This is a genomic window from Paenibacillus sp. HJGM_3, assembly GCF_045062745.1.
In the GTDB taxonomy this organism is placed as follows: domain Bacteria; phylum Bacillota; class Bacilli; order Paenibacillales; family NBRC-103111; genus Paenibacillus_AA.
This window is the reverse complement of record NZ_JBJGED010000001.1, coordinates 346029-403699: the sequence shown is the minus strand read 5'-3', so window position 1 is coordinate 403699 and position 57671 is coordinate 346029. Positions and strand designations below refer to the sequence as shown.

Sequence of the window (57671 nt, the reverse complement as noted above, 5' to 3'; positions counted from 1 at the left end):
TGCTCGGCATGGACAACACGAACTTCATGGGCATCCCGGGCTTATTCAAAACGATTTATGTTTGGTCGGACGTGTGGCAGCATGCGGGATATGGCGCCATTATTTATCTCGCGGCCCTCTCGGGCGTGAATACCGAGCTGTATGAAGCGGCCAAGGTGGACGGCGCCTCCAGGCTGCAAAAAATAGCGAATATCGATATCCCGAGCTTAATTCCGGTATCCGTTATCCTGCTCATCTTGAATTTGGGCAACATTATGAAGCTGGGGTTCGAAAAAATATATTTGATGCAAAATTCGCTCAACATCAGCACGTCGGAAGTCATCTCGACCTATGTGTACAAGGTGGGTTTGCTCAATTCCAGCTTCAGCTTCTCGGCGGCCATCGGGTTTTTCAACTCGGTCGTCAATCTGATTTTGCTCGTGAGCGTCAACTACTTGGCCAGGAAGCTGTCGAATACGAGCTTGTGGTAACGGTCCACGGGAAGGAGGATTTTGCGTGCTACAATTGTCCACGATCAAGGAATCGCAAGGCGATCGGTTGTTTCTGCTTTTCATCTACGTTTTTTTGACGGCTGTACTAGTAATCGTTCTGTTCCCGCTGATCTTCATTGTCAGCTCCTCATTCAGTTCGCCGCAAGCGGTCGTATCCGGCAAAGTGTGGCTGTTTCCGGTCGATTTCACGCTGGAAGGCTATAAAGCGGTGTTCCGCAATCCGCAGATCGTAACCGGTTACACGAATTCGCTCTATTACGCGATAGTCGGCACGCTGGTTAACGTCTCGCTTACCGTCATGCTGGCTTATCCGCTAGCCCGGAAAACCTTCTACGGCCGTCAATTCATCATGGTGCTGCTGGTGATCACGATGATGTTCGACGGAGGGCTCATTCCCTTCTATCTGGTCGTGAAAAAGCTGCATTTGCTGGATACGCGCTGGGCGATGATCGTGCCTGGAGCGATGGCGGTGTTCCAGGTCATTATCGCCCGCACTTTTTTCCAAACGACAATTCCGGATGAACTGGCGGAAGCGGCCGAAATCGACGGCTGCAGCGACTTCCGATTCATTACGAGCATCGTGATCCCGCTCTCCAAGCCGATCTTGGCGGTGCTGACGCTGATGTATGCGGTCGGCCATTGGAACGCTTACTTCGACGCGTTAATTTTCCTGAAATCGCCGGATTTATTCCCGCTGCAGATTGTGCTGCGCAACATTCTCATTTTGAACACGATCGATCCGACCATGATGGCCAAAGTCGATCAGTTGATGGCGCAGCAAGGGTTGAAGGATTTGCTCAAGTATTCGCTCATCGTCGTGGCGAGCGCTCCTGTGCTGATCATCTATCCTTTCGTACAGAAGCATTTTGTCAAAGGAGTTATGATCGGCTCTCTGAAAGGGTAGACGCTGGCGGAACGATGCCTGGAGAGGAGGTGATGCGGCAGCAATGCAGCCGAACCGGCTGTCTGAACGTTCAAAATGCATGGTTGAATAAAAGGGAGGAGCCGTCGAAATGAAAAATGGGAAAAAAGCGGGATCGATAACATTGGGAGTCGTACTGAGCTTGTCGCTAGTTTTGAGCGCTTGTTCGGAGTCCGATAAGCCTTCGGCAAGCAGTACGCCATCCGCCAGCGCTCCTGCATCGACCGATTTGTTCACGCCAGTCGGACAATATCCGATCGTAACCAAGCCGATGACCTTAAAAATGTTTGCCCCCCAACTCGCGAGCATCGAAAATATGGAGACGAATACATTTACAAAGACGCTTCAGGACAAGACGAACATTCAAATCAAATGGGAGCTCGTGCCGGACAAAGCGCTGAACGACCGCAAACAGCTGATGCTGGCCAGCGGCGATTATCCGGAAGTGATCTTGAATGGGGCACTCACCAAGGACGAGCAAATGAAATACGGGAAACAGGGCGTCTTTATCCCGCTGAATGATTTGATTGACAAGTATGCTCCGAATTTCAAGAAAATCATGAACGATTTGCCTTACGTGAAGAGCTCCATTACGGCGCCGGACGGCAACATCTATGCGCTCCCGCAAATTAACGAGTGCTATCATTGCAACTACGCCCAGAAGCTGTGGATTAACAAGGCCTGGCTCGATAAGCTGGGGCTGAAAATGCCGACAACTACGGATGAATTCTATGAAGTGCTGAAAGCGTTCAAAGAAAAAGACCCGAACGGCAACGGCAAAAAAGACGAAATTCCGCTTACGGGCTCCGACGATATGTGGGCCGGCAACATCGCTTCCTTCTTGATGAACGCCTTTATTATCGACGATCAGGTAGATAAGGACAGCGGCACATTCCTTATGGTGAAGGACGGCAAAGTGGATTTGGCCGCCAACAAGCCGGAATGGAAGCAAGGCTTGCTGTACTTGAACAAGCTGTACAAGGAAGGGCTGATCGATCCCGCTTCGTTCACGCAAAACGCGGACGCCGTCCAGCAGCTCGGCAACCGTCAGGACGCGAACGTCCTGGGCGGCCTTACCACCGCCCTGATCAGCTATGCGTTCTCGACGGACGACAAAACTCCGCGCCACAAAGAATATGTTACCGTTCCTCCGCTCAAAGGGCCGGGCGGCGTGCAGCAAGCGGGTTATTTCGCGGGGATAAGCCGATCGCAGATGGCGATTACGAACAAAGCAACCAAAGATCAGCAAATCGCGGCGATCCGGTTGGCCGACTATTTGTACACGGAAGAAGCGATCTTGCTTCAGGAGCACGGTCCGGAAGGCAAAGGATGGCGCAAAGCGAAGGACGGCGAGCTCGATATGAACGGCAAGCCGGCGAAATTCGCGATAATCCCGCAGACCGAGAAGAAACCGACGCACAACGACGGTTGGGAGCAGATCGGACCGTCGCTCCGAACGTTCCAATACCGCGATTCGTTCGCTGCGCTGCAGGACCCATTGGCCGAAGGCGCCTATGAAGTTCGGCTGAAGCGCGAGTCGGCGAAATATGAGCCGTTCCAGTCGAAGATGATCTACCCGCCCAGCGTGTTCATCGCGCTCGAGGATGCGGAAGTGGCCGCCCAGTTGAAAACGACGATCCGCGATTACGTCAAATCCAACATGGCCCAGTTCATTACGGGAAGCAAAGACATCGAGAAGGAATGGGACAATTATGTAAAAGGCTTTAACGGCCTGCAGGCCGGCAAGTATATCGAAATTTATCAAAAAGCTTTAGGCAAGAAATAATCGGGCAAGCGCATGTTCCGCCATCGGGTTCGCACCGGTGGCGGACTGTTTTCGTGAATTCGGATGGGAGGGGTTATGATGAGTGAACACACAGCTCACCTGGTGGAGCAGGAGGAGCAAGTCGTGGAAACCGGCGTGCACAATTTCAGCAAAGAGGAAGAGTGGGTCAAACCGGAAGATCCGCTGCTGCTAGAACGATTGGAATGGTTCAAAGACCAGAAGCTCGGGTTCATGATGCACTGGGGACCATATTCCCAGCTTGGTTTGGTGGAATCATGGGCCCTTAGCGATGAGGATGGGGACTGGTCCCGTCACGACGTCGATTGGGTCCGCGACATGGAGGAGTTCAAACGCCAATACTTCGATCTGAACAAAACGTTCAATCCGATTCGGTTTCAACCAGACGTATGGGCGGAGCTGGCGGCCGACAACGGGTTCAAATATTTGCTATTCACCACGAAGCATCATGACGGCTTCTGCATGTGGAATACCCGTACGACCCCTTATCGGATCACAGGACCGGACACCCCGTTCCACGCGCATCCGAACGCCGATATTTGCAAACGGCTCTTTGACGCTTTCCGGGCCCGAGGTCTGGCCGTCTCCGCCTATTTCTCCAAGGCCGACTGGCATACGCCCTATTACTGGGCGCCCGGCATGGAGCGCGGCCGGCATATGTGGAGGGGGCCGTCCTATGATCCGTATGAATATCCGTGGCTGTGGGAGAAATTCGTCGCCTTCACCCATGAGCAGATTATGGAATTGATGACCCAGTACGGCCGGATCGACTGCTTGTGGCTCGATGCCGGTTGGGTTCGCGAGGGCCGAAGAGGACAGGACATCCGCCTGGGCGAGGTCGTCGAGAAGGCTCGCCGGCTGCAGCCATGGCTGCTTTGCGCGGATCGCACGGTGGGCGGCCCTTACGAGAATATTGTGACGCCGGAGCAGACCATCCCGGAACGTCCGATGAATATTCCATGGGAAAGCTGCATTACGATGGGGACTTCCTTTTCCTTCCGATACGAGGACCGGTATAAAACGGCCAGACAGCTGGTTCATATCCTCCTGGAGGTGGTGGCCAAAGGCGGGAATTTAGCGCTTAACGTCGGGCCCCAGCCGGACGGACGCCTCCCGGAAGGCGCGATCCGTGCTATGAAGGAGCTTGGTGCCTGGTTGAAGGTGTACGGCGAGGGAATATACGGCACTCGAATTTGCGATCCGTACTTCACCGGGGAATGGGCGTTTACGCGAAAAGCGACTATCACGTATGCCTTTCGGCTCTATAAGGAAGAGGATGACCCTGTTCAGGGGCCGCTGACCATACCTTATCCCGGCAAGGTGGATCGGATCGAATGGGTTGGCGCCGACCAAGCTCTTGAGTTTCATAGCAATGATGCCGGGTTATCCGTCATCTCGCCGGACACGGAGCATTCTGGAAAGGCGCCTATCGTGCATGCCTTTCGCTTGATCGGCTGATAAAAATCATGGCGTCAGAGGGCGCGGAAAGCGGGTGGGAATCATGAAAGTGGGACTTAGCACTTACAGCTTGTTAAATGCATTGAAATCAGGGGAAATGACGGTTCTGGATGTCGTCCAATGGATTGCGGACAACGGCGGCGAGCATATGGAAATGGTCCCCTACGGGTATTCGGTAGAGGACAATCATGAGCTGGCGGACGCCATCCGCGAGAAGGCTCAATCGGTGGGCATCGCCTTGTCCAACTATTCGATGCCCGCCAACTTCGTACAGGACACGGAGTCCGCCTTCGAAGAGGAAGTGACCCGCGTGAAACGACATGTCGATGTCGTGCATCGGATGGGTGTCAAGCATATGCGCCATGATGTTACGGCCTTTACATTGCCGATAGAGAAGACGACGATCGCGTGGTTCGAGGCAAGCTTGCCGCTCATCGTCAAGGGAAGCCGGATGATTGCCGACTACGCGGCGCAGCTGGGAATCACCACGACGATCGAGAATCATGGCTTCAGCGTGCAGGCGAGCGACCGCGTCCAACGTGTCCTGCAGGCGGTAGACCGCTCGAACTTCAAGACTACGCTCGATATCGGCAACTTCATGTGCGTGGATGAAAACCCGATCATCGGGGTGATGAACAACTTGCCCTACGCTTCCTTGATCCACTTCAAAGATTTTTATTTCCGTCCCTACGACGAACCCCCCGGCGACGGAGTGTGGTTCACGACCACGCACGGCAACTTCCTGCGAGGCGCGATTGTGGGGCACGGAGACATCCCGATCCGCAAAATCGTCAAGCTGATCAAGCAATCCGGGTATGACGGCTACATCACGGTCGAATTCGAAGGCTTGGAAGAATGCAAAGCGGCCTCCAGGATTGCGATGGACAATTTGCGCCGATTGTGGCAAGAAGCTTGAATATCCTAAGTAATCGCATGCGTCGTACGGCTGGCCGCTTCGTGCACCAGCTTCCTGTTGCGGCTGAACAGCCGGATCAGCACATGGAAGAACAGCCAGCCGTCGAGCGCGATCAGAGCCAGAGTAGCCATCATCCGATAAAAGCCCGGGAACGAATAAGCGGCCATATAGATGTATAGCACGTGGAAGCCTCCCAACACTCCGTACAGCAACCCGTTTCGTACGATCAGTTCCTTGAGCCGGATCCGGTCGCTCTCCCCTTTGATGCGGATGCGAACGATGTATTTCCCGAAGGTCCGGCCATTGGTCGCAGCACCCTGAACACCGCCCACATCGGGAGGAACAGCATCCCATCCAGCAGCAAGGCCAGTGCGCGCCGGGTATAGCTGACCCTCTTTTGCGCAAGATCCAGGTTAGCGTCCAGTTGGTCAATCCGTGGCAGCCGAACCGTGAGCCACTCCGCCGTAATGAATCCCAGCATTCCCCCAAACGTATTGGTAATCAGGTCGTCTACGTCGAACAGCCGGTAGGGGTAATCGAAATATCCGTAAATGCCGGTCACCTGCGTAATCTCGAAGAAGAGGGACAGGGCGAATGAGGCTGTCAGACAGACAAGCCATCGGGTCCGAAAATAATAGCGCATGAACATGCCGAACGGAATCGTGATGCATACATTGAACAGCACCTGCAGGAAGGCGCGCTCCGTCAACAGTCTCGGATAAGTCGTAGGCTGGTCGAGCACGACTCGAGTCTCGCGCAGGATGTCCTGAATGAACGTCAGAGGAATCCACTGGATGTAGGAAGTCACGTCCGGCGGCGCATTATGCCTCGAAGCGGGGAATGGCAAGATGATGAGATAAACCGCGTTCAACAAGTACAACAGGAATAAATACAGCAGCAAGCCGCGCAGCTTGTTGACATAGCCATGCCGCCGATATTGGACGATCAGGAAAGGGATCGTGAACAGCAGGGCTGCCACGGGGAACGATAAGAAGGCTCTCGTAATCGGTATCAAATAAAAGTCAAACACTTGGTGCATCAGTCCGTTCGTTCGAATAATGGGCGGCTCGATCGCCGGCTTTCTAGCATAACATACGGTTGCGGTTTATTCAAAAAGTTATAATGCTGCGGGTCATCGGAGCGACTCCTCGCGGAAGCGCAATTACGGCTTTTTCGCCAATCCGGCGAAAGGAGCCGTTTTTTTGTTGGATTGACGTTCAGGAAACATTCAGTGGGCGCTCATATTCCGTTAAGCAACGTAAGTCACAATGGGAACTATCCAAAGTGCAAGGAGAGATTCACGAAATGAAGATAGTTTCCAAATACCGGGCGGATGTTCCATTGATCCTGATCGTCCTTCTCGCCGCTTTTTTGAACGGGTACAACATCTGGACCGATAAGTATGTCAATACGTATTACACAACCGCGGTGGCGAGCATGCTGGAAAACTTCCATAATTTCTTCTTCGCTTCGCTGGATTCTGCGGGTTCCGTCACAGTGGATAAGCCGCCGCTCACGTTTTGGATCCAGACGATCAGCGCCTATATTTTCGGCCTCCATGGCTGGAGCGTGATCTTGCCTCAAGCTTTGGCGGGTGTAGGGTCCGTGCTGCTCCTGTATCGGCTGGTGAAGCCGACCTTCGGTATCGCCGCAGCCAGAATCAGCGCGCTCGCAATGGCATGTACCCCTGTTGTGACGGCGGTCAGCCGAACGAACAATATCGACAGCATGCTGGTGTTCACGCTGTTGGTCGCAACTTCTCTTTTATTCAGAGGCATCCAGCGCAGCAGCATTTGGAGCTTGTTTGGGGCTTTTGCCGTGGTCGGATTCGCATTCAATATGAAAATGATGCAAGCGTACATGGTGCTGCCGGCCTTGTATCTCCTCTATCTCCTGGGCGTCAGGATGGGGTGGAAAAAGAAAATTGGCGTTCTGGCCGGCGCTACCGCGATCATGGTGGGCATCTCGTTGTCCTGGGCCATCGTCGTGGATTCCATTCCGGCGGATAAACGTCCCTACATCGGGGGCAGTACGAACAACTCGGTCTTGGAGCTTGCGCTCGGCTATAACGGAATTTCCCGCTTAACGGGCGAACGGGGTCCGGGCGGGGGGCCCGGCGGAGCGCCTGGCCAGACCGGAGGGATGACGAATCGAAGCGGTGACGGTCCGGCTGGTGTAGCTGGGAATGGCGGCCCTGGCGTATACGTCAATGAAGCCGGCGACGGTCAATATCAACCGGATCGGCCGGGAGGCGACCGCGGACAAGCTCGAAATCCCGGGCAAGGCGTAGACGGCGCGAATGGCGGGAATTTCGGTCCGGGTGGGAACGGCGGGAATTTCGGTCCGGGTGGGAACGGCGGTTCGTTCGGCACAGGGGAGAAAGGTCCGCTCCGTTTGTTCCAATCCGGTTTGTCCGGCCAAGCCAGCTGGCTCCTTCCATTCGCTGCCGTTGGCACGGTCGTATTGCTGGCCGGCTTGCGCAGAAGGAACCTGACCCGGAAGCATCAGGAAACGTTATTCTGGCTCGCATGGCTTGTTCCGGGGATGGTTTTCTTTAGTATAGCTGGATTCTTCCATCAGTATTACCTGATTATGCTGGCTCCTCCGATCGCCGCGCTTGTCGGCGCGGGTTGGACCGGGCTATGGAATAGCTATCGCGACCGGTCGGGGTGGCAGTCCTGGCTGCTGCCGGCGGCAGTGGCGCTCACGACCGCTCTGCAATGGTATATCATCCACCCTTATGACAGCACGATCGGCCGTGGATGGTCCATCGGGATCGCCGCAGCGGGTGTGATCGCAACGATTGCGCTTGTGTTGTTGAAGATCAAGCTAACGGATCTGAGGATCTCTAGTACGGCGGCGATAGCAGGACTCCTGGTGCTGCTGATCGGGCCGCTGTACTGGGCGGCGACGCCGATCACATACGGGGTAAGCAGCATGACGCCGATAGCGGGTCCGGGCACCGACAGAGGCTTTGGGGGCATGATTCCTGGCGGCTCTCCTGGCGGCATGAACCAAGGTGCGCGTCCGAACGATGGAGCCCGCATGGACGAGATCCAAGCCGGCGTCAACGAACAGCTGTTAGCCTATCTAGAAGCGAACAATACGGGAGAAAAGTATTTGTTCGCCGCGATGAATTATAATACGGCGGCTCCCTATATGATCGACGCGAGAGCCTCGGTCGTGATCCTGCAAGGGTTCAACGGCTCGGACCCGGTCTATACCGCGGACAAGCTGGAAGCCATGGTGGCCCGAGGCGAAGTGAAATATTTTTTGATTGGCGGATTCGGTGGCGGCATGGGAGGCGGCCGCGATGGCAATTCGGAACTAACGCAATGGATCACCGAGCACGGAACGGTAGTCCCGTCCACGGATTGGCAGTCCACCACGACCGGCGTCAATATGACTCTCTATGAAGTGAAAGTATAAGGTGCTTCGAGACACTCATCTAACGACGAGGAGAGTGAATCATGAAGACAGACCCGGCCCGATCGAGGTCGGGTTTTTGTGTGCGCAGATCGAAGTTTGGCTACAAATACGAACATATGTGTGCTATTATGAAAGAATTACTGGAATGTTTATCCATCCTGATAGATTTTGACGAGATGCGGCATCTGTTATTAGGGGAGGAATGAACAGTGGAGCAGATACAGTCGTTCGAAGCGGCGACGGCGAAGTTCCGGGAAGCGCTGGCCGCCTTCGTGGACAAGATTAAGCGGGACGATCAGGTGATCGCCTGCGTCCTCCTGGGCAGCTTGTCCTACGATCAAGTGTGGGAGAAGTCCGACATCGACCTGAAGCTGATCGTACATGAGCAGAAGCTGAAGCGGGGGTACATGTGCTTCGTGGAGAACGATATCCCGATCAACGCGAGCATCCAGACGCGCAATGAGTTCAAGCGGTGGCTGGAGCGGGCCGTGCAGAGCTCGATCGAGCAATCGATGCTAGTGCGGAGCACCCTGTTGTTCACGAAGGATCCTTCGATCGAGGAGTACTTCGAGGAGATCCGCTATGTCGGGGAACGGGACCGCCAGCTGCACCTGCTCCGTCTTGGCTGCCACATGCTCGGGCTGCTGGCGAAGGCGGAGAAATGGCTGTACGTGAAGGGCGATCCGACCTACAGCGCCTTCTGGATCATCCGCATGACGGATTTGCTTGCGCAAATCGAGGTGGTGCTGCATAAGGATGTGCCGATGCGGGAATCGATCCAGCAGGCGCTTCGGCTGAACCCGGACTTCTTCCGGGCGGTTTATACGGAGATGATCGAGGGTCCCGTGGACGAGGCCCGGGTAAGAGCCGTCCTGCAGAGGATTCAGACGTATTTGGTCGAACGGACGGAGATGATGTACCAACCGATTCTAGCCTTCCTGAAGGAAGAAGCGGATGTGCGCACGGTTACGGAGCTGGTTGAGCGGCTGGGCGCCGTCGTGCACCTGGATGCGGGCTCGATGACGAGCGCTTGCGACTGGCTGGCCGAGCAGGGGCTCGTGGCCAAGCTGGAGGCGGACACGCTCGCCACGCCCAAGAGCCGGGTAGCCTTGAACGAACCTGCCTACTTGTACGAAGACATGGAAGAATCGGATTGGGAGATGTGAGGACAGATGAGACAATTTATCGAGGTACGGGGCGCGCGCCAGAACAATTTGCAAAATATCGACGTCAACATCCCGCGGGACAAGCTTACGGTTATCACAGGTGTAAGCGGTTCCGGCAAATCCTCGCTGGCGTTCGAGGTCATCTACGGGGAGGGCCAGCGCCGGTTCCTGGAATCGCTCTCGACGTTCGCCAAGAGCCGGATGAACCAGCTGAAGAAGCCGAACGTCGACTTCGTCTTCGGTCTGTCGCCGGTCATCGCGATCGAGCAGAAGAAAGGCATCGTCAACCCAAGATCGACGGTAGGCACGATGACGGATATCGCCGATTTCCTGCGGCTGCTGTTCGCTTCCTCCGGCGAGGCGAGCTGTTCGTTCTGCGCGCATCCGGTCCCGATCCGCACGGCAGGGCAGATGATCGACCATATCCAGTCGCTCCCGGACGGGACGGAGCTGGAGGTGCTGGCGCCGGTCTACAAGCTGTACGGGGAAGACTACGAGACGTTGTTCGACGAGATTCGGACCAAGGGCTTCCGCACGATCAAGATCGACGGGACGCCTCACAGCCTGGGCGACCCGCATGAGCTCGATGAAGAGATGGACTATCAGATGGAAGTCGTCGTCGACAAGGTGATCGTCCAGCGGGATATTTTCAAGGTGCTGACGAAGACGATCGAGAACAGCTTGAACTTGGTCGGGGAAGGGTTCATCCGCTTCGACATCGTCAGCGTGCCGAAGGGGCACAAGGTCGACAGGGACGCGTTCTACCAAGGGTTCGCCTGCCCGGAGCACCATCTGACGATGGGCGAGCTGCAGCCGACGTACTTCTCCTTCAACGATGCGGACAGCGCCTGCCGGACGTGTGGGGGGATCGGGACTTTTATGCGGACAGAAGCCCGGTTCCTGATCAAAAATGCGGACAAAAGCATCATGAAGGGGGCGCTCGACCCGAAGGTGCTCGGCGTGAATACGAATACATGGCGCTATACGACGATGACGAGCCTTGCGAAGCATTACGGCTTCGATGTCGACTTGCCTCTGAAGGATCAGCCGGAATGGGTGACCGAGATTTTGTTCCATGGCACCAAAGGGGAGAAGTTCACCTTCGATCCGCCTGAGGATGCTCCGAAGACGCAAGCCCGGCATGCGGGGAGGAAAATCAGCTTCGGCGGGCTGGTGGGCATGATCAACCGCTGGTATAAGCAGTATCAGAAGCGGAAGGTGCTGACCGGGGCGGAGGATGAGTTCTTCAAGCGCGTGATGGTCGAGCATACGTGTCCGGACTGCGAGGGGCGAAAGCTCAAGCAGCAGCGGTTCTGCGTCAAGGTTGGGGGAGCCGACATTCATGAGCTCAGCACGATGCCGCTCCAGGAGCTGCAGCAGTTCCTGGTCGAGCTCAAATTTTCGGAGGATAAAGCCGTCGTGGCCGGGCAAATCACTGGAGAGATCCGGTCCAGGCTGTCGCTCCTGCTCGACATCGGGCTGGACTACCTTAGCCTGGGGCGGCGCTCGGATACGATCTCGGGGGGCGAAGCCCAGCGCATACGGCTGTCCACCCAAATCAGCTCGGGCCTCATGGGCATGCTGTACGTGCTGGACGAGCCGAGCATCGGGCTGCACGCCCGAGACAGCCTCCGAATCGTCGAGACGCTGAAGAAGCTGCGGGACATCGGCAATACAATTATCGTCGTCGAGCATGATCTCGACACGATCTGCAGCGCGGACCATATCATCGAGATCGGGCCTGGCCCGGGGGTACGCGGTGGACACGTTATCGCGCAAGGCACGGCGGAGCAGCTGAAGGCGAACCCGGACTCCGTGACCGGATCGTTTATCTCCGGGGCTCGGAGCATCGAGGTGCCTTCTCGGCGACGGCATCCGGCTGGGCTCATGCTATCGATTCGAGGCGCGCGGGCGAACAATCTGCGAAGTGTCGACGTAGACATCCCGCTGGGCGTCATGGTGTGCATCACCGGCGTCTCCGGCTCGGGCAAGAGCACGCTGATCAATGAAGTGCTGTACAAGCAGCTGATCTCGTTGTTCCAGGATGCACGAATCGTGCCGGGCGCGCACGACTCGCTGGAGGGGCATGAGCATCTGAGCGCGGTCATCAACATCGACCAATCGCCTATCGGCCGCAGTAGCCGGTCGAACCCGGCCACGTACGTAGGCTTCTTCGACCGGATCCGGGAGCTGTACGCGGAAGCGGCTGCGGCTGCGGGCAAAGGGCTGAGCAAGCATGATTTCAGCTTCAACCAGAAGAACGGCGGGCGCTGCGAGAACTGTCAGGGCGAAGGGACCGTCACGACGCAGCTGCAGTTCATGCCGGACGTCGAATCCGTCTGTCCCGTCTGCAAGGGCGCGCGCTTCAACGAAGAAGTGCTGGACGTGCGGATCAAGCAGAAGAACCTCGCCGAAGTGCTGGACATGTCGATCGAGGAGGCGGTGTTGTTCTTCGACGACCAGCCGTACATTCAGCATAAGCTGAACGTCCTGAACGAGCTGGGACTCGGGTATGTGCGGCTCGGCCAGTCGTCGACGACGCTCTCGGGCGGAGAAGCCCAGCGCATCAAGCTCGCCACCGAGCTGGGCAAAATCAAGCGGGGCTCGCACAACCTGTACATCCTCGACGAGCCTACGACCGGCCTGCATCTGCAGGACATTCAGAAGCTGATCGCCTGCGTGGACCGGCTCGTCGATGCCGGTCATACCGTCATCGTTATCGAGCATCATCTCGATATGATCAAGGTGGCGGACCATATTATCGATATGGGCCCGGAGGGCGGCAAGAACGGCGGGCTCGTCGTCGCCACCGGCACGCCGGAACAGATCGCTCGGTCGGAGCGGTCGCTGACCGGACGCTTCCTGCGGGAAGTGCTGGCGGCGGAGTACAGCTACAGCTGACGCGAATGGGAAAGGCGCACTCAACGTTTGCGTTGAGTGCGCCTTTTCCGGGTTCCCTCTAGTTCGGTCTGTATCCCTTAGTCCAATGGGCCCAAGGTCCCCGGCCTCCTACAGTTCTCCGTCAGATCACTTCTCTAGCGTTGTTGTCGGGCAGCGGCGGGAACGAGGCGTGCGGCTCGGCCTGGTACCAGAACACCGTCGAAGCGATATCGTCCTGCAGGGGCAAATACCGCCCTCCGGACCGCCAGCCCAACGCCTGGATCGTCACCTTCAGCTCCTCCTCGAAGCGAATCGGATCCATTACGTGCCAGCGGTACATGCCGAAGCGCTGCTGACTCCGATAGAGCCCGTCCGGCTGAATGACCTGGTGCATGCCGAGGAACGGGGTCGAGTATGTGCCGTAGCTCCCTTTCGGATGCTCCCAGTTCCAGGCGCCTCCGAAATAATCCTCCGTGCCGGTCCCGCAGATCGTCGGGAAGTCCCGGTCGCCATCCAGATAAAACTTGATTTCCCCTTCCCCGAACCAGCCGCCGTTGTTCGATTGCCAAGCCAAGTACGTGCCCACGTAATGTCCATGCCCGCGCACACCGTCGAGCAATGTATGGACGTCCTGATAAGGCACCGGGTTGCTCCGTCTCCACTGCGCATGGAAATACGCCGCATCATCCGGAACCTCGGTCAGGGTGTAATCGATCTGGTAGTAGAGCACCGCTTCCACCTCGCTGGTGTTCTCGATCGTGATCCGCGCGGACTGCCGGAACGGCATCTCCCAGTAGCTGTTCAGCCCTCCCGCCGGATTGACCGCCACCGGAAGCGACTGCACGTTGCTGCGCTCGCACCACCCGTTGCAGAAAAAATCCCCGAGCGGTACTTCCACGGACGGCTCCGTTTCGCCATCCCAATACATGCGTAGAATCAGCGTCCGCCAAGTCGCAGGGAAGCTGGTGCACCAAATGTGCTGGATAGCGCCCGGTTCCTCGATGGCGGCAAGTTCGAACGTCGACTTCGCGGCGATTTTCACCGAAGGCGATACTTTCCATCCCAGTCCCAGCTCCCGTGCCGCTTGCTGGCCTGTCCCATCCGTAGCCATACCGCCGCGGCCTTTGCCGCCGTCGAAGTTCTCCGCGCTGATTGAGCGGGTTTTCGCTTTCGACAGCCTGGATAACGTACCTAGATTCATACCTAAACCGTTAAAGGATTGGATACCAGTTCCCCTCCGCCTAAAAAATCGTTTCTCACTCATCACCGTAATCGAAAACACTAGCGATGTATTTAGCCTAAAGTAGCGCAAAGTTAACCGGAATTGCTTTTCCCCGATTCGGGATTGACAAACGGACGAGCTATAGCCTTATATTGAAACTGTGCTGGACTACCACGACCGGCAACTGACATCGGGAAAGCGAGACGCATACTATGAGAGAACAGAAGAAGGCCGACGTCATCGTACTCGGCGGAGGATTGGGCGGATGTACGGCGGCACTGGCGGCGGCCAAAACGGGCTTGTCCGTCATCATGACGGAAGAAACGGACTGGATCGGCGGCCAGCTGACGAGTCAGGCGGTCCCCCCGGACGAACACCGATGGATCGAGAGCTTCGGCTGCACACGTACATATCGGGAATTTCGCGAACGCGTACGCCAGTATTACAGGGACAACTATCCCATGACCGAAGAGGCTAGGAACAATGACCGGCTGAATCCGGGCAGAGGGTGGGTCAGCCGGTTGTGCCACGAGCCGAAGGTCGCGCTTCGCGTGCTGGAGGACATGCTGGCTCCGTATACGAGCAGCGGGCGGATCTCTGTGTTGTGCGGATTCCGGCCGGAGTCCGTCTCGACGAAGGAGGACCGGGTTGAGTCGGTGACCGTCCACAATGCTGCGACCGGAGAATGGCTGGAGCTGACCGGCACGTATTACTTGGATGCGACCGAATGCGGAGATGTGCTGCCGCTTGCCGGGGCGGAGTACGTTACGGGGGCGGAAGCCCGGAGCGAGACCGGCGAGCCGCATGCGCTGGAGACGGCGGATCCGCTGGATATTCAGTCGTTCACTTATGTGTTCGCGCTTGACTACGTCGAGGGCGGCGATTTCACCATTGAGAAGCCGGAGCAGTACGAATTTTGGCGCAGCTTTATTCCGAGCCATTCCAGATTTCCTTTGCTGAGCTGGAAGATCGAGGACCCTCACGACAGAACGAAAATCAAAGAGATCACCTTTTTCCCGAATGGAACCGACCCTTTGCCGTTCTGGACCTACCGGAGAGTGATCGACCGCTCGCAGTTCGAGGGCGATCTGTTTCAGAGCGACATTTCCTTGATCAATTGGAGTCACAACGATTACTTCCTGGGGTCGATCTATGAGGTATCGGAAGAAGAGCGGCAGCAGCATTTGGAGGGCGCGCGCCAGCTCAGCTTCTCGCTCATTTATTGGCTGCAGACCGAAGCCCCGCGCCCTGACGGCGGATTCGGCTATCCCGGGCTCAGACTGCGCAAGGACGTACTCGGCACGGAGGACGGGCTCGCCAAGCATCCGTACATCCGCGAATCCCGCCGCATCCGAGCGCTCTACACGATTACGGAACACGATGTGAGCTTGGAGCTCCGGGGCGGCCAAGGCATTCGCCGCTACGAGGACAGCGTAGGCGTAGGCAGCTATCCGCTGGATCTGCACATGACGACGCGATCGAACCGGTGGTTCTATATTCCGAGCGTTCCTTTCGAAATTCCGCTGGGCGCCCTGCTCCCGGTCCGGATGAAGAACTTGCTGCCGGCCTGCAAGAACATCGGGACGACGCAAATTACGAACGGCTGCTACCGCCTGCATCCGACCGAATGGAACATCGGCGAGTCGGCCGGGTATTTGGCGGCCTATGCGATTCAGCACGGCGTCACTCCGCATCAAGTACGCGAGGAGAAGGAGCATCTCGCCGCGTACCGCGAACTGCTGCACCGGCAGGGGATCGAGACGAGCTGGCCGGAGGATATGACGTATTAAAACGGGCGTTCTACGCGACGAAAAGGCTGCAGCGGGCTGCAGCCTTTTATGTGTGCGCTACATTGGGAGGAGATAGTAGGGATCAGGATGGCATTTCCTTGCTGTTACTTCTTATTTTCGATCAGGCCGTAGTGAACGCCAAGCGGATCGACGATGTAAGCAAGCGCAAAGTCGCCGAAATCCATTTTCTCCTGTACGACCGTGGCCCCATGTTCGACCGCCTTGGCGATAGAGGCCTCGATGGAATCCACTTGAATCTGCAGACGCACACCCACCGGAAAATGAGACGGACCCTGCGCGATACCGCCGTCGATGCCCGGCTCCGTAGAGGGTCCCGTCTTCGCTGGGTAATAGCCCCAATTGGGCTGCCCCAACTCCCACCCGAACACGTCTGCGTAAAACTTCGATTGTTTCTCGGCATTCTGACTGCTGATTTCAAATGCAATGACACGGTTCATAGTAATTCCCTCCAATGGAAATTAATCGTATGTATCCTCGAGAAAGCCGATTTCCCGCCCCTCGGGATCGAAGAAACTGAAGCTTACTCGGTTCAAAGATTGCTCACAGCAGCACACCGTTCAGGTCCGGATGGTTACTCCTGCCTCGGCCTCGGCTTAATCATCCTCGCTGAAGCCGGGCGAGCACATCCTCGGCCGTTGCCTCGAAAAGCTGCTCGATACCGCGGTCCCAGCGCGACGGGTAGCCCCACGTCCGCCAGGCGTCGACCTCGTAGCCGCCCTCGTCGTACATCGCGCGGCGCGGGATGTAGCCGACCTGCGCGTGGCAGTACGCCAGCGTGACGAGCCGCAGGCGGGCGTGCCGCTCCTTCAGGCGCAGCCCGTAAGCAGCGACGACTTCGCCCGGGTGACCCATGACGTAGACGTCGCCGAGGCGCAGCCCATGCAGCTGCGCTTCGATCTGCGTCGGCCACGCCGGCTCGCCTGCGGTGCGCGCGAGCTGATAGCGCGCCCAGCGCGCGTCGCCCGGGTGGTCGCCCTCCGCGCGCGCCTCCAATTCGCTTCGAGACGGGAACCGCTCGAAGCCGGGGTAGCAGCTCTGCGTATAGCTCGCGAGCGTGTCGCCGGTCACCGGCTCCAGCTTGTGAGCCATCACGAGCAGCACCTTCCACGCGAGGCTGCGGCCCGCCGCCTCGATGTCCTCCCACTGATCGGGCAGCATGTAGCGCTCCTTCTCGCTGCGGTGCACGCCGACGATCGCGTCGGCCGCACAGCCTTGCAGGAACATGGCGCGCGCGCCGCCCTCCAGCCTGGACTCGATGACGCGCCGGGTGACGCCGGGATACTCGGCCGAGATGTACAGGCCGTTCGTCATCGTGGGATGGGCCGCATAGCTGAACAGGACGAGCTTGCAGCTCCCGTCCTCCCGGTACGCGGCCAGCACGGGCACTTCGCGGTCGACGACCCCGTACGGGTTCGCCGCGAACAAGTTCTGGCCGTCGACGATGAGCCGGCGGGACACGGCGAGGTCGCTCTCGCCGGTCCCGTAGGCGAACGTCACCGGCTGCAGGTCGGCTCTCGCCGCCGCGCACGCCTCGACGACGGAGTCGACCAGACCCGCGAAGTAGGCCGCGGGGTACGTCGCCTGCTCGAAGCCTGGCGTCGGCTCGCGGTACAGCGGGGCGCAGTGGGTGTGCGTCCAGTGGACGAGCACCTGATCGTCCCGGAGGTCCCACCGCTCCCGCAGCCGCGCCTGCAGCGCGTCGGTCCATTCCCGCGTAATCCCCACCTGATCGAGCACGACGAGCACAACCTCATGCTCGTCTTGGCCTTGCCCGCCGTCCCCTGCGCCGCGCAGCCAAGCGACCTGGGCGCGGAGATCGTCGCGCACCCCGACGGACGGCTCGGTCCGGCTCGAGAAGCCGCCCAGCCATGTCCCGACCGGGGGGGTGACGATCTGTTCTCCGTATCCTAATTGCATCATCGAGTCTTCCTCCTAGTCCTCTTGCGGAATCATACAATAAGCATTCGCCCGCCCCCACGGAGTTTCCTGCCGATACGGAAATGGCAGGGTGTCAAAGGGGGATGGGACATTGCATTGGCAGCCGGCACAGGACTGGACAAACTTAGCTACCAATGGCGAAAGGGTTCGACATGCGTTCCGGTATTGGATGAGCCGGTTATCCAGGGAGGAAGCGAGGATCCATCCGTCCCAAACCCCGAGAGAGGTGGGGAGACGGTGTCGGAGCGGAGGGAGGTGCTGCAGACGGAACTCAATTTGATCCGGATGTACGAGGCGACCCGCTACGGAGGGCAAACTCCGACTGATAGAGAGACGCAACCTCTGAGGAAGTGAATCGATCAAGAAGATTCGTAACGGGCCGAAATTAATAGAAATTGCTTACATTTCCTAACCTGTCACTGAATACGCTTCGAATTAAGCGTTTTCAGCGCTTTTTTTACGTTTTTTTAAAATTAATAGATGATTTCCTCGCAATTTGTCGTATAATCTAGTTCATACAGAGAGAGAAACTACTCTAGGACACGAGGAGAGACCTTCATGTTTGTTCGGCCCTTTCAACTCTCGGATCATGCTGCGATAACGAGCTTGCTGGAGGAAGTTCTTTCCGAAGCTTGCGCCGAAGAAACGATGGACGCGTTTGCCAAGCAATTGTCGCTCGATTCAGCCTTGATCCTCGTCGCTGTCGTGAATGAAGAAATTGCCGGAGTCATCATTGGTACGATCGATCAGAAGAACCAAGGGTACTACTACCGCATCGCCGTCTCGACTCAGCATCAACGCCGCGGAATCGGCAAGACGCTTATCCAGGCGCTGAAGCAGCGTTTCCTGCAACGCAAGGTGAGCAAGATCATGATCACCGTGGACGTGCACAACGAACCGATCCTGCCTTTGTACGAAGCGGTCGGGTACGAAGCCTCCAATTTCTCTCGCTCCTATCGTCATCTCCGCATCGTGTCGGGGAACTAATCAAGCTCCATTCATACTATGCCTTATCGATGAGCATATCTTGAAGCCGAGTGTCGGTGGATGGATATGTTTTTATTTTCATCAAATCCGCTGCATCATGTATAATAGTACGTAGGTACAGACAGAAAGGGCCTGCTATGGAACATCTATCGCCATTCATCATCAAAAGCTTTAAGCATGACGGACACCTTCACCGAATGTGGCTGCAAAATTGGCTCATCCCGGCCGGCCGCCTTTTCCCGGAGCATGCGGCGGAGTCGATGCTGGTACTCGTGAACAGCCAGACGCGCATCCGCGAAGGCGATGGCAAGGAATGGGTCAGCCGCATCCCTTCGGTCGCGTTCTTCATCCCCGGCCAGTGGTACAATGTCGTCTCGCTGATCGAGGAGCAGGGCGTCCGCTACTACTGCAACATTGCCTCTCCCCCTTACGTTGGCGGTCAAGTCATCACCTATATCGATTACGACCTGGACGTGATCCGAACGACAGACGGAGATGTGCAAATTGTGGATCAAGAAGAGTATGCCCTCCACAAAGCGAATTATCACTATTCGGACATCGTGGACCGCAAAGTGAAGGGCGGGATGAATCGGCTGCTGCAGCGCCTCCGGGGGAACGAAGCTCCGTTCGATGACGAGCAGGTGCTCGCTTACTATCAGATGTGGAAACATGTAGAACCTGAGGTGTAGCATGAGCTATTATCAGAGCCAGGAACGCGGAGACGCCTCGTTGCACGGGGAGCCGGACAAGACGGGAGCCGAGCCGAAGCCGGAACGTTCGTACCGTCTGACCTCGGAGCTGTGGGATTGGATCAAGTCCATCTCGATTGCGCTCCTTGTGGTCATCGTACTCAATTTGTACGTCTTCAATCTGTCCACGGTGAAGGGCCATTCCATGGAACCGACTTTGAAGGAGAAGGAATGGCTCTTCGTAAACAAGCTGGTGTATGTCGTCGGGAGTCCGAAGCGAGGGGATGTCGTCATCCTGAAGGATCCGGACATGGTCGGCGCCGAGCGGCAATTCCTCGTGAAGCGCGTCGTGGCGCTGTCCGGGGACCGGGTCGAGATTCGCGCGGGCAAGCTTTATGTGAACGGAGAAACGGTTCCCGAGCCGTATACGGATATCCGGATCGAGGACGGGGACCGGGGACCATTCGTGGTGGAGGCCGGCCGCTACTTCGTCATGGGGGACAACCGTCACCAAGGCGCGAGCAAGGACAGCCGCATCTTCGGCTCCGTCGAAGCGGGGATGATCCAGGGCCGGGCGGACTTGATTTTGTGGCCGTTCGGCCAACTGGGGACGCTGTAGGGGCGTGCTGGAAAGATAAAGTGTGTGTATGGCAATAGGTCGCCTTTGGCGGTTGTGAAAGAACCCGAGGCACGGCTGTAAAGTAAAAAAGTTGCTTTAAAGCGGGGAAAAGGGATCGAAGACACGTCTGTAAAGTAAAAGCGTATCTTTAGAGCGGGGAAAGAGACCGAAGGCGCGGCTGTAAAGTAAAAAAGTTACTTTAGAGCAGGGAAGAGACCGAAGACGCGTCTTTAAAGTAAAAAAATTACTTTAGAGCGGGGAAAGGGACCGAAGACCCGGCTGTAAAGTAAAAAAGTTGCTTTAGAGCGTGGAAAGGGTCCGAAAGCGCGGCTGTAAAGTAAAAAAGTTGCTTTAAAGTGGGGAAAGGGACCGAAAGTGCGTCTGTAAAGTAAAAAAGTTGCTTTAGAGCGGGGAAAGAGACCGAAGGCGCGTCTGTAAAGTAAAAAAGTTACTTTCTACTGAAGCGAGGAGGGGAGGACAAGCCATGGCAACAGCCCGGACAACTATAGCGAGCACACGATGGGAGAGGCTGAAGCAGGATATCCGCGCGGCGGCGGGCGGGCTGGGCATCGATCAGATCGGCTTCGCCTCGGCGGAGCCGTTCACCGAGCTGAAGCACGTGCTGTTGCGTCACCGCGAACAAGGCTACGAATCGGGCTTCGAGGAGCCCGATCTCGACAAGCGCGTCGACCCGGCCCTGAGCCTGGCCGAGCCGCAGTCGATTATCGCCATTGCCATCGCTTACCCCTCCAAGCTGCACAATCCGCCTAAGTCCGAACCCGGCGCGTACCGGGGCATCATCTCGCGCTCATCGTGGGGCGACGATTACCACGCGGTGCTGCGCGACCGGCTGTCGCGGCTCGAAGCGTTCATCCGCGAGCGTGTGCCCGAAGCGCGGATAGAGAGTATGGTCGACACGGGCGCGCTCGTCGACCGGGCCGTCGCGGAGCGGGCCGGCATCGGCTGGAGCGGGAAGAACTGCTCGATCATCTCGCCCGAGTGGGGATCGTGGATCTACCTCGGCGAGATGATTACGAACATCCCGTTCCCGCCGGACACGCCGATTACCGACCAATGCGGCTCCTGCACGAAGTGCATCGACGCCTGCCCGACGGGCGCACTGGTCGGTCCCGGCGAGCTGAACTCGAGCCGGTGCATCTCGTTCGTGACGCAGACGAAGGGCTTCGTCGAAGACGAGCTGAAGCTCAAGATGGGCAACCGGCTGTACGGCTGCGACACGTGCCAGGTCGTCTGCCCGGTGAACAAGGGCAAGAACTGGACGCACCAGCCGGAGCTGCAGCCGGATCCGGAGCGGGTGAAGCCGCTCCTGCCCCCCCTTCTCACCTTGACGAACAAGCAGTTCAAGGCGCAGTACGGGTCGATGGCCGCCTCATGGCGCGGCCGCAAGCCCATCCAGCGCAACGCAATCTTCGCGCTGGGCACATTCAAGGACCGTTCCGCGGTGCCGCACCTCGCGGAACGGCTGCAACAGGACGAGCGCCCGGAGATTCGCGGCGCAGCCGCGTGGGCGCTCGGCCGGATCGGCGGCGCGGAGGCGTCCGACGCCGTCGAGGAAGCGCTCCTCACGGAGCAGCATCCGCAGGTCCGGGAGGAGCTGGATCACGCCCAAGCCGCTTTGCAGGCACAATAGAAGATTATCGGGATTACTTCTGGGGGAAGAGTTTTTGTGAGGAATACGAACATTGAGCAAGTGGAACCGGGCCAAGTTTTGGGGAAAACGATCTTTTCCAGCAACGGGACGATCCTGCTGTCTGCCGGAGTACAACTTACGGTTTATATGATCAACACGCTGAAACGGATCGGGGCGACGATGGTCTACATCAAAGATCCGAGCTTCGAGGACGTGGACATCCCGGAGGTGCTGTCGGACGAGACGAAGCGGCTCGTGCTGCGCAAAATGACCGAGAGCATGGACGCGATCCGCTCCGGCAAAAATTTCGACACCCGGGCCGTAAGCGTGAGCGTCGAGAGCATCCTCGAGGACGTCGTCCGCAGCAAAGAGATGCTGCTCCAGCTGTCGGACATCCGGACGAAGGACAACCATCTGTACGTGCATTCGATGAACGTCTGCCTCATCGCCACCATGATCGGCATGAACATGGGACTGAACCAGATTCAGCTGAAGGAGCTGTCGATCGGCGCCATGCTCCACGATATCGGGAAGGTGGAGCGCATCACGGACGACGAGAGCGATGATCCGAAGCGTCACCATACGTGGCGCGGCTTCGAGCTGCTGAAGCAGAAGCAGGAGCTGAACCTGCTCATCGCCCACGTGGCGCTGCAGCATCACGAGCAGCCGGACGGGCAAGGCTTCCCGCGCAAGCTCGTGGGCGATCAGATCCATCTGTACGCCCAGATCGTCGCGGTGGCGAACATGTACGACAACCTGCTGTTCGACGTCATGAAGACGAAGCAGCTGCTGCCGCACGAAGCGTGCGAGCGTATGATGGCGATGTCCGGCACCGTACTCGACCGCGAGGTGCTCGTGCAATTCATGCGGACCGTCTCGATCTATCCGACCGGGTCGTCCGTCCGCCTGTCTACGCGGGAGACGGGCGTCGTCGTCGGCCAGCATCGCGGGCTGCCGGGCCGTCCGATCGTCCGCGTCGTGCAGCCGGATGCGAACAATGAGATGATCGTGAAGGAGATCGACATGGCCAAGGAGACGACGGTCTTCGTAGAGACGGTCCTGGCCTAGAGTCCCCCGTCCCGCGTCGCGTTGAATGCCGGAAGCGGAAATGCTATGATGTGGGAGTGGCTTTCAAATATTGTAAACTTGATGAGGTGACCGGATCATATGTGGAGCTGGATTATCCCTATCTTGACCTTGATAGTAGGGCTAGTAGGAGGCTTCTTCTTCGGAGTGTTCTACCTGCGCCGCCAGATGGAGCAAATGCAGAGCAACCCGGAGATGCTGCAGCAGATGGCCAAGAAGATGGGCTATAACTTGAATAAGCAACAAATGAACAAAGTTCAGAATATGATGAAAAACCAAAAGTGGAAGTGAAAAGGAGCGGACATGGCAGGGTTAAAAGAGTATACAAACCGCCAGGTAGGAGAGAACCGCGAACAGATTGAACACCACATCAGAGAAATCCTCCGGCTAATTGGAGAAGACGTGGATCGGGAAGGCTTGCAGGACACGCCGGCTCGGGTTACCCGCATGTATGAGGAAATCTTCGCGGGCTATAGTGTGAATCCCGAAGACGCGTTAGGCGTGACGTTCGACGAACGGCACGAGGAGCTCGTGATCATCAAGGATATCGTGTACTACAGCCAGTGCGAGCACCATATGGCGCCGTTCTTCGGCAAAATCCATGTCGGCTACTTGCCGAGCGGCAAAATCGCCGGGCTCAGCAAGTTCGCCCGCCTGGTGGAAGCGGTGACGCGCAAGCTGCAGGTGCAGGAGCGCATCACCTCGGAGATCGCCGACATCCTCGACCGCGTGCTGAAGCCGCAGGGCGTCATGGTCGTTGTGGAGGGCGAGCATCTGTGCATGTGCTCCCGCGGGGTGAAGAAGCCGGGGAGCAAGACGGTCACGTCGGGCGTACGCGGGCAGTTCCGCAAGGATTCCGCGCTCCGGTCGGAATTCATGGCTCTGATCAAATCATAATCAAACTTAAGAAGAGTCCGGATTCGCGCACGCGCGAACGTCCGGACTCTTTTGGCACCTAACAATAATCGCTCTCGAACGGCTCCGGCGGCTCGGCGTCCAGCCTGCTTCGGGCCGGGGTTCGGGCTAGCGCCTTCGCGCTGCGAGTATATTCGGAGGGGGTCATACCCGTTGCTTTCTTGAACGCTTTGGAGAACGAGTGAATGCTGTTGTACCCCAGCCGCTCCCCGATCTCCGTCAAGTTGAAGGACGTCTCCCGAATCATCGTCTTGGCCGCCCACATCTTCATCTCGGCGAACGTCTCCATGACGCCGGCACCGTGCGACGATTTGAATGCTTTCTTGAGCTGAGATTTGCCGACCGAGAACTCGGCGCACAGGAGATCGATCGTGAGCTCGTCCGCGAGGTGCGCCTGCATGTAGGCGGTCACGCGCTCCGACAGCTCGCTGTCCTTGTTATGCTGCAGCAGGGAGGGCAGCTTCGCCGGGGCGGCGATCTCCCGGCTGGAGCTCTTGCGCGCGAGCAAGATCAAGAGCGTCTCCAGATACAGCCGAAGGAGCTGCTCCGCGCCGAACGGCACATGCTCGGCCCGGCGAAGCGCCTCGACACGCGGAGCCTGTATGGGCCGGTCGAATACCCGGCTCCCCTCCTCGATCAGGAGAGCGATGAGCCGCCGTTCCTCTTCGCCGAGAGCGAACACCCGGCCCCCGAATAGGTCCATCACAGGCGAATAACAATCAAACGCGACGATGAACAAGTTCGGAGCGGTCACGCGATTCGTGCGCAAGCTATGGAATTCGTTGGGCCGATAGAAGACGAGGTCCCCTTGGTTTAGCGCATGCTCGCCGGTCTCGGTCGTGATCCAGACTTCCCCTTTGTCGAGATAGGCGAATTCCCAGAAGTCGTGGCTCTCCCCCTGGTGGGAATAATCGTTCGACAGCTCCTTATACGAGAAAGAGATCAACCGGCGAACGACCAGCTCATCCCGCAGCTCCAACCGTACATACTCCATGATCCCCGCCCCTTTCCGCACCGATCCGACAAATTAAAGAACCGATAGAGCAAATACATTTGCGTCCGCTTTTTTTATTCTAATATTATCACAGATTGCAGAAAGGGGAGGACCGAATTGAGCAAGCTCCGGATAGGCATCCTCGGCTGCGGCGGCTGGGCAGGCCCGCACGCGGCACGCTGGGAAGAGCTGAGCGCGCGTATGAGCGTGACGGCCGTCTGTGATCCGGATGCGGATCAGGCGGCCGGAGCGGCGCGGCGGCTTGGCGCCGGCTATGCGGACACCGACTACCGGAGCTTGCTAGACCATGTAGACGCCGTGATGGTCGCACTGCCTCACGACCTTCATTATCCGGCCGCAATGACGTTCCTGGAGGCCGGCAAGCACGTCCTGATGGAGCAGCCGCTCGCCGTCACGGAGCAGCAATGCCTCGATCTGCTGTATGCTTCACGGAGCCGGGGCGCGGTGCTCATGACCGCTAATCCGATCCGATTCGATCCGCTTCTGGTCAGGTTGAAGGCATTGCTCGAAGAGACGGCATACGGCGACGTATTCCAAATCTCGAGCTTTGCCGAGCACCACATCGGCCAGGGTCTAGGTCAATGGACCGGCCGGCCTTCGGAAGGGCTGGGAGGAGGGCTGTTGTTCGGCCAAGGCCTCCCGTACATCGACCTCCTGCTCACGCTGCTAGGCAAGCCTGTATGCGGCACGCACATGGGAACACGCCTTGGGACGCCCTGGATGGAACGCGAGGGGACGAGCAACGTCTCGATCCGATTCGAGAGCGGCGCGATCGGGATGCACTTCGGGACGGCGGGCGCGAGAGGAACGCGGCTCGGCTTCTCGATCCACGCGCACTGCACGGAAGGGCTGCTCGAGCTCGATCTGACCCGGCGCCGATTGTATGCGCATACGAGAGGGCGTCCGGCCAGCGATGACGGCAAGCCGTCGGCGCCGCAATGCGAGCTGTTGATGGAAGTACAGGAAGACAAGCGGCTCCTGCATGATGCGCTCCGTCATTTCCTCGACTGTATCGAGCTAGGGAAGGAACCCGACGCCGGTGCGGCCGGCAGCCTGCAAGGGCTGCGGGTCATCTGGAGACTGTATGAAGCCGAGGCCGAGCGGTGTGTGGCGGATTTGCGCGGCCTGGGGCTGGAGGAGGATTGGAGCCGGGTGCCGGTGCGGCATTTCGGGATTTCGCGATAACCGATCGACGCTGATGCATTGACATTTTCTAAAAGGAGAGGGAAAGCACAATGGACAAAATTAGAATGGGGATAATCGGCTGCGGCGGGATGGCGGGTTCGCACTTCCGCGGCTATGGCGAGTTGATGGAGCAAATGACGGTAACGGCGGTATGTGATATCGTGCCGGAGCGGGCCCAGCAGGCAGCCGAGCTCTTGGGGGCGCGGGCGGTGACGGATTACCGTGAGCTGCTGGATGATGTGGATGCGGTGCTCGTTGTCCTTCCCCACGACCTTCATTACGAAGTAGGGATGACGTGCCTGAAGGCGGGCAAGCACGTCCTCATGGAGAAGCCGATGGCGAACTCGGAGGCGGAAGTGCTCGACCTGATCCGGCAGTCGGAGGAGTCCGGGAAAATTCTCATGACCGCCTATCCGGTCCGGTTCTGGCCCATGATCCTGAAGATGAAGGACCTGATCGATACGAAAGCTTACGGCGACATCTTCCAGTTGTCCATCTGGACGGAGCAATTCACCCGCTACTACGACGGACATTGGGCGCTTTCCGCCGAGCGGCTGGGCGGCGGGCAATTCTTCAGCCATGGCTGCCACTATGTGGACATCATGCTGTGGATGATGGGCCGTCCGGTGCGGGGAACGCATATGGGCACGAATCGGGGCACGCCGTGGATGGAGAAGGAAGGCACGAGCAATGTGACGATCGAATTCGAGAACGGTTCGCTCGGCTATCATTTCGGCACTTGGGGCGCTCGAGGGACTCGGCTCGGCTACAGCTTCCACGCTCATTGCACCGGCGGGATGCTGGAGGCGAACATCAGCGCAGGCAAGCTCTACGCGCATACGGGTCTGCTGCCGGAGAAAGCGAACATGGACACCAACTCGAAGACCGAGCTGCTCATGGAGGTGCCTCTGGACGGCAAAAACACGCATTACGAAATCCAGCACTTCCTGGATTGCATCCGGAACGGCACGGTGCCGCTCACGGACGGTCCGACCAGCCTGCAGGGCTTGCGGGTGATCTGGCGTCTGTACGAGGCGGAGGAGAACCATACGGTAGCCGATCTTCGGGGACTGGGGCTCGATGAGGACTGGCGGCCGGCCGTCGTGCGCAAAGCTTAATACTAATTCGGGACATCCCCTGCATATAGTTAGGATAAGCAGGTACGTCATTCGTACCGATTCTAACGATATGAAGGAGGGATGGACGCATGCAGCTTCGTTGGTGGAATGCAGGCGCGCTGGCTATGGTGCTGGCGGTAGGATGGCTGGCGGATTCGCTGCCCTTGGGAGGACGGTCTACCGGGGAGATCTCCGCGATGTTCCCGGTGCTCATCATGCCCGCGCCTTACGCGAATGCGATTTGGGGACTAATCTACGCTTTGCTCGGATGCTTTGTTATTTATCAGCTGATGCCGGCGAAGAACAAGGAGCCTAGACCCGATGCGACAGGACCTTGGTTCATCGTCAGCTGCGCGTTTAATGCGGTCTGGATCGTGCTGTGGCATTATTTGTTCATCGAATCCAGCGTGTTCATCATGTTCGGCTTGCTCACCACCTTGTTCGTCGTCTATATCAGCACGCGTTCCTCCTCGGGCGGGGCACCGGCGCAATGGTTCGTCCAGCTTCCCTTCAGCTTGTATCTGGGTTGGATGACCGTGGCGACGCTCGTGAACGTGGCGGTGGTGCTCTATGCCAACGACTGGTCCGGCTGGGGCTTGTCCCCCGAAATCTGGACGCTTATTATGCTGGTGGCGGCGACTTTACTGGCGGTGCTCGTCGGCGGCCGCTATGTAGACCCGGCGTACATCGCCGTCTTCGTCTGGGCGTTCATCGCGATCGGGGCGTCCGTGCGCGTCTCCGGCAGCATTAAGCTCGCCGCCTGGCTGCTCGCCGCGTCGCTGTTCGTCTACGCCCTGAGTTTGCTGCGCAAGCTGGTTCGGTAATTGTGTGAGTAGGAAGAATGGCAGCCTTATGTTCAATAAGGCTGCCATTTCAATTGACGGGCGGCCTGGAACCGCTCGCCGACGTAAGGCCAGTGCACGACGTTCCACCAGGCCTGCACGTACTCCGGCCGCTTGTTCTGGTATTTAAGGTAATAGGCGTGCTCCCAGACGTCAAGCGGCAGCAAGGGGATGACATCCCACTGTGACCCATTTTGATGCTTCTCCGCCTGTAAAATCTCCAGCCGGCCGCTGCGCGGCGACCAGACGAGGATGGCCCAGCCGCCGCCCTCGACCTTCTCCGCAGCCGCGGAGAACATCTTCTTGAACGCTTCGAAGCTGCCGAAGTCGCCCTCCAGCTGGTGAGCGAGATCCCCCTTCGGCTCCTTGCCGCCCTTCGGGCTCATCACGCTCCAGAACAGGGTGTGCAAGTAATGCCCCGCCCCATTGAAAGCGAGCTCTCTTTCCCAATGCTTGATCAGGTCGAAATTGCCCGTGTCGCGGGATTCCGCCAGCTTGCGCTCCGCCTGGTTCAAGCCGTCCACGTAGGATTTGTGATGAATGTCGTGGTGGATGCGCATCGTTTTCTCGTCGATGTAGGGCTCGAGCGCCTGATAGTTGTAGGGGAGCGGAGGGAGGGTATGTCCGCCGATCGGCACGCCCCGCGAGTCGGTCACGGTGCCCCCTGACCAGACGCCTTCTCCGGTGCTGGTCAGGCTGGGTGGAATCGGGCGCGTGTGAGCCGTCTGGGATGCTGCTGGTGCGGGTGGGGGCGCAGGTGTTAACGGGACGCCGGGTGTATAGGGCTGCGGTGCGGCAGTCGGGGGAGAGGCAAGCTGCTGCTGCGTGCCGGGCGGCAGGGTGAGAATCGCCTGCATCACCCCGAGGAAGTATTCGGATTCGCGGATGATGTGCATGAGTACGATGGGAGCGGCAGGCACCTGCTTCACCGCCTGACTCTCGCTCAGCATGTAGAACAGCAGCTGGATGAAGGCTTTGGACTCCGCGACGGCGTTCTGCATGAGCGTGCGGATTTGCTCCCATTGGGCCGGAGTGGCATACCCCCCGTAACGGATGACCGTCTCGATCCACCGTTGGGCTTGCATTTCCGTTTGCGCGAACGCGGCTTCCCATTGCTTCAGCTTGTCTGTATACTGCCCTTCCAACTGCGGGACGAGCTCCCGGATGACCACCGTGTGCTCCTTCTCTTGCATTTTCCAGAAGCGAATCTCCTCCAGCACGCGCAGCGGCATCCAGGCTCCGTACACAAAGAGCATAACGGCGTAAACCTCCTTTATCGGAACCGAGGAATTCCTCCGGACAATAGGGACGATAATAGGGAAGAGCGGCATGCCCCTTCTACACCAACGTATTCCTTCGGCAGGTTGGCCTATGCCCGCGTGTCTTTACTACACGGCGCCCGATGAGGTATACTGTACGTAAAACCAAGTTTCATATAATGAAACTATTGCGGCGGTGAAGCTAGAATGGACGATCAGAAACTAACCGTACGCGCGGTCGAACGCGCCCTCGACGTTATGCTCTGTTTCACGGATTCCGCCGAGCTGACGCTTACGGAAATTGCGGCCAAGGTCGAGCTGCATAAGAGCACGGTACACCGGCTGCTCGCGTCCCTGGAAGGCCGCGGGTTCGTCATTCGCAATGAAGACACGGACAAATACCGGCTCGGCTTCCGCATCTGGGAGCTGGCCGCGAATATGGAATCCGGGGACGACCCGGCGACGATCCTCCTGCCCGAGATGGAGCGGCTGCGCGACCAGGAGGGCGAAACGGTCAGCCTGTACGTGCGCGACGGGATCGAGCGGATCCGCATTCAGGCGGTGCAGAGCAACCAGGCGATCCGCCGCGTCGCACCGATCGGCGCCCGGCTGCCGCTCAGCGTCGGCGCGTCGAGCAAGGTGCTGATCGCCTTCGCCGAGCCGGCGGACCAAGAGGCGCTGCTCGCGGAGCTGAGCTGGGCCGATGCCGGCGAGCGCGACGTCTTCGTGCGGCAGCTCGGCGAGATTCGCCGGCTCGGCTACGCGACGAGCGTCGAGGAGCGCGAGCCGGGTGCGGCGGCGGTGTCGGCGCCGATCTTCAGCCGCTCGCGCAAGCTCGTGGCGGCGCTCGCCGTGTCGGGGCCGTCGAACCGGTTCACGCTCGAGCGCATGCGGGAGCACGCCGCGATCATCATGGAATATGCGGCGCGTATGGGCAAGATGGTCCGGTAGCTACCTCCGGCGATAGGCACTAGGGGACATCCCGTACCGGCTTTTGAACAGCTTCGAGAAGTGGAATTCATCGTAGAAGTGCAGCGCCGCGGCGATTTCCTTCACCGACAGGCTGGTCGTGTCGAGCGACGCTTTGGCCGATTCCAGCTTGAGCTGGAGCATGTAGGCGTTCGGGGAGAGTCCGGTCATCGCCCGGAAATGCGTGAAGAACGTCGTACGCGACATTCCGCTATTCCGCACCAGCTCCCCCAAGTCCAGCGGTGCGCCGATATTGCGGTGCATCGCATAGAGCGCCTTGTCGATCTCGGAGCGGCGGCGGAACGGCTCGGGAGTAGGCCGCTCACGAGCGAAGAGGAGCAGCAGCTCCTGGAGCAGGATATTGGCCGTGTAGGCGCAGCCGGTCGGCTGAACGATCAGATTGTCGATCAACTGCTCGCACCGGAGGACGGCTTCCTCCAGCTCGCCGGTCTCGATGACCTCGCAGATTGGAAGCCGGAGCGAATGCACCATATCGAGCGAGCTGAAATCCACATAATAGAACTTCCAATCGTCCTCCTGGCACGTATATGTGCAGGGGGTCTTTTCTTGTACAAGGAAGTAGGTCCCGGGGGTAAGCCTGTAGGACTCGCCGGACTGGACTTGGGTGAAGCGTCCCTCACCTTCATACGTCAGGAACAGCCCGGGGCAATGGAAGCCTTTTGATTGTTTCGAGTGGTAAGTATGGTTCGCCTCCACCTTCCAGATGGTGTTGAACCTGCACAAGGGAGCCGCCGATCTCTCGCCCAGTCTGTACGGAATATTCACGTAAGTCATCCATAACGTCCTTTCCGCAAAGTTCGTCGACTTGCTATGGCCGTAGTTCTATTATACATCTATTCCGGCGAGATCGGCCTAATATTGGTGTATTGTCGTATGATTCTACATGGAAGCGGAACGTCCGTCCATGGAAGGCCGCCGGCGCTTCTTTTACACTGAAGCATGTAGAATAAACTTGGTGGGGGAGTGGATTACAAATGCTGATGAAGGTGGGAAGCCGGGAGCTCGAGATGGGCGGCCCGCATCTGACGGAGCTGAGAGATTCGAACGATCTGTTGCACGATGTCCAGGCCTTGCGCGAGCGGATGGAGGAAGACGGCTATTTGCTCATACGCGGGTTTCATGACCGGATGCAGGTGCTGCAGGCGCGCCGCAGCATTCTGGAGAAGATGGACCGCATGGGCAAGCTGGATCGGGATACATTGCTGGAGGAAGGCGTGATGGCGGACGGCAGCCGGAGCATTTTTATGGGCGGGACGAATGAAGATTTGCCGGCGCTCTTGGACGTGCTGAACGGGGAGCGGGTGCTGGGGTTTTTCGACCGGCTGTTCGGGGAGCCTTCCCTGACTTATCACTACAAGTGGCTTCGCGCGGTTGGCAAGGGGGACTTCACGGGGGCGCATTACGACATCGTCTATATGGGCCGGGGGACGCACAATCTGTACACAGTCTGGTCGCCGCTCGGGGACGTATCCTACGAGATGGGAGGTTTGGCGCTGTGCCTGGGCTCGCATCGCTTTGAGGAGTTGAAGCGTTCCTATGGGAGCAAGGACTCGGACCGGGATGGAATCGGCCATTATACGAACGACCCGCTGCTTATTACCGAGAAGTTCGGCGGACAGTGGGCTACGACGTCGTTCCAGGCGGGGGACGCGCTGATCTTCGGGATGTTCCTGCTGCACTGCTCGCTCGAGAACACGACGAACCAATACCGGCTTAGCGTGGACGCGAGATATCAGGCGGCGAGCGAGCCGGTGGACGAACGGTGGAGCGGGAAGAAGCCGCGGGGGCATCATAAGTGAGTTGGAAGACAACAATGCAATCGGCCTTCATTCACATGATCATCTTATCAAATAACCCGACTCCTCCTACCAACTAGGAATGAGCCGGGTTATTGTATTAGTCCGCGACCTACTTCACAATCAGCACCGGACAAGGAGCATGCTGGATGACCTTGTGGCTGACGCTCCCCAGGATCACTTCGGAGAAGCGGCCCAGGCCCCGGCTGCCCATAACGATGAGCTCATAGCCGCTCTCCCGCGCGACGGAGCAGATCGTCTGCGCCGGATCGCCCGGAATGCTCAGCCAATCGTGGCGAATGCCGTCCTCCCGCAGCGCATTGGCCGCAGGCTGGATGATCTGCTGGGCTTCATCCTCCTGCAGCCTGAATACTTCCACCCCGGAGAGCGGCTCGATAATCGGGATAAGGGTTTTCACATGCAGGATTGTCAGAAGAGTGTCCGTGCCCATCCGCTTTGCTAACTTCCGTGCGTGAATGAGGGCTCGATCGGCATGCGGGGAGCCGTCGGTAGGCACGAGAATTTTATTGTACATGGCGGATCGCCTCCTATAAGTAGAATTCCCCAATTTGAGTGCCGCTGAAACATCCATGTCCGTGTGCCTGTGCTATACTTAAGGAAAGCTAGGACACGACGATGGAGGTTGAAGCGATGGCGGAACGCAAACCTAATCAACCGGTACCGGCAGTCAAGGAACAACAAGGCTTTTATGATGTCCCCGAGCGTTATGAGATCATTGATGGAGTACGTGACGATTTCCCGTCCTCTCCCAAGATCACGCACCAGGCTATCGTGGGGCAACTGTATTCTTTTCTCAAATTGTCTTGCAGTGCCAACGGTGTCATTTTAATCGCTCCTATGGACGTGCACCTAAGTGAGGACAATATCGTGCAGCCGGATCTGATCTACATTACGAATGACAATATGAACATCATCCGGAACGAAAAAATTATGGGCGCACCGGACCTGCTCGTCGAAATCTTGTCGCCTAGCACCGGATCACGCGACAAGGTGAAGAAGAAGGAGCTGTACGCGAGATACGGTATCCCGGAATATTGGATCGTCGATCCGGTGCATCAGACGGTAGATCAGTTCCTTCTTACAGAAGGACGCACCGAATACACGCTGGCGGCCACATACGACGATCAGGGCTTGCTGTTATCCGACCGATTCCCCTGTATGGCCGTGAAGCTGGACGAGCTGTTCGGCGAACTGGCGAGATTCAAGCAATCGGACGAGTAAAGCCAGCCTTAACCAAAAAAGGAGCGAGCCACGTTGAAACGTGCTCGCTCCTGTTTTTTATTATTTGCTTTCCGCGATGATTTGGCGCAGTACCGTTTGCAGGATGCCGCCGTTGCGGAAGTAGTCGACGTCGACCATGCTGTCCAGACGCACGATCGCGTCGAACTCGAAGGTCGTGCCGTCTTCGCGCGTCGCTTGAACGCGGACCGTCTGACCCGGTTGAACGCCGTTGTCGAGACCACTGATGTCGAACGTCTCCGTGCCGGTGATCCCGAGCGTCTTCCAGCCGAGCCCTTCCGGGAACTGCAGCGGCAGAACGCCCATGCCGACGAGGTTGCTGCGGTGAATCCGCTCGAAGCTCTCGGCGATGACCGCCTTCACGCCGAGCAGGAACGTACCTTTCGCCGCCCAGTCGCGGGAGCTGCCGGTTCCGTATTCTTTGCCGGCAATCACGACGAGCGGGGTATCGGCCGATTGGTACTTCATCGATGCGTCGTAGATCGACATCACTTCGCCGGTCGGCAAGTACGTCGTTACGCCGCCCTCGGTGCCGGGAGCCACTTGGTTCCGGATCCGGATGTTCGCGAACGTACCGCGCATCATCACTTCATGATGACCCCGACGGGAGCCGTAGGAGTTGAAGTCTTCCTTCTTCACGCCATGCTCGAGCAGGTACCGGCCTGCCGGGCTGTCGGTCTTGATGTTGCCCGCCGGCGAGATATGGTCGGTTGTGACCGAGTCGCCGAGGAGAGCCATCGCCTTCGCGCCGTGAACTTCGGAGATATCGTCCAACTCTTGGCTCAAGCCTTTGAAGAACGGAGGCTCCGCGATATACGTGGAGTTCTCGTCCCACTCGTACAGCTCGCCCTTCGGTACCGGGATTTGGTTCCAACGCTCGTTTTGCGTGAACACGTGCTCGTACTTGGCGCGGAACATGTCCGGGCTCAGAGCCGAACCAACCGCAGCCTTGATCTCGTCGTTCGTCGGCCAGATGTCCTTCAGGTACACCGGCTGGTTGTTCTTGTCATACCCGATCGGCTCATTAGCCAAGTCGATGTTGACGTTGCCGGCCAGGGCGTAGGCGACGACGAGCGGAGGCGAAGCCAGGTAGTTGGCTTTCACTTGCGCATGGACGCGGCCTTCGAAGTTCCGGTTCCCGGACAGCACAGCCGCTACCGTCATATCGTTGTCGGCGATCGCCTTGCTCACTTCGTCCGGCAGCGGACCGCTGTTCCCGATACAAGTCGCGCAGCCGTAACCCGCGATGTGGAAGCCCAGCGCTTCGAGCGGCGAGATCAGGCCGGCCTTCTCCAGGTATTCTTGCACCACAAGGGAGCCCGGAGTCAAGCTGGTCTTCACATAGCCAGGGACGGTGAGGCCGCGCTCGACGGCTTTCTTCGCCACGAGACCGGCGCCCAGCATAACGCTAGGGTTGGACGTATTCGTACAGCTCGTGATCGCCGCGATGACGACCGCACCCGTACGGAGCGTCGATTCCTTGCCGTTCGGATGGGAGACCGGGACGGCTTGCTCTATCTTCTCATCGGACAGGCCATAGCCGCCCTTCTCGATCGGGGTCCGGATGATGGCGTTGAACGATTCCTTCATATTGGTCAGCTCTACGCGGTCTTGAGGACGCTTAGGACCGGCCAAGCTAGGCACGATCGTGGACAAGTCAAGCTCGATCACATCGCTGAACACCGGGTCCGGCGTCTCGTCGGTGCGGAACATGCCTTGCTCTTTGTAGTAAGCTTCCACGAGCTGCACTTGCTCTTCCTGACGGCCGGTGCCTCTCAGGTAGTTCAGGGCTTCGCTGTCGACCGGGAAGAACCCGATCGTAGCGCCGTACTCAGGCGCCATGTTCGCCACAGTAGCGCGGTCCGCCAAGCTGATGTTGCTCAGGCCGGGGCCGAAGAACTCTACGAACTTGCCGACAACGCCCTTCTTCCGCAGAATCTGGGTAACCGTCAGCGCCAGGTCGGTCGCCGTAGCGCCTTCGGCCAGGCTGCCGGTCAGCTTGAAGCCGATAACCTCAGGGGTAACGAAGTAGAGCGGCTGTCCGAGCATGCCGGCTTCGGCTTCGATCCCGCCGACGCCCCAGCCTACTACGCCAAGACCGTTGATCATAGTGGTGTGAGAGTCGGTCCCGACGAGCGAGTCCGGATAAACGGTCGTTTCGCCGTCAACCGTCTTCGTAGCGGCTACGGAAGCCAGGTACTCCAGGTTCACCTGGTGCACGATCCCGGTAGCCGGAGGAACGGCACGGAAGTTGTCGAACGCGGTTTGTGCCCAACGAAGGAAGCGGTAACGCTCTTCGTTCCGTTCGAATTCGACCTTCATGTTGTACTCGAGCGCTTGCGGGGAACCGAAAGCGTCGACCATGACGGAGTGGTCGATGACGAGATCGACAGGTACGAGCGGATTGATCCGCTTCGGGTCCCCGCCGGCGCGCTTCATCGTATCGCGCATAGCGGCGAGGTCGACGACGACCGGTACGCCGGTGAAGTCCTGCAGGACGATACGGGCCGGAATGAACGGAATTTCCTTGTTCTCGTCGCGGCCTTCCGCCCAGCCGGCGATTTGCTTCACGTGTTCGTTCGTGATGGCGCGTCCGTCGAATTGGCGAACGGCTGCTTCGAGCAGCACTTTAATGGAGAATGGCAGCTTGCTAATGCCGCTGAATCGGCTCTCCAGCGATTTCAGGCTGTAGTAGTTGAACGTCTTGCCGCCAACCGTCAGCTGAGACCGTACGGAGAAATGGTCTTTGTTAGACATGTGCGTGTGCCTCCTTCGGTATATCTAGAACAGAATCAGTTTCACTAGATGAAACGTGATTTCATAATTCCATGTCTTTAGTATACCTTCTTCTAAGAATGGCGTAAAGTTTTTTTTACCGTTGCCGCGCCTGGATTTGCAAGCTAATCGCACTTCGGCGCCCGTCCGTCTGCAGCCTGCGGACAATCGTCACTAATATGCCCGCGGGGGATGGAAAGTAATCGGGAAATCATCTTTGCCCGATGCGGCACATATAGATGAAATAATGTCTGTTATACCGGGTAGGGGGTCCCTTAGATGGATACTTGGAAAAAAACGATCTACGAGTACATTCACAACCGCAACCAGCTCGAGGTCGGGTATGATGTAGACGCGATCGTGTCCACTGTCCGGGACGACCGCTACTTGCACAAGCAAGAGCTGCGCTTGAAACGACTGAGGATGGGCCATCGCGAGCGGCAAGTCCGGCCCACCCGCAACGAAACGGGGCTGGTGCTCCGGACCGTGGATGAAAAAGAGAAGGACGCCCAAGTCGAGGTCAACGTCGAGCTGCGCCGCACGCTGGAGTATGAGCTGCGGGGAATGAAGCATACCGAGCAGCGCCGGGAGCACGAGCGTCTCATCGTCTCCAAGCTCGGCCATCGGTGGCTCATCACTCAAGTAGACGCAGGTGTGCCGGAACGGATGTCCCCCGGTTCTCCGCCGTCGGAAGCGCTCGTGCGCGCCCAGGAAGAGGAGCAGCTGCGCTATGAAGCGATGCGGCGATCTCAGCCTTTTCTCAACCCGCAGCTCATTACGGCCAAAGGCTTGGACGTCTCGTTCCGGGCCACCCCTTATAATCGGCTCAAAGTTCAGGAGTATGCCAACACTTGGTGGAACGGCGCCAATCCGAAATATCTCGCATTCGAAGTGGATTGCACGAACTTCGTCTCCCAGTGCCTCTTTGCAGGGGGAGCGCCGATGAACTATACTGGTAGGAGGGAAACGGGCTGGTGGTACCAAGGCGCGGCGAAGGACCGCGAGCTGTGGAGCTTCAGCTGGGCGGTGGCTCATAGTCTATGTTCGCATTTGACGACTAGCCGAACGGGGCTGAGAGCCGAAATCAAGGATCAGGCGTCCGCGCTAACGATCGGCGACGTCATCTGCTACGACTGGGACGGCAACGGCAGGTTCCAGCACAATACGATCGTAACGGCGATCGATGCGGCCGGAATGCCGCTCGTCAATGCGCATACCGTGAACAGCAAGCACCGTTATTGGGATTACAAGGATTCTTATGCTTGGACTCCGAATACGAGATACCGTTTCTGCCACATTCTCGATTCGTTCTAGTCTTCTTGGGGCAAGGCAGCGGCTGGAACAATATTCATGGGCGGAGGTAACTATGAGCAAACGAATTCGCGTCGGTCTGATCTACGGAGGAAAGTCCGGCGAACACGAGGTGAGCTTACAGACCGCTATGGCGGTCGTGCAGGCATTCGATCATACGAAATACGAAATTCATCCCTTCTATATTACGAAGCAAGGCGAATGGAGAGCCGGACCCCGGCTGACCGGAGCGGTGGAGCGCAAGGAATTGCTGCAGTTCGAGCCGGACGGCGTACCTGCGATTGCGGGAGCCGTGGCGGAGACGGCGGCTGGAGCGGGAACGGGGGTACAGTCGATTTTCAACTCCGGCGTGCTCGCGGCGAGTGCGGGAGAAGCGACCGGCGGACAGCTGGATGTGATCTTCCCGCTCCTGCACGGCACGTTCGGCGAGGACGGCACGATCCAGGGCATGCTAGAGATGGCAAACGTCCCTTACGTGGGAGCGGGCGTGCTCGCTTCGGCCGTGGGGATGGACAAAGCGATGATGAAGCGGATGTTCGCGCAGGAAGGGCTGCCTCAGTGCGTGTACCGCAGCTTTACTCGAGCCCAGTGGGAAAAGGATCAGGCGTTCTTCCTCATGGAGATCGAGATTGCGATCGGGTATCCGTGTTTCGTCAAGCCGGCCAACCTCGGCTCCAGCGTAGGCATCTCCAAAGCGAGAAACCGGGACGAGCTCATCGCGGCGTTGGCGGAGGCATTCCAATATGACCGCAAGGCGATCGTCGAGGAGTTCGTGGAAGCCCGCGAGATCGAGGTGGCGGTGTTGGGCAACGACGACCCGATCGCATCGGTGGCCGGCGAGATCGTCTCGTCCAATGAATTTTATGACTACAAGGCCAAGTACCTCGACGGCAAGTCGGCGATGATGATCCCGGCGGAGCTGCCCGAGGAGCTGAGCGAGCAGATTCGCTCGATGGCGATCCGGGCGTTCCAGGCGATCGACGGCTCCGGCTTGTCCCGAGTGGACTTCTTCCTTCGCAAGGCGGATCAGGCCATTCTGATTAATGAGATCAATACGATGCCGGGCTTCACGCCGTTCAGCATGTATCCGCTGCTCTGGAAGGAGACGGGCAAGCCGTACCGCGAGCTGTTGGACGACTTGATCCGGCTCGCGCTGGAGCGGTATGCGGCGAAGCAGCAGCTCCGGTATTCGTTTGACTGAGTCGCTTTTGAGGCAATTATATTCCTTTTAGGAGGTGCAGCCATGGGTTTTCAAACCGAATTCAATTCGGTGTGCAAATTCAAATCGGACCAGGAGCTCTACGAATTGCTGGAATACGGCCGAGGCAAAATGATGAAAAGCGGCTTCCGCGTCTTCCCGACCGGACAGAAGGTTATCGCCTACACGCCGACGAACAAGGCGATTGCCATCGTGAAAATCGTCGCCTCAATCGCGGAGATCAACTTCCAAGGCGAAGAAGTGACCCAGGTGGAGATGGAGCTCGTCCGCCGGCTGACGGAGGAGGAAGCGCAGGTGCAGACGGCGCTTGCGCACGAGATGTTTTTCGGAGAGCAGTAGCCCCTTGCAACAGTCCCGGCCTATCAGGTATAATAAGCGTCAACAATCGAACACGATCAAACCGCCTATGAAGAGCATCCAACTCGGAGGCGTTTGCGACCAGGATTCCTGCGAATCGGCTCAGCTTACCCTAGCTGCATGTCCGAAGATGGAACCCCCTAAGTAAGCCGGACTATGCCCCGTTACGGCATAACCAAGCGGATCGGCTGCATGCTGTGCAGTTGGTCAAATTGGGTGGCACCGCGAGCGTAGAAGCGCCCCTCGTCCCAACGGATGAGGGCGCTTTTTGTGTTTTTAGGTTCAAACTTACAAAATCTCGGGGTCCCCGCAAAGTAATCGGAATCAGCTTCGAAGGCCAACTTCACTTTGTGGGGTCAAGGAAAGAGGGAACGATCATGTTGGACATCAAATGGATTCGGGAGCATGCCGAGGAGGTGCAGCGCGCAGCGGACCAGAAAGGGCTCGCCGTCTCGATCCAAGCGCTGCTGGACGGCGATGACGAGCGGCGCCGCCTCCTGCAGGAGACGGAGCGGCTGCGCCACGAGCGCAATGCGCACTCGAAGCGCATTGCGGAGCTGACGCGCGAGGGCAACGCGCCCGAGCGCGAGCGCCTGCAGGCCGCGGTGCGCGAAGGCAACCGCGTGCTCGGCGAGCTCGAGGCGCAGCTCGAGCTCGTGAACGCCCGGCACCGCCAGCTGCTGCTGCAGGTGCCGAATGTTCCGTCGGCGGACACGCCGCTAGGCGCAAGCGACGCCGACAATGTGGAAGTGCGGCGGGTGGGACGCCCGCCGGAGTTCGACTTCGCGCCGAGCGATCACGTCGAGCTCGGCGAGCGGCTCGGGCTGCTGGACATCCCGCGCGGGGTGAAGGCCGGCGGCAGCCGCAGCTATTACTTGCGCGGCGCCGGCGCCCAGCTCCACCGCGCCGTCCAGCAGCTGGCGATCGACGTGCTGGCGGAGCGCGGCTTCACGCTGCTCGAGGTGCCGCTTATGGTGCGGGAGGAGGCGCTGACGAGCACGGGGTTCTTCCCGCTCGGCCGGGAGCAGACGTACGAGCTGCGGGACGAGGACAAGTGGCTCGTCGGCACGTCGGAAGCGCCGCTCGTCGCTTACTGCAGCGGCGAAGTGCTGGACTTGGGGGCCGAGCCGCTGCGCTTGTCGGCGGCAACGGCCTGCTTCCGCCGCGAGATCGGCTCGGCAGGCCGCGACGTGCGGGGTCTCTACCGCGTCCACCAGTTCGCCAAGGTGGAGCAGGTCGTGCTGTGCGAAGCGGACGCGGCCGTATCGGAGCGGATGCTGCAGGAGATCACGGCCAACGCGGAGCATATTCTGGAGCTGCTGGAGCTGCCGTATCGCGTCGTCGCCGTATGCACGGGCGACATGTCGCAGAAGACGCACAAGCAGTACGACATCGAAACGTGGATGCCGAGCCGGCAAGCCTACGGAGAGACCCATTCGGCGTCGAATTTGCTGGACTTCCAGGCGCGGCGCGCGAACATCCGCTACCGGGACCGGGAGGGCCGCCTGCAGTACGCGCATACGCTGAACAATACCGCGGTCGCGACGCCGCGCATCCTCATTCCGCTGCTCGAAAATCATCAGCAGGCGGACGGCACGGTGTACATCCCGGCTGCGCTTCGCCCGTACATGGGCGGGCTTGAGCGCATCAGGTAGCATCTAGCAGCATTAAGAAGCGCCAAGTAAATGAAAATCGGGGAGTTGGGAGAAAGTAAGCGGAGAGGTTAAACTTGACGGAACCGCAAGGAGGGCGAGCGATGATCGTCCGATTGGGATACGTGGCCATGTCCACGGTAGTAGAGAACGCTTCGCCGTCCAGGACGATGACGTATACGACATTCAGCAAGCTGGCCGACCGGGAGGCTGCTATCCTCAAGCTGGAACGGATCGCCGAGGAGAACCTGCACAACACGCTCCGGCTGCTGCGCCATAATCGTGCGCACGATATCCATCTGTACCGGTTCTCCTCGAAGCTGATTCCGCTGATCGGCCACGAGGACCTGGAGCGCGAAGGCTGGGACCCGTTCCCCAGGCTGGAACCGGCCTTCCGCGCCATCGGAGAATATGTGGTCGAGCATGACATGCGCGTCAGCTTCCACCCGGATCATTTTACGGTGCTGAGTACGCCCAGGGACGAGGTGCTGCGCCATTCAATAGCCGATCTCGACCGGCATGTGCGGATGTTCGAAGCGATGGGGCTCGACGAGCGCGCGAAGTGTAACATCCATGTCGGAGGTGCTTATGGGGACAAGGAAGCGGCGGCCAAGCGGTTCATCGCCAACTTCGAACGACTGGACCCGAGAATCAAGGAAAGGCTGACCCTGGAAAACGACGATAAGACGTTCACGGTCGCCGAAACGTTGGACGTGTGCGAACGCATCGGAGTGCCTATGGTGCTGGACCTTCACCATCATGCCGTCAACAGCGGAGGGATGGAGCTGGACCAGCCGCTCTGGGAGCGCATCGCGTATACGTGGGTCGGGCAGCGGGTCCCGCCCAAAATCCACATGTCCAGTCCGAAGAGCGAGAAGGACCCCCGGGGTCATGCGGACGATGTGAGGGCGGAAGATCTTTTGGCGTTTCTCCGCTCAATCCGGCTGTTCACCCCCGAGCTGGACGTCATGCTGGAGGCGAAGCGCAAGGATGGCGCGCTATTCCGGCTCATGGACGAGCTGAAGGAGGCGAGCGGCATTCGGGTGCGGGATGCGGCCACCGTGGAGCTCATTTAAAACATATAGAAAGTATAAGTCCCGGGGTCCCCGCAAAGGGGCTCTGCCCCGGAATAGGCTTCGAAGGCTCACGTCACTTTGTGGGGTTTCTTAGCGGATTGTAGAAATTGGGAGTTCCTCTTGATCTAAGGAGAAAAATGGGGTACGTTGTAAAGTAGGGCTCGGCCGCTCCGGCGAACAGGATCCGTCTCGCCGGCGGCAAGCCGACTTTTACGTGGTGGAGAGGGGAACGGGACAAATGACTCAACTGCTGGAAGGTAAAAATATATTGGTCATGGGCGTCGCGAACGACCGCAGCATCGCCTGGGCGATTGCGCAAGCGCTCTCGGCTCATGGAGCGAGACTCGCGTTCACGTATGAGAACGAGCGCGTGGAGGAGCGGGTTCGCAAGCTGACCGACACTTTGCCGAATTCCCCGCTGGTGCTGCCTTGCAATGTCGCCGTCGACTCCGAGATCGAGTCGCTGGCGGGCGCTTTGAAGGAGCATTTCGGCGTCCTGCACGGCTTCGTACATAGTATCGCCTTCGCGAAAGGCGAAGAGCTCGAAGGGCTGTACGTCGATACGTCCCGCGACGGCTTCGCCCTGGCCCACGACATCAGCGCTTATTCCCTCGTAGCGGTGGCGCAGCGCGTCTACCCGCTTATGACGGAAGGCGGCAGCATAATGGCGATGACCTACCTCGGCGCCGAGCGCGCGATGAAGAACTACAACGTCATGGGTGTAGCCAAGGCCGCGCTGGAAGCGAGCATCCGCTACTTGGCGGGCGACCTCGGCCAGTTCAATATCCGCGTGAACGGCATCTCCGCCGGGCCGATCCGGACGCTTGCCGCGAAGGGCATCAAGGACTTCAATTCGATCCTCCGACAGGTGGAAGAGAAGGCTCCGCTTCGCCGTACTACGGAAACGGCCGAAGTCGGCGACACGGCCATGTTCCTGATGAGCAACCTGTCGCGCGGGATTACGGGCGAAGTGATTTACGTCGACAACGGCTATCATATTGTAGGAGTATAAGGCAACCGGATTACGCGCATCCGCCTGACGAGCTGTCGGGCGGATGCTCTGCTTTCAGCTGGTTCGCGCGTGTACGGAACGAAATCCTTATGAAAGGAGCGGTTCTCCCTTTGTCCGCAACAGCTTTTGTCATCCTGCTCCTGCTCGGCGTCGTTTCGGCGACATTCGGCAGTATCGTAGGCCTGGGCGGGGGCATCATCATTGTCCCGGCGCTCATTTATCTGGGGCCGCAGCTGCTCGATCAAGACATCTCGACGACGCTGGCGGTCGGCACCTCGCTCACCGTATTGATTTTCACCGCCGCTTCGTCGACACTCACATTCATGAAAGACAAAAAGGTCGATTTCAAGAGTGCCTGGCTGTATTTCATCACGAGCGGACCGGCCGCGATTCTGGGCGCCTCCTTGACCGACCTGTTCGAGCCGAAGCTGTTCCAGCTCGTGTTCGGCCTGTTCATGCTGTGCCTCTCGGGGCTGCTCATCTTCCGGAACAAGCTCAAGCCGAGCCGGGTCGTCTGGCCGATTCAGCGAACATTCACGGATGCGCAGGGCGTCACGTCGCAGTATGGCTACAACATTCCGGCGGCGCTTGCGGTCGGCTTCGGGGTGGGTCTTATCTCCGGCTTGTTCGGCATCGGCGGCGGCTCGCTGTTCGTGCCGGCAATGGTGCTGCTGTTCCGGTACCCCGCTCACGTGGCGACCGCGACGTCGATGTTCGTCATTTTCCTCTCCTCGATCCTGGGCAGCGCCACCCACATGGCACATGGGGATGTCGGGGGCTGGCTCGTATTGGCTTTGGCTCCGGGCGCTTGGCTCGGCGGTTGGCTGGGGGCCCGCATCGTGCGGCGTATTAGCGGCAACGGGCTGCTGTGGCTGCTGCGGCTTACGCTGGTCGCACTCGCGATCAAGCTGATCTGGTCCGGGCTCGGCTGACGGGCTGTGTTTGACTGTGCTGCGGGGTTATGCCTTTTGTGGCTTAACACAAACGTTTTTGGGTGAAACTCTGAGGATTTTGCGGGGAAAATATTATATAGTGAGAGTATCGCATACATGCAATCATGTATTCATAGAAAGAGTGAGTGACCTTGAGTAAAGATGATATGGAAGTTTATACAGTAGGGAGCAAGAGCTTCACGGCGGTCGCCATCAACACGGCGGCGAAGGCCGGGGAGTGGATCAAGCTGAAGTTGGGCGCGCATGCCATGCTCGACGTGAAGAGCTCGGCGCAGGATCTGGTGACGGAGGTCGACCGGGGCTCGGAGTCGCTCATCCGCAACTTGATCCGGACGCACTTCCCGACGCATGCTTTTCTTGGGGAAGAGGGCGTCGGCGCGGGGGCGAACGCATCGGTCCAGGCGCTGAAGGAAGTAAGCGGTGCGGAATATTTGTGGATCGTGGATCCGATCGACGGGACGACGAACTTCGTGCACGGGTTCCCGTTCTTCTCGGTCTCCATTGCCTTAGCGCATAAAGGGGAAGTCATCGTAGGCGTCATCTACGACCCGTTCCATGACGAGCTGTTCGTGGCGGAGAAAGGAAAGGGCGCTTATTTGAAGGGGAAGCGGATGCAGGTCTCGGGCGATGCCAAGCTGAGCGACAGCTTGATCGCCACCGGTTTCCCGGCCGGGACGACGAGCACGCTGCCTGTGAATATGAAGGGCTTGCAAGCGCTCGCGCCGAAGGTGCGCAACACCCGCGTTATCGGCTCGGCGGCGCTTCATCTCGCGTATGTGGCGGCGGGACGGCTGAGCGGCTTCTGGGAGATCGGCCTGAATAGCTGGGACATCGCGGCGGGGGCGCTGCTCGTGCGCGAAGCGGGCGGCGAGGTGACCGACACGCTCGGTCGCCCGTATTCGCTGCCGGTGCGCCATGTGCTGGCGACGAACGGCCGCATTCACCGCGAGCTGCAGCTGGAGCTGGCGGCGGCGGACGCTACGGGGTATGAGTAGCGGCGCTATGTGGGAAGGGGGACCGAAGGGACGACCCGTCGGTCCTCCTTTTTTTATTCACTGAACGAGCCAGATCGAGGAATCCGTGCCGGATTGGAGCAAGAGGCCATCGTCAGAAGTCAGAATACGCGAGACCGGGTTCGCGACCTCCAGCAGCAAACGGCCCGTTGGGTCCAGGACCGCAACGCCCCCTTCGGGGAGCCGGCAGATGAGCCGATCGCCCGCAGCCTTCACCTCAGCAACCGGTGTGGCCCAGACGAGCACATCATCCCCGTACGGATTGGCCCAGTACAGTGCGAATCGGTTGTCTTCCAGCTGCGTCGTATAAAAAACGTTGCCCCCTACGCTGTCGAACCAGGATATCGGACGGTCCGGGTCGGACAATTGGAACTCGCCGACTCCGTCCAGGGAGGCGGCATATAACGAGCGGGTGTCCGTTTTCACGTAGAGCAGTTGATCGTCTCGAATCGTAAACGATGCGACGTTGGCAGCCAGGATTTTCTGGGTTTCGTTGTTCTTCAGGCGGATGCGGTACAAGTGATTGGCGTCAGTGTTATCTCGCGAAGCGATCATATACACATTGTCTCCGTGCACCGTAGCGGTGGAAGTGCCTCCTACGCCTGTTCCGAACTCACTAACTCTCAGGTCATAGTGCAGCTCGGGGTCACCTGCCGGTTTGCGAGAAGCGACGTCCTGACCGTCTGGCTGCAAGAACATATTTCCGCCCCGGAAAGCCGCGGTGCCGAGCTGGATGAGCAACGTTCCAAAACGCGTAGCCCGGAAATCCAAGTAGCCGTTATGAATCAATTCGGCTTTCCCGTCGCCGCCGATTTTTACAAAATAGTCGCTTCCCATTGTAGCGCCGCCTAAGTGATAGCGGAACCAAAGCGCGCCATCCCGGACTTGAAAGGTAACTTGCTTTTGCATGCCGACGTATGTGTTGGCTGCATACGAATAAAGCTCTTCTTTGTTGGACGGCTGCTGAACTGGGGTTCGGAAAATGTGATTCACGGAGTCTGCCGTCGTCTCCACGAAATAATAATAGCCATGGAAGAGGGCGACATCGTTTTCCCCGGCGTAAGCCGGAAGACCGACTGTTTGCAGATGCTGGTTCTGAGACGTAATGCGGAGCCCCTCAGCAGTGTCCCAGCGGTAATCCCAGCCGAAGGCATCGTGGGCGAACCGCCAGGTTAACGGAAAATACGTCACATCCCGAAAGGATAATAAAGGGTACTCCTCTTTCGAGTTATCGATCGTGATCCCGTTGACCGTTACGGCGGTAGCGGGAACTACGGCCGTATAGGCGCCGGTGTTGCGCCGCTCTGTCAAGTTGGGCTTGTAAACGGAAGTCACCGGGCTTTGTTGGATGTTCAAGCCGCCCTCCGGCGACCAGCTCGCGGTAAGGCCGAGCAATCTGGCATCGTACCAAGTCATGGGGATATAGGTGATGTCCTGATAAACGAGCAGCGGGTATTCACGGTATGCGTTGTCCACTGGATTTCCGTTCAGGTTCACGCTAAAGTCCGGTAAGGTGACCCTCACGCTCCGCTCCGCTGCCTGGCTGCGTTCGGGTAATGCCCATAAACAAATCCCTAATAAAACGGCAGCGACAAATCCGATCCCTAACTTTTTCAACCTAGCCTCCACTCCTTTCTCTAGAATAGACGCTCCTTTTGGCAAAAAGTTACATAGGGAGGACGCTATTACACTAGGTTCCCCATGTAATTCGATTTCGTGAAATTGCAAGGCGCCGTGGTCCCAAATAGGCGCACGCAGTTCGATTTCGCCTACTTGCAGGTCTGGTTCACAGCACGTCTGCTCTACGAGTACGCTCTAATTAGGCGAAATCGAACTACTCATCAGAAACAGCGATTCCGATTCCCTGCAATTCGGAAAAATCGAACTACGACGCCTCCGGACAGTTTCCGACTCCCTGCCATTAAGCAAAGGCGCGTTTTAGGTGCCAAAATCGGAATGAACGCGGTGTTGCCCTCTCATCCGTGCTGCAAGTGGGCAAACTAGAATTGCAAGAGGCTTAAACAATGCAAATTTTGATAGTTCAAGAAAATCCCAAGCGGAGGTCATTCCATGAGTCAGCGTTATCGCATCACGAGATCGTTTCAAGAAATTGCAGATCCCGCCATCTCTCTCGAAGAATGCCTACAGTATTTCGGCGCCAAGCCGGATTTTGACTACTCCCGGGTGTATACCGTAAAAGGGCCGACCAGCACGATGTCGATTGAAGGGGATTTTTTCATGTGGCGGTATGGCGACACTCAAATCCCGTTCCGGCACTATCAAGGCGACCTGTATGTAGCGGGCTCTAATGAAGCGGTGATTCCCAAAATGATGGAAGTGGCGAGCGAACTTAGGGCGGATATTACGGAAGGGTAAGAGGATTGGAGCGGGAACGTCGGGGTGCGGAGTGAAGGGACCTACGATCGGGATCCGGACAAGTCGATCGAATAGAAACGGGAGAAGAAGCAGCGGTGAGTGTCGGTCACCGCTCCTTCTTCTCCCGTTTTTTACATTTGGTCACTCCGCCTCGCCGTTCCAGAGCCTGCGCATCTCCTCGCTCGTAGCGAGCAGCTCCTCCAGCGTGCCCTCGGCCTCCACGCGCCCGTCCTTCAGGACGAGGATGCGGTCGGCGTAAGCGAGGGCGGCCTTGCGGTGAGAGACGACGAGACACGTCGCCTCCCGCCGCTCGAAGAGGCGCTCCCACAGCTTGCGCTCCGTCTCGACGTCGAGGGCGCTCGACAGGTCGTCGAAGACGAGCAGCTCCGCGCCGCGGACGAACATCCGGGCCGCCGCCGTGCGCTGCGCCTGGCCGCCCGACAGCTTCACCCCGCGCGGGCCGATGACGGTGTCCAGCCCGCCTGGGAGAGCCGCGATGTCGTCCTCCATCACCGCGGAGCGGATCGCCGCCTCGAGCTGGGCCGGCGTCGCGTCGGCCCCGAGCAGCACGTTGCGCTGCCAGGTGTCGCTGTACAGCCGCGGCACCTGCGGCGTATACGCACTGCGCGGCGGCACGAAAAAGCTGCCGGCGTCGTCCACCTGGACGCCGTTCCACAACACAGCTCCCCGGTCCCGGGGGAGCAGACCGAGCAGCGTCCGGACGAGCGTCGTCTTGCCGGACCCGATCCTACCTGTCACGACGGTGAACGAGTGACGCGGCAAGTGCAGGTCGATGTCATCGATCCCTCGACCCGTCTCCGGGTAGCGGTACGTCAGCCCGCGTACCGTCAACTGCTGCAGCCGGTCTTGCTCGGTGCGCACCGGCGCGACCAGAGGCGGGAGCTCGCCGCGCAGGTAGAGCGGGTGCGGCTCCGTCAGCTTCGAAGCCGGGGCGTGCTGCAGCAGCTCGATCATGCGGGCTTTCGACACTTCGCTCTGCTTGTAGTAGGTCAGGAACTTGCCGAAGTTCTGGATGAACTGCGTCACGAACGTCAGGTAGTAGACGAACAGCGCGAAGTCGCCGACCGTGAAGCTGCCGCTGCGCATCGCCTGCGCGCCGAGCAGCAGGATGAGCCCGGTGCCGATGTTGACGGAGTTCGAGAACACCGATTCGAGCACCTGGTTCATCAGCTTATCCTTCAGCATCGCGCTGCGGCGCTGGTCGTTCAGCCGGCGGAACCGGCCGATGACGCGGTCCTCGGCGCCGGCGACCTGGATCGCCTGCACCGCGCCGAACATCTCCGCGATCGCGCCGGTCACCTGGCTCGTCGCTTCGCGGCTAGCGGCCCGGTACTTCTGGAGCATCGCGGTAGACGCCTGCGCCGCCGTGACGACGAGCACGAGCGGGACGAAGACCAGCAGCGTCATCTTCACGTCGATGCTCATCAAGATGAAGAAGCTGACGACGGCGAACGTCGTCATGCCGAACGCATCGACCGACCAGCTGACCATCTCCTCGGACTGCTCGACGTCGTCACGGAAGTTGCTGATCGCTTCGCCCGGGGATACGGGGATCGCTTTGGCACCCGGCTCCTTCAGGATGTGGCTCAGCATGTTGCGTCGCAGCAGACCGCCGATGCGGGCCCGGAACTGTACGTCGGTGATAAACCCGAAGATGATCAGGATCGAACGAGCTACGGCAGCCGCCAGCAGGAAGACGACCAGCATCCAGATGCCGAATTCGTAGGCCGATTCGCCGGACAGCTCATCGAAGAAGAGCTTCGTAACCATACCCGGCAGCACCGGAGCCAGGTAGATCAGCGACCAGGCGGCCGCATTCGCGAAGTACATCCCGGGCCGGTAACGCACGAGCCGCCATAAGAATTGGAACGTCGTCATACGAGCATCTCCTCCAATCCGGCCGAGAGGATCCGGCTATATCGGGAACCGGAATCGGCGGCCAGCCGCACGCGGCTGCCGAACTCGACGATGCGGCCTTCCTCGAGAATGAGAATCGCGTCGGCGCGCTGAATCGTCGCGAGCCGATGCGCGATGATGAGGCATGTGCGGTCGCGCAGCAGCTTCCCGATCGCGGCCTCCATCTTCTGCTCCGTCGCCGGATCGAGCCTCGACGAAGCTTCGTCGAGGATGACGAGGCCCGGCTCGGACAAGAAGACGCGCGCGAACGCGAGCAGCTGGGCTTCGCCCGCGGACAAGCCGCCGCCGCCCGATTCGAGCTGGGTGTCGAGCCCATGTGGCATGGAGCTCAGCCAGCCGTCCAGCCCGAGCTCCGTCAGCACCTCGACGATGCGCGCATCCGGGATCGAGTCGTCGAAAAAGGTGAGGTTGTCGCGGACCGTGCCTTGGAAAATCTCAATGTTCTGCGTCACGAGCGCCACACGCTGCCGCAAATCTTTGAGCCTAGCATCGCGAATCGGCACGCCGCCCAGCTTGATCGAACCCTCGCGCACATCGTAGAACCGAAGAAGCAAGCGGGCGAGCGTCGATTTGCCGCTGCCGGTCCGGCCCAGCACGCCGACCACCTGGCCGGGCTCTACCCGGAACTGCAGCTCCTTCAAGTTCGTGACACCTTCCTCATAACCGAAGCTGACCCGATCAAACCGCACGCCGAGCGGTCCGTCCGGCAGCGGGGTGCCCGGTCCGTCGTCCGGGATGGCGGACTTCGTCTCCATCAGCTCGCGTACCCGCATGATGCTGGCGTCCGCTTTTTGCAAATCTTCCATCTGGGTCCGAATTTTCTCGATCGGCTTGGCCATCAGCTCGGTATAGTAGAAGATCATGTACACCGTACCGAGTGAGATCGCTCCCGCTTCCCACATATAAGCGCTCACGGCGAAGGCGATGGCGTTGCCGATCGCGAAAACGATCAACGTCGTGATCCACATCGACGCCCAGCCGTAGAACGCCCGTTGGCGAATCGGCAGCCAGCGGCGGAGCAGCGAGTGAAACTTGTGCATGACGTACGGGGTTGCGCCGTTTGCGCGCGTATCCTCGGTGCCTTCCAAGTGCTCGCCCAGGAACCCGTAGAATTCCGCACTCATTTGCCGCATTTTGCCCCAATAAGGAACCGCGAACTTACGCACATAGTTGATCGCATAGATGGCTAGCACCACGAAGACGCTCATCGCCGCCCCGATCACCCATCCTTCGCGGAACAGCAGCACGAGAATGCCGGCGACCAGAAGAACGTTCGACATCAGCGTAATGACGAAGTTCGAGAAGAAATTCGCAAGCGCATTAATGTCTCCGTCGACCCGTTCGATGATGGCCCCGGCCGTATGCGATTTGTGGAACGACAGATCCAGGCTCATACAGTGGGCGGCGACGTCTCCGCGAAGCCGGTTGGTGGCGATCCAGCCCACGTTCTCGCCTATGTAGGCGGCGATCACGGTTACGACTTGCAGTACGAGCGATACGCCGATGAACAGCACCGCGGCCCAGAGGAGCGGGCGAATGCTGGACTCGGTATGCGCGGTATCTAGAAAATAGCGGATGATCTGCGGATTGATCAGCTGCATGCCTAGCGCCGCCAGGAGCAGCACCATCAGGAACAGCATGCTCTTCCATTGCGGCTTCAAGTAGCCGTACAGCAGCTTCACGTACTCGCTGAGCGGGATATTGATCGCTTTCCTTGCTTTCATGAGGGGCCTCCGTTTCATGCGGATAAGCGGTTATACGTATGTACTTTATAGGATTCCCCGAACAGCGTCAACGGACAAATTCGATAGGAAAAAAGTCTTCCGAAATAATAGTCCGCAGAAGGGAGATGACGGCTTGAAGCCGAACTGAAAACTCGCTTTGCGGTTGTCGGCTCCCGCATTTTCCGCTAAAGTAGACAATGGACTATTTTGATTCGGCAAAGGGAGCGGCAGGATGGATTTCACAGTAGAATACTTATCGTTTTTCGTCATCCAGACCGAGGGGTCGGACCGGCATTTCAAGCATTACAAGACACTTGACCGCGAGGCTTACGCTGGGAGCGAGCTGAAGGAATTTCTGGACGGGGAGTTTACCCGCATCATCAAGCGCAAGGTCGAGAAGCATCCGAACTCCGAGCAGCCGCCGACGAAGATCGGGCGCTTCCTCATAGAGCCGGGGTACGACCTGGCGAGCAACCCGAACTACAGCTTGTTCCACCGTCTGCGGGCGGAGCCGACGAAGGATTACTTCTTCGGCTGCGCGGATGAGCTGGTGCGCACCTATATGAATGCGAGCGCCATGCGAGGCGGAGCGCTGATCATTGCCCGGGCGCGGGCGGAGCGGGTGTCGAGCGAGCCGTTCGTGTTCGTGATGAAATGCGATTTCGAGCCGAAGATCGCGCGTATCTCGGACGAGCATTCTCTCATTACGCATGTGGAGATGGCGATCAACGCGAAGAATATGAAGTCGATCCAGTATCCCCATATGCAAGAGGAAGGGATGCTGGACGAGTGGGAGCTGAAGGTGCATCAGGCGTCGCATGCGCGCTACTTCGAGGACTTCCTCAAGTACATTTCGTATGAAAAATCGATGCCTGAAATCATCAGCCACCAAGTGTTCGACATGGTGCAGGAGTACATGGACAACAAGTGGCAAGGCGGACGCAGCTCTCGTCAGGGGTATGGCGCCTCGGATGGGAACGGCTGGAGCGCTGGAGGCGGCCGAGGCTCCGAAGGAATGCAAAACGCCGCGGCGTATGAAGGATGGGATGCTGGACCAAGTGTCGGCAATTCCACAGACGGAGAGCGGGGAGCCGCAGATGAGGAGCCGATGGGGTCGACGATGGATGCTGGAACCGTTGACACTAACTGGACAGCAGGCGCCCATGAGCCTGAACCCGGAAGCTTCCGTGACGGCGACCCTTATCAGGCGATCCATGGTGAAACGGCATCCGAAGATTACGCCGAGAGTCCGATTCGCTTACCGGTCCACGCTTCCGCCGAGCAAGCTCGAGAGGCGAAAGAGCTGGAGCTGTGGGCGGCGAGCGACAAGCGAAATCTGCAGGAGAAATGGAGCACGGAGCAGGTCATCGAGGCGTCCCAACGCTTGATCGAGGAAAAGCCGGAGCTGGAGCTGAAGTTCAAGCTGGACGATGTCCTCGTGAAAGCGAAGCTGGCGGATTTCGGCGATACGCTTCACATCGCCCAAGTTGGCGGGAGGTATGTGCTGCTGCTGGAGGGGGATGCGTTCCGCTTCGAGAAAGGCTTCTCGCCGGTCGAGCTCCTCGCTCCCGAGTCGCTGGAGGACGTCGTCCGACGGATCGGCTCCAAGCCGGTCAAGCCGCCGGAGCTGTACTAACCGCGCGGTACCGGCACGTAAGCCCATCGATGCAACCGCCGTCTCTTTACGAGACGCACTCTACGGATCGGCCGGACTCCAGGTAGTCGAGGACCGGCCCCTCGTACACCGGCTTCAAGGCCGGCGACTTGGCGAAATCGCACGGGCGCACGAGGCCGGTAGGCTTGTCGACCGCCTCGATGCCCGCGCGGGACAAGACATGGGCGACGAACTCCGAGCAGAAAAACTTATGCTTCCGTTTCAGGGGGATGCCGCAGGCGACGCCGATCAACCCCAGCAGGTTGAAGGAGTACTGGTGTTCGTTCTGCTCGAACGCACGGATGATAGATTTCAAGTGGTCATATTGTCGGGCCGTCACCCGAATCTGATAGACGGCGCATTGGGCGCGCCGCATCAGGTCGCCGCGCATGTTCTCCCGGACGAAGCCTCCGAGCCACGGGTTGCGTTGATCTTTTCGCCCGAAGCTGTAGACGTGCTGCAAGCCCGCATCCAGAGAGAGGGAAGCGTGATTCAGTAAGTCTCCCGTGTAGAGCCGGATCAACCGGTTGAGCAGAGTGCCCGTATCGGTCAGCACGATATAGATATACTTATGGTGCGTCATGGGAACGATTCCTCCGTAAAAAAAGTGGCCTGTAAAGTCCTCACGGTGTTTTGTATAGCTCCAGTATATCGGGAGTGGAAGGCCGTACGGAACGAACCGAGGGATAGTTCGGGGCCCGACCTTGGTCGGAGCCGGAACCCGGTCGCGAGGCAGGTGTTAGTCCTAAGTCTTATATGGTGGGTCGCAATAATAATGTGACTTGAGTAGGGAGGAAAAAGCGGATGGATGACCTCATGATTGTTCCTTTGCATGAAATCGGAGACAACTTGTCCGAATTGGCCGAGGATAGTGTACGAGAGGGCCACCGGCATATCCGGCGGTTGATCGACGATTATGGCACCGGAACGAATCGGTTCGATAGACCCGGAGAAATATTGCTTGGCGCTGTGCTTGGTGGCAAAATCGTGGGCGTGTGCGGGCTGAATCGGGACCCTTACTCGCACAATCCGCGGGTCGGACGAGTGCGCCGCGTATATGTCCGCCCCGGCTATCGCCGAAACCGCGTAGGGCATCGGTTGATGGCCGCCATCATCGAGGAGGCGAAGCAGCATTACACGCTACTGACGCTCTTTACCGAATCCCCCGAGGCCGACCGTTTCTACCGATCGTTGGGGTTTCATGCAGAGCCGGGGGAGGGCAATGTGTCGCATCGGCTGGAGCTGCATGGGATAAAATCATAATCAGGCCCATTTCTTAAGCATGAAAGATTAGTTTGCCTATAGTGAACCTACAAGAGTCGCTATTTTGCGGCTCTTTTTCTTATATTCTTCATTGAAAATAAAAGGGTTGAAATAATTGGATATTTTCGAAATGATAATGATACAAAATGAATCAATCAATAGGGATGGAGAGTGTACAAGTACTATATAGCTCATAAGGGAAAGAGAATTGGGGAACCGATGACAAAGGAGGAAGCATTAAAACAGTTATTCGAACTAAGGAAAACATTCAAACATATGAGCGTGGTAATCTACGATGAAAAGGACCGCTTGAAGGGGCAAATTCCGAAATACCCCAATTAACGCCTATTATTTTGCCTCCATAATCGATGATCCCCTCGCAAAAAGCCTTGAATCTCAACATCCCGTTGAAATTCAAGGCTTTGGAGGAAACTCAAAAAATATTCAATTCCTCCAAACACTCCAGCGTAATGGTTTTGGCCGTCGTACCGCTGCTGTCGACATTGGTGGCGAACACCCACGTCCCGCGGTCCGTCTCCACATAGCCGACATACCAGCCCAGTCCCATATCGGACAACCTCGTTCCCGTTTTGCCATGAATCGTATAGTCGTCCTGTTCGTTATCGATCATAATCCGCTTGACCGTCTTCATCGTCTGCTCGCCGAAGGGCAGCGTCTCCTCCACCAGCTCCTCCATGAAATGAGCCTGTTCCTGGGCCGAGATGGTCAGGCTGCTGTTCAACCAAAACGTATCGATGCCGCCGCTGATATCACGATTGCCATACTCGATCCGGTCCAGGTTCGTCTGCATCCGCTCAGGGCCGATATCCCGCGCCATTGCTTGATAATACCAGATCGCGGAATGCCTCATGGCGGAAGCGAGCGTGTGATCCCGGTTCCAGACGTCGAACTGCCGTACCACTCCGTCCCAACGCTTCACTTCGTATTCGTCCTGGACGGCATGTTCTTCCAACCCGATTAGCGCGTTCGGTACTTTGAATGACGATTCCGGGGTGTACCGCGTGTTGCTCCTCTCGAGGTTGTACGTGTACACTTTATCCGTCTTCAGGTTCTTGATTACGGTCGTGCCGGGAACTCCATGGAAGAGGTCCTCGACATGAAGCTCTTTCGTCTCGGATTTGGCGTTTGCGATGCTCCCGAGGGAGACCGTCAGCATCAAGGCCAAGAACAGCAGGGCGACATTCTTCATTCTCTTCATTCTCTTCATTTTGCATTCCTCCTCGAAGATTAGCATAATGACTAAACAGACTTCCCCACGAAGTGCGTTTCGTCATGTTGAGTATACGGGGCGGCCGTCCAATGCTAAATGGCGTTTTTACCGGATTGTACCCGTACAGTTCACAGGAAGGGGAGAAGAGAATGCTATACGAAGAAATTGTGGGAGAGATGGTACAGCGCATCGAGACCGGCGTACTGAAGCCGGGGGACAAGCTTCCTTCCATCCGGACGTTATCCCAAGACTTCGCTTGCAGCAAGAACACGGTTATTAAAGCGTACGACGAACTGGAGAAGAAGCATTTGATTTATTCGGTGCCCCAGAGCGGCTACTATGTCGTGGACGGTTACCGGGCTCGGGATCACGCGGAAGAAGCTGCGGCCGATATCGATTTCCTGTCGGCAGGCCCCGATAGGCACGCAATGCCGTACCGCGACTTCCAGCATTGTATCAATCAGGCGATAGAACGATATAAGCAAGACATGTTCACATATTCGGACATTGAAGGCCTGCCTTCGCTGCGGGTTCAGCTGGCCCGGCATCTGCAAGAGCTGCAGGTGTTCACGATCCCGGAGCGAATCTATGTCGTCACCGGCTCGCAGCAAGCGCTGCATCTGCTCGTGTCTCTGCCTTTTCCGAACGGGAAACGCAACATTTGCCTCGAACAGCCCACGCATGCCGGATTTATCGAATCCGTTCGGCAGCATCAGATGACGGCGTACGGAATCGAAGTCAGGCGAGACGGCATCGATCTGAAGCGATTGGAGGAGCTGTTCCGGCATCACGACATCAAGCTGTTCTACACGGTGTCCCGGTTTCACAATCCGACGGGGTACAGCTATTCGAACGAGGAGAAGCGGCGGATCGTAGAGCTGGCTCAGCAATACGATGTCTATATCATCGAAGACGACTACATGGGCGACCTCGATTCGAACCGGAAAGCGGACCCTATGTTTGCCTACGATCCGTCCGGAAGAGTCATTTATGTGAAAAGCTTCTCGAAGGTTATGCTGCCCGGCTTGCGACTAGGTCTGGCGGTGCTTCCCGATGAGTTGAGGGACACCTTCCTGCAGGCCAAATTCGCGGCGGACGTTCATTCGCCCATGCTCACGCAAGGTGCGCTGGAGATTTACCTCCAGAGCGGGATGTTCAGTGCGCATATCGACCGGATGAGGCAGCTGTACAGCCGGAAGGCTGCCTTGCTGCAGCAGGCGTACGAGGCGTTGTTGCCTGCTTCCGTCTCTTATTCGGGTTCGCTGTCCGGGTTCTACTCCACGATCGAGCTGCCGGCACCGCTCAAAGCGAAGCAGCTGCTGCACCACCTCCGGGAGGACCGTGTGTTCGCGGACGATGCACGGCGTATGTATCTCTCTGAATTCGTGAAAGAAAACGTCATTCGTCTCAGTATCTCCCAAGTAGAAGAGGAGCTAATTGAGAGAGGGGTTCAAAAAATCGCCAAAGGGATCGTGGAGCTGCTCCGTCAGAGAACGCAAGTAAGGTTTGTCTGATTCTATAGTAAGAGTACTTGAAGAGGGTCTTTTGCTTGGCTCAAGCGAAAGACCCTCTTCGTTATGTTTCCTCATGATCAGCTCGTCTCCGTACGCGGGGCTTGCTTGCGGTAATCGTTCGGGGTGACGCCGTTGCTCTTTTTGAACATGCGGTAAAAGTACGAGCTGTTCGTGAATCCGATCAGCCTGGCGATATCCGCTACGGAATAATCGGATTCCAGGAGCAGCTGCTTCGATTTGTTCATGCGCACCTCTTGAATCACGTCCGTCAGCGCGAAGAAAGTCAGCTGCTTGTAGAGCCGGCTAATGTAGATCGGCGACATGTCGAGCTCGTCCGCGATCGAGTTCAGACAGAGGTTCGGGTTGGCGTATTCCCGCTCGATAATCTCATTAATTCGTTTGATCAAATCCTCTTGCTTCGAGCTTCGCTTCTCCTCCAGCTGCTTGCTCAGCCGATCGAAAATCCCGAAAAATTGCCCCGTGATTTCCTCTATCACTTCCACTTGGTTCAGCGAGGATAGGGCGGAATCGAAATCGGCTTCGACGGCAACGGCGTTATTCTTCCGGATCGTATTGACGACGTTGATCACGGTGAAGGTCAGATGGGAGATGGTCAACTGTACGACGCTGTACGGGTATTCCGCTGTAGCCCGCACCATCTCCGAGTAAATGCTTTTGGCTTCCTCGCTTTTCCCCGTCATCAAGCAATCGACCAGCTGCTTCTCCCGATGAACCGGGAAGGCATAGTCCTTCTGCTTCAGCTTCATGATCTCGTCGGACCACAAGAGGCAGCCGTGCCCATAGAACAGCCGGTGCAGCGAAGCCTCCTTGACCTGGTTGTACAGCAGGATAATTTGGTCGACAGAAGGTCGGACCGGGCTTACGGTCACGGAAAGCGAGATACGGAGATGATCCCGTACCGCTTCCTGTATCGAATGAAGCATGCGTTCCAGAGCCTCGGGATCGGAAATACGCCGCGGATCGTCGCTGGCGAGCAAGAGCAGCACCCGGTCATCCCCAATGTCGACGCCTTCCGCGTGAAACGCAGAGGCGCTGATCTCGGTGCAAATGTTCATGATCGCGTATTTGACCAGCTTGATGTGGTCCCGGTACTGCTCGGCGCACTCCGCGAAACGGTCCATTTTGAACAAGAT

The 57671-nt window shown here is 58.2% G+C and carries 50 protein-coding genes (2 of these 50 cut by a window edge); 34 read left to right on the top strand and 16 right to left on the bottom strand.

Translation table 11 applies throughout. The features are described 5' to 3' along the window. From ACI5FR_RS01735 to ACI5FR_RS01715, 5 genes are all read left to right on the top strand, one after another. A protein-coding gene (locus tag ACI5FR_RS01735; RefSeq protein WP_405449463.1) for an ABC transporter permease crosses the window boundary here: on the top strand, positions 1-470 show its end. It extends 478 nt beyond the left edge of the window; 470 of the gene's 948 nt are visible here — the last part of the coding sequence; its start codon lies beyond the left edge, outside the window; it ends in the stop codon at positions 468-470. Positions 471-495: 25 nt separating this feature from the next. After that, the gene (locus ACI5FR_RS01730) at positions 496-1395 is read left to right on the top strand and encodes a carbohydrate ABC transporter permease (RefSeq protein WP_405449460.1); all 900 of its coding nucleotides are present in this window, start codon (positions 496-498) and stop codon (positions 1393-1395) included. A 109-nt stretch (positions 1396-1504) separates the two neighbouring features. Further along, positions 1505-3199 (top strand): ABC transporter substrate-binding protein, encoded by a 1695-nt coding sequence (locus ACI5FR_RS01725; RefSeq protein ID WP_405449457.1) that lies wholly within the window; start codon positions 1505-1507, stop codon positions 3197-3199. Positions 3200-3277: 78 nt separating this feature from the next. Continuing rightward, entirely contained in the window at positions 3278-4675 is a 1398-nt protein-coding gene (locus ACI5FR_RS01720; protein WP_405449455.1) for an alpha-L-fucosidase, read from the top strand. 43 nt (positions 4676-4718) lie between these two features. Next, positions 4719-5591 (top strand): sugar phosphate isomerase/epimerase family protein, encoded by an 873-nt coding sequence (locus ACI5FR_RS01715; protein ID WP_405449452.1) that lies wholly within the window; start codon positions 4719-4721, stop codon positions 5589-5591. Positions 5592-5596: 5 nt separating this feature from the next. Here the strand turns inward: ACI5FR_RS01715 and ACI5FR_RS01710 are convergent, their stop codons facing one another. Beyond that, on the bottom strand, positions 5597-5773 hold the full coding sequence (locus ACI5FR_RS01710) for a hypothetical protein (protein WP_405449450.1): 177 nt from the start codon (positions 5771-5773) through the stop codon (positions 5597-5599). A 44-nt stretch (positions 5774-5817) separates the two neighbouring features. After that, positions 5818-6630, bottom strand: coding sequence for a VanZ family protein (locus ACI5FR_RS01705; RefSeq protein WP_405449447.1), 813 nt, complete (start codon positions 6628-6630; stop codon positions 5818-5820). 266 nt (positions 6631-6896) lie between these two features. Here ACI5FR_RS01705 and ACI5FR_RS01700 point away from each other — a divergent pair, with 266 nt between their 5' ends. From ACI5FR_RS01700 to uvrA, 3 genes are all read left to right on the top strand, one after another. Then, a complete protein-coding gene (locus tag ACI5FR_RS01700; protein WP_405449446.1) occupies positions 6897-9020 on the top strand; it encodes a glycosyltransferase family 39 protein in 2124 nt (707 codons plus the stop codon). Positions 9021-9229: 209 nt separating this feature from the next. Continuing rightward, entirely contained in the window at positions 9230-10186 is a 957-nt protein-coding gene (locus ACI5FR_RS01695) for a hypothetical protein (protein WP_405449444.1), read from the top strand. A 6-nt stretch (positions 10187-10192) separates the two neighbouring features. After that, entirely contained in the window at positions 10193-13087 is a 2895-nt protein-coding gene (uvrA, locus tag ACI5FR_RS01690) for an excinuclease ABC subunit UvrA (RefSeq protein WP_405449442.1), read from the top strand. A gap of 121 nt (positions 13088-13208) precedes the next feature. Here the strand turns inward: uvrA and ACI5FR_RS01685 are convergent, their stop codons facing one another. Then, the gene (locus ACI5FR_RS01685) at positions 13209-14267 is read right to left on the bottom strand and encodes a glycoside hydrolase family 172 protein (RefSeq protein ID WP_405449439.1); all 1059 of its coding nucleotides are present in this window, start codon (positions 14265-14267) and stop codon (positions 13209-13211) included. Between the two features lie 233 nt (positions 14268-14500). Between ACI5FR_RS01685 and ACI5FR_RS01680 the strand changes: the two genes are divergently transcribed. After that, complete coding sequence (locus tag ACI5FR_RS01680; protein WP_405449437.1) at positions 14501-16078, top strand: FAD-dependent oxidoreductase; 1578 nt, start codon at positions 14501-14503, stop codon at positions 16076-16078. 104 nt (positions 16079-16182) lie between these two features. Here ACI5FR_RS01680 and ACI5FR_RS01675 read toward each other — a convergent pair whose 3' ends face one another. Together ACI5FR_RS01675 and ACI5FR_RS01670 are read right to left on the bottom strand one after the other, a co-directional pair. Continuing rightward, the gene (locus ACI5FR_RS01675; RefSeq protein WP_405449435.1) at positions 16183-16536 is read right to left on the bottom strand and encodes a VOC family protein; all 354 of its coding nucleotides are present in this window, start codon (positions 16534-16536) and stop codon (positions 16183-16185) included. A 160-nt stretch (positions 16537-16696) separates the two neighbouring features. Next, positions 16697-18019 (bottom strand): hypothetical protein, encoded by a 1323-nt coding sequence (locus ACI5FR_RS01670; protein WP_405449432.1) that lies wholly within the window; start codon positions 18017-18019, stop codon positions 16697-16699. Positions 18020-18595: 576 nt separating this feature from the next. Here ACI5FR_RS01670 and ACI5FR_RS01665 point away from each other — a divergent pair. From ACI5FR_RS01665 to folE, 7 genes are all read left to right on the top strand, one after another. Beyond that, positions 18596-19024: a GNAT family N-acetyltransferase gene (locus ACI5FR_RS01665; RefSeq protein WP_405449429.1), complete on the top strand. Its 429-nt coding sequence runs from the start codon at positions 18596-18598 to the stop codon at positions 19022-19024. 137 nt (positions 19025-19161) lie between these two features. Beyond that, the gene (locus tag ACI5FR_RS01660) at positions 19162-19713 is read left to right on the top strand and encodes a DUF402 domain-containing protein (RefSeq protein WP_405449426.1); all 552 of its coding nucleotides are present in this window, start codon (positions 19162-19164) and stop codon (positions 19711-19713) included. A gap of 1 nt (position 19714) precedes the next feature. After that, positions 19715-20332 (top strand): signal peptidase I, encoded by a 618-nt coding sequence (gene lepB / locus ACI5FR_RS01655; protein WP_405449423.1) that lies wholly within the window; start codon positions 19715-19717, stop codon positions 20330-20332. Between the two features lie 484 nt (positions 20333-20816). Continuing rightward, positions 20817-21983 carry a tRNA epoxyqueuosine(34) reductase QueG gene (gene queG, locus ACI5FR_RS01650; protein ID WP_405449420.1) on the top strand — a complete coding sequence of 389 codons (1167 nt, stop codon included), beginning with the start codon at positions 20817-20819 and terminating at the stop codon, positions 21981-21983. 36 nt (positions 21984-22019) lie between these two features. Beyond that, a complete protein-coding gene (locus ACI5FR_RS01645) occupies positions 22020-23051 on the top strand; it encodes an HD-GYP domain-containing protein (protein ID WP_405449417.1) in 1032 nt (343 codons plus the stop codon). A 99-nt stretch (positions 23052-23150) separates the two neighbouring features. Further along, a complete protein-coding gene (locus ACI5FR_RS01640; RefSeq protein WP_405449414.1) occupies positions 23151-23360 on the top strand; it encodes a YneF family protein in 210 nt (69 codons plus the stop codon). A 12-nt stretch (positions 23361-23372) separates the two neighbouring features. Then, the gene (gene folE, locus ACI5FR_RS01635; RefSeq protein WP_405449412.1) at positions 23373-23966 is read left to right on the top strand and encodes a GTP cyclohydrolase I FolE; all 594 of its coding nucleotides are present in this window, start codon (positions 23373-23375) and stop codon (positions 23964-23966) included. Between the two features lie 58 nt (positions 23967-24024). Here the strand turns inward: folE and ACI5FR_RS01630 are convergent, their stop codons facing one another. Beyond that, positions 24025-24978: a helix-turn-helix transcriptional regulator gene (locus ACI5FR_RS01630; protein WP_405449410.1), complete on the bottom strand. Its 954-nt coding sequence runs from the start codon at positions 24976-24978 to the stop codon at positions 24025-24027. 117 nt (positions 24979-25095) lie between these two features. On the opposite strand from ACI5FR_RS01630, the gene ACI5FR_RS01625 reads away from it, so the two are divergent. The 3 genes from ACI5FR_RS01625 (at position 25096) to ACI5FR_RS01615 (ending at position 28126) form a co-directional block, all read left to right on the top strand. Further along, positions 25096-26184 carry a Gfo/Idh/MocA family protein gene (locus ACI5FR_RS01625; protein ID WP_405449407.1) on the top strand — a complete coding sequence of 363 codons (1089 nt, stop codon included), beginning with the start codon at positions 25096-25098 and terminating at the stop codon, positions 26182-26184. Positions 26185-26234: 50 nt separating this feature from the next. Then, positions 26235-27302 (top strand): Gfo/Idh/MocA family protein, encoded by a 1068-nt coding sequence (locus ACI5FR_RS01620; protein WP_405449405.1) that lies wholly within the window; start codon positions 26235-26237, stop codon positions 27300-27302. Between the two features lie 89 nt (positions 27303-27391). Then, a complete protein-coding gene (locus ACI5FR_RS01615; RefSeq protein WP_405449403.1) occupies positions 27392-28126 on the top strand; it encodes a hypothetical protein in 735 nt (244 codons plus the stop codon). A gap of 32 nt (positions 28127-28158) precedes the next feature. Here the strand turns inward: ACI5FR_RS01615 and ACI5FR_RS01610 are convergent, their stop codons facing one another. Next, positions 28159-29400, bottom strand: coding sequence for a Fe-Mn family superoxide dismutase (locus ACI5FR_RS01610; RefSeq protein ID WP_405449400.1), 1242 nt, complete (start codon positions 29398-29400; stop codon positions 28159-28161). Positions 29401-29610: 210 nt separating this feature from the next. Here ACI5FR_RS01610 and ACI5FR_RS01605 point away from each other — a divergent pair, with 210 nt between their 5' ends. Continuing rightward, positions 29611-30354: an IclR family transcriptional regulator gene (locus ACI5FR_RS01605; RefSeq protein ID WP_405449397.1), complete on the top strand. Its 744-nt coding sequence runs from the start codon at positions 29611-29613 to the stop codon at positions 30352-30354. Here ACI5FR_RS01605 and ACI5FR_RS01600 read toward each other — a convergent pair whose 3' ends face one another. Beyond that, the gene (locus tag ACI5FR_RS01600) at positions 30355-31167 is read right to left on the bottom strand and encodes an AraC family transcriptional regulator (protein ID WP_405449395.1); all 813 of its coding nucleotides are present in this window, start codon (positions 31165-31167) and stop codon (positions 30355-30357) included. 200 nt (positions 31168-31367) lie between these two features. Here ACI5FR_RS01600 and ACI5FR_RS01595 point away from each other — a divergent pair, with 200 nt between their 5' ends. Continuing rightward, complete coding sequence (locus ACI5FR_RS01595; RefSeq protein WP_405449393.1) at positions 31368-32192, top strand: phytanoyl-CoA dioxygenase family protein; 825 nt, start codon at positions 31368-31370, stop codon at positions 32190-32192. Between the two features lie 109 nt (positions 32193-32301). Here the strand turns inward: ACI5FR_RS01595 and ACI5FR_RS01590 are convergent, their stop codons facing one another. After that, a complete protein-coding gene (locus ACI5FR_RS01590; protein ID WP_405449390.1) occupies positions 32302-32724 on the bottom strand; it encodes a universal stress protein in 423 nt (140 codons plus the stop codon). A gap of 116 nt (positions 32725-32840) precedes the next feature. Between ACI5FR_RS01590 and ACI5FR_RS01585 the strand changes: the two genes are divergently transcribed. Beyond that, positions 32841-33431, top strand: coding sequence for a Uma2 family endonuclease (locus ACI5FR_RS01585; protein ID WP_405449389.1), 591 nt, complete (start codon positions 32841-32843; stop codon positions 33429-33431). 60 nt (positions 33432-33491) lie between these two features. Here ACI5FR_RS01585 and acnA read toward each other — a convergent pair whose 3' ends face one another. Then, positions 33492-36206, bottom strand: coding sequence for an aconitate hydratase AcnA (gene acnA, locus ACI5FR_RS01580; RefSeq protein WP_405449387.1), 2715 nt, complete (start codon positions 36204-36206; stop codon positions 33492-33494). 297 nt (positions 36207-36503) lie between these two features. On the opposite strand from acnA, the gene ACI5FR_RS01575 reads away from it, so the two are divergent. From ACI5FR_RS01575 to ACI5FR_RS01540, 8 genes are all read left to right on the top strand, one after another. After that, positions 36504-37538, top strand: coding sequence for an amidase domain-containing protein (locus tag ACI5FR_RS01575; RefSeq protein ID WP_405449385.1), 1035 nt, complete (start codon positions 36504-36506; stop codon positions 37536-37538). 52 nt (positions 37539-37590) lie between these two features. Further along, positions 37591-38736 (top strand): D-alanine--D-alanine ligase, encoded by a 1146-nt coding sequence (locus ACI5FR_RS01570; protein ID WP_405449383.1) that lies wholly within the window; start codon positions 37591-37593, stop codon positions 38734-38736. Between the two features lie 42 nt (positions 38737-38778). Beyond that, positions 38779-39093 carry a hypothetical protein gene (locus tag ACI5FR_RS01565; protein ID WP_405449381.1) on the top strand — a complete coding sequence of 105 codons (315 nt, stop codon included), beginning with the start codon at positions 38779-38781 and terminating at the stop codon, positions 39091-39093. Between the two features lie 395 nt (positions 39094-39488). Then, the gene (gene serS / locus ACI5FR_RS01560; RefSeq protein WP_405449380.1) at positions 39489-40766 is read left to right on the top strand and encodes a serine--tRNA ligase; all 1278 of its coding nucleotides are present in this window, start codon (positions 39489-39491) and stop codon (positions 40764-40766) included. 101 nt (positions 40767-40867) lie between these two features. Beyond that, the gene (gene uvsE, locus ACI5FR_RS01555) at positions 40868-41839 is read left to right on the top strand and encodes a UV DNA damage repair endonuclease UvsE (RefSeq protein WP_405449378.1); all 972 of its coding nucleotides are present in this window, start codon (positions 40868-40870) and stop codon (positions 41837-41839) included. A gap of 238 nt (positions 41840-42077) precedes the next feature. Then, positions 42078-42851, top strand: coding sequence for an enoyl-ACP reductase FabI (fabI, locus tag ACI5FR_RS01550; protein ID WP_405449376.1), 774 nt, complete (start codon positions 42078-42080; stop codon positions 42849-42851). A gap of 110 nt (positions 42852-42961) precedes the next feature. Beyond that, a complete protein-coding gene (locus ACI5FR_RS01545) occupies positions 42962-43783 on the top strand; it encodes a sulfite exporter TauE/SafE family protein (protein ID WP_405449374.1) in 822 nt (273 codons plus the stop codon). A gap of 167 nt (positions 43784-43950) precedes the next feature. Next, complete coding sequence (locus ACI5FR_RS01540; protein ID WP_405449803.1) at positions 43951-44799, top strand: inositol monophosphatase family protein; 849 nt, start codon at positions 43951-43953, stop codon at positions 44797-44799. Positions 44800-44856: 57 nt separating this feature from the next. Here the strand turns inward: ACI5FR_RS01540 and ACI5FR_RS01535 are convergent, their stop codons facing one another. Continuing rightward, entirely contained in the window at positions 44857-46434 is a 1578-nt protein-coding gene (locus tag ACI5FR_RS01535) for a DUF5050 domain-containing protein (RefSeq protein ID WP_405449372.1), read from the bottom strand. A gap of 453 nt (positions 46435-46887) precedes the next feature. On the opposite strand from ACI5FR_RS01535, the gene ACI5FR_RS01530 reads away from it, so the two are divergent. Beyond that, positions 46888-47193, top strand: coding sequence for a hypothetical protein (locus ACI5FR_RS01530; RefSeq protein WP_405449370.1), 306 nt, complete (start codon positions 46888-46890; stop codon positions 47191-47193). A gap of 141 nt (positions 47194-47334) precedes the next feature. Here ACI5FR_RS01530 and ACI5FR_RS01525 read toward each other — a convergent pair whose 3' ends face one another. Together ACI5FR_RS01525 and ACI5FR_RS01520 are read right to left on the bottom strand one after the other, a co-directional pair. Then, entirely contained in the window at positions 47335-49092 is a 1758-nt protein-coding gene (locus ACI5FR_RS01525) for an ABC transporter ATP-binding protein (protein ID WP_405449367.1), read from the bottom strand. Next, on the bottom strand, positions 49089-50855 hold the full coding sequence (locus ACI5FR_RS01520; RefSeq protein WP_405449364.1) for an ABC transporter ATP-binding protein: 1767 nt from the start codon (positions 50853-50855) through the stop codon (positions 49089-49091). Before ACI5FR_RS01520 ends, ACI5FR_RS01525 begins: the two co-directional genes overlap by 4 nt. Positions 50856-51087: 232 nt before the next feature. On the opposite strand from ACI5FR_RS01520, the gene ACI5FR_RS01515 reads away from it, so the two are divergent. Next, positions 51088-52491, top strand: coding sequence for a DUF3900 domain-containing protein (locus tag ACI5FR_RS01515; protein ID WP_405449362.1), 1404 nt, complete (start codon positions 51088-51090; stop codon positions 52489-52491). A gap of 46 nt (positions 52492-52537) precedes the next feature. On the opposite strand, the gene ACI5FR_RS01510 is transcribed toward ACI5FR_RS01515, so the two are convergent. Then, positions 52538-53092, bottom strand: a complete 555-nt coding sequence (locus ACI5FR_RS01510) for a hypothetical protein (protein ID WP_405449359.1) — start codon at positions 53090-53092, stop codon at positions 52538-52540. Positions 53093-53313: 221 nt separating this feature from the next. On the opposite strand from ACI5FR_RS01510, the gene ACI5FR_RS01505 reads away from it, so the two are divergent. Continuing rightward, on the top strand, positions 53314-53772 hold the full coding sequence (locus tag ACI5FR_RS01505) for a GNAT family N-acetyltransferase (RefSeq protein WP_405449356.1): 459 nt from the start codon (positions 53314-53316) through the stop codon (positions 53770-53772). A gap of 433 nt (positions 53773-54205) precedes the next feature. On the opposite strand, the gene blaOXA is transcribed toward ACI5FR_RS01505, so the two are convergent. Then, on the bottom strand, positions 54206-55000 hold the full coding sequence (gene blaOXA / locus ACI5FR_RS01500; protein WP_405449352.1) for a class D beta-lactamase: 795 nt from the start codon (positions 54998-55000) through the stop codon (positions 54206-54208). A gap of 152 nt (positions 55001-55152) precedes the next feature. Here blaOXA and ACI5FR_RS01495 point away from each other — a divergent pair, with 152 nt between their 5' ends. Next, positions 55153-56517, top strand: a complete 1365-nt coding sequence (locus ACI5FR_RS01495; RefSeq protein ID WP_405449349.1) for an aminotransferase-like domain-containing protein — start codon at positions 55153-55155, stop codon at positions 56515-56517. Positions 56518-56594: 77 nt separating this feature from the next. On the opposite strand, the gene ACI5FR_RS01490 is transcribed toward ACI5FR_RS01495, so the two are convergent. Then, positions 56595-57671: the end of a helix-turn-helix domain-containing protein gene (locus ACI5FR_RS01490; protein WP_405449346.1), read on the bottom strand. It continues 1161 nt past the right edge of the window; 1077 of the gene's 2238 nt are visible here — the last part of the coding sequence; the start codon falls outside the window, past its right edge — the gene reads right to left on this strand; the stop codon is at positions 56595-56597.

Bases quoted from the DNA above. Each gene is read 5' to 3' on its own strand.
- folE (WP_405449412.1), top strand. From the start codon at position 23,373: ATGGCAGGGTTAAAAGAGTATACAAACCGCCAGGTAGGAGAGAACCGC.
- ACI5FR_RS01620 (WP_405449405.1), top strand. From the start codon at position 26,235: ATGGACAAAATTAGAATGGGGATAATCGGCTGCGGCGGGATGGCGGGT.
- ACI5FR_RS01675 (WP_405449435.1), bottom strand. From the start codon at position 16,536: ATGAACCGTGTCATTGCATTTGAAATCAGCAGTCAGAATGCCGAGAAA.
- ACI5FR_RS01680 (WP_405449437.1), top strand. From the start codon at position 14,501: ATGAGAGAACAGAAGAAGGCCGACGTCATCGTACTCGGCGGAGGATTG.
- ACI5FR_RS01565 (WP_405449381.1), top strand. From the start codon at position 38,779: ATGGGTTTTCAAACCGAATTCAATTCGGTGTGCAAATTCAAATCGGAC.
- ACI5FR_RS01495 (WP_405449349.1), top strand. From the start codon at position 55,153: ATGCTATACGAAGAAATTGTGGGAGAGATGGTACAGCGCATCGAGACC.
- ACI5FR_RS01615 (WP_405449403.1), top strand. From the start codon at position 27,392: ATGCAGCTTCGTTGGTGGAATGCAGGCGCGCTGGCTATGGTGCTGGCG.
- serS (WP_405449380.1), top strand. From the start codon at position 39,489: ATGTTGGACATCAAATGGATTCGGGAGCATGCCGAGGAGGTGCAGCGC.
- ACI5FR_RS01570 (WP_405449383.1), top strand. From the start codon at position 37,591: ATGAGCAAACGAATTCGCGTCGGTCTGATCTACGGAGGAAAGTCCGGC.
- uvrA (WP_405449442.1), top strand. From the start codon at position 10,193: ATGAGACAATTTATCGAGGTACGGGGCGCGCGCCAGAACAATTTGCAA.
- uvsE (WP_405449378.1), top strand. From the start codon at position 40,868: ATGATCGTCCGATTGGGATACGTGGCCATGTCCACGGTAGTAGAGAAC.
- blaOXA (WP_405449352.1), bottom strand. From the start codon at position 55,000: ATGAAGAGAATGAAGAGAATGAAGAATGTCGCCCTGCTGTTCTTGGCC.
- ACI5FR_RS01700 (WP_405449446.1), top strand. From the start codon at position 6,897: ATGAAGATAGTTTCCAAATACCGGGCGGATGTTCCATTGATCCTGATC.
- acnA (WP_405449387.1), bottom strand. From the start codon at position 36,206: ATGTCTAACAAAGACCATTTCTCCGTACGGTCTCAGCTGACGGTTGGC.
- ACI5FR_RS01590 (WP_405449390.1), bottom strand. From the start codon at position 32,724: ATGTACAATAAAATTCTCGTGCCTACCGACGGCTCCCCGCATGCCGAT.
- ACI5FR_RS01665 (WP_405449429.1), top strand. From the start codon at position 18,596: ATGTTTGTTCGGCCCTTTCAACTCTCGGATCATGCTGCGATAACGAGC.
- ACI5FR_RS01595 (WP_405449393.1), top strand. From the start codon at position 31,368: ATGCTGATGAAGGTGGGAAGCCGGGAGCTCGAGATGGGCGGCCCGCAT.
- ACI5FR_RS01585 (WP_405449389.1), top strand. From the start codon at position 32,841: ATGGCGGAACGCAAACCTAATCAACCGGTACCGGCAGTCAAGGAACAA.
- ACI5FR_RS01630 (WP_405449410.1), bottom strand. From the start codon at position 24,978: ATGGAGTATGTACGGTTGGAGCTGCGGGATGAGCTGGTCGTTCGCCGG.
- ACI5FR_RS01575 (WP_405449385.1), top strand. From the start codon at position 36,504: ATGGATACTTGGAAAAAAACGATCTACGAGTACATTCACAACCGCAAC.
- ACI5FR_RS01530 (WP_405449370.1), top strand. From the start codon at position 46,888: ATGAGTCAGCGTTATCGCATCACGAGATCGTTTCAAGAAATTGCAGAT.
- ACI5FR_RS01640 (WP_405449414.1), top strand. From the start codon at position 23,151: ATGTGGAGCTGGATTATCCCTATCTTGACCTTGATAGTAGGGCTAGTA.
- ACI5FR_RS01605 (WP_405449397.1), top strand. From the start codon at position 29,611: ATGGACGATCAGAAACTAACCGTACGCGCGGTCGAACGCGCCCTCGAC.
- ACI5FR_RS01720 (WP_405449455.1), top strand. From the start codon at position 3,278: ATGAGTGAACACACAGCTCACCTGGTGGAGCAGGAGGAGCAAGTCGTG.
- ACI5FR_RS01610 (WP_405449400.1), bottom strand. From the start codon at position 29,400: ATGCTCTTTGTGTACGGAGCCTGGATGCCGCTGCGCGTGCTGGAGGAG.
- ACI5FR_RS01510 (WP_405449359.1), bottom strand. From the start codon at position 53,092: ATGACGCACCATAAGTATATCTATATCGTGCTGACCGATACGGGCACT.
- ACI5FR_RS01525 (WP_405449367.1), bottom strand. From the start codon at position 49,092: ATGACGACGTTCCAATTCTTATGGCGGCTCGTGCGTTACCGGCCCGGG.
- ACI5FR_RS01705 (WP_405449447.1), bottom strand. From the start codon at position 6,630: ATGCACCAAGTGTTTGACTTTTATTTGATACCGATTACGAGAGCCTTC.
- fabI (WP_405449376.1), top strand. From the start codon at position 42,078: ATGACTCAACTGCTGGAAGGTAAAAATATATTGGTCATGGGCGTCGCG.
- ACI5FR_RS01660 (WP_405449426.1), top strand. From the start codon at position 19,162: ATGGAACATCTATCGCCATTCATCATCAAAAGCTTTAAGCATGACGGA.
- ACI5FR_RS01685 (WP_405449439.1), bottom strand. From the start codon at position 14,267: ATGAATCTAGGTACGTTATCCAGGCTGTCGAAAGCGAAAACCCGCTCA.
- queG (WP_405449420.1), top strand. From the start codon at position 20,817: ATGGCAACAGCCCGGACAACTATAGCGAGCACACGATGGGAGAGGCTG.
- ACI5FR_RS01515 (WP_405449362.1), top strand. From the start codon at position 51,088: ATGGATTTCACAGTAGAATACTTATCGTTTTTCGTCATCCAGACCGAG.
- ACI5FR_RS01725 (WP_405449457.1), top strand. From the start codon at position 1,505: ATGAAAAATGGGAAAAAAGCGGGATCGATAACATTGGGAGTCGTACTG.
- ACI5FR_RS01715 (WP_405449452.1), top strand. From the start codon at position 4,719: ATGAAAGTGGGACTTAGCACTTACAGCTTGTTAAATGCATTGAAATCA.
- ACI5FR_RS01505 (WP_405449356.1), top strand. From the start codon at position 53,314: ATGGATGACCTCATGATTGTTCCTTTGCATGAAATCGGAGACAACTTG.
- ACI5FR_RS01670 (WP_405449432.1), bottom strand. From the start codon at position 18,019: ATGATGCAATTAGGATACGGAGAACAGATCGTCACCCCCCCGGTCGGG.
- lepB (WP_405449423.1), top strand. From the start codon at position 19,715: ATGAGCTATTATCAGAGCCAGGAACGCGGAGACGCCTCGTTGCACGGG.
- ACI5FR_RS01540 (WP_405449803.1), top strand. From the start codon at position 43,951: ATGGAAGTTTATACAGTAGGGAGCAAGAGCTTCACGGCGGTCGCCATC.
- ACI5FR_RS01600 (WP_405449395.1), bottom strand. From the start codon at position 31,167: ATGACTTACGTGAATATTCCGTACAGACTGGGCGAGAGATCGGCGGCT.
- ACI5FR_RS01520 (WP_405449364.1), bottom strand. From the start codon at position 50,855: ATGAAAGCAAGGAAAGCGATCAATATCCCGCTCAGCGAGTACGTGAAG.